This is a genomic window from Paraburkholderia sp. J67 (genome assembly GCF_905220265.1).
Lineage (GTDB): Bacteria > Pseudomonadota > Gammaproteobacteria > Burkholderiales > Burkholderiaceae > Paraburkholderia.
In genome coordinates this window covers 114,746-155,869 of record NZ_CAJMZK010000020.1, presented here as the reverse complement: position 1 = coordinate 155,869, position 41,124 = coordinate 114,746, and the positions used below count along the sequence as shown (strand labels likewise).

The 41,124-nt window shown below is 64.7% G+C and carries 37 protein-coding genes (1 of these 37 running past the window's edge); 27 read left to right on the top strand and 10 right to left on the bottom strand.

All coding sequences use genetic code 11. The annotated features are described in order from the left end of the window. The first annotated feature begins 135 nt into the window (after positions 1 to 135). Genes U5782_RS29075 through U5782_RS29045 form a run of 7 tightly spaced genes read left to right on the top strand, consistent with a single transcriptional unit; the run spans position 136 to position 7,092 of the window. Positions 136 to 1,494, top strand: coding sequence for a Rieske 2Fe-2S domain-containing protein (locus tag U5782_RS29075; RefSeq protein ID WP_322047315.1), 1,359 nt, complete (start codon positions 136 to 138; stop codon positions 1,492 to 1,494). Continuing rightward, on the top strand, positions 1,491 to 1,979 hold the full coding sequence (benB, locus tag U5782_RS29070; RefSeq protein ID WP_322047314.1) for a benzoate 1,2-dioxygenase small subunit: 489 nt from the start codon (positions 1,491 to 1,493) through the stop codon (positions 1,977 to 1,979). Before U5782_RS29075 ends, benB begins: the two co-directional genes overlap by 4 nt. 51 nt (positions 1,980 to 2,030) lie before the next feature. Further along, positions 2,031 to 3,053 carry a benzoate 1,2-dioxygenase electron transfer component BenC gene (gene benC, locus U5782_RS29065; RefSeq protein ID WP_322047313.1) on the top strand — a complete coding sequence of 341 codons (1,023 nt, stop codon included), beginning with the start codon at positions 2,031 to 2,033 and terminating at the stop codon, positions 3,051 to 3,053. Then, positions 3,050 to 3,826 (top strand): benzoate diol dehydrogenase BenD, encoded by a 777-nt coding sequence (gene benD, locus U5782_RS29060; protein ID WP_322047312.1) that lies wholly within the window; start codon positions 3,050 to 3,052, stop codon positions 3,824 to 3,826. The genes benC and benD overlap by 4 nt, the downstream gene beginning before the upstream one ends. A 54-nt stretch (positions 3,827 to 3,880) precedes the next feature. Next, complete coding sequence (locus U5782_RS29055) at positions 3,881 to 4,279, top strand: RidA family protein (RefSeq protein ID WP_322047311.1); 399 nt, start codon at positions 3,881 to 3,883, stop codon at positions 4,277 to 4,279. 18 nt (positions 4,280 to 4,297) lie between these two features. After that, positions 4,298 to 5,539, top strand: a complete 1,242-nt coding sequence (locus tag U5782_RS29050) for a GTPase (RefSeq protein ID WP_322047310.1) — start codon at positions 4,298 to 4,300, stop codon at positions 5,537 to 5,539. Beyond that, positions 5,536 to 7,092, top strand: coding sequence for a dynamin family protein (locus tag U5782_RS29045; protein ID WP_322047309.1), 1,557 nt, complete (start codon positions 5,536 to 5,538; stop codon positions 7,090 to 7,092). Before U5782_RS29050 ends, U5782_RS29045 begins: the two co-directional genes overlap by 4 nt. 14 nt (positions 7,093 to 7,106) lie before the next feature. Here the strand turns inward: U5782_RS29045 and U5782_RS29040 are convergent, their stop codons facing one another. Continuing rightward, a complete protein-coding gene (locus U5782_RS29040; RefSeq protein WP_322047308.1) occupies positions 7,107 to 8,045 on the bottom strand; it encodes a LysR family transcriptional regulator in 939 nt (312 codons plus the stop codon). 189 nt (positions 8,046 to 8,234) lie between these two features. On the opposite strand from U5782_RS29040, the gene U5782_RS29035 reads away from it, so the two are divergent. The 3 genes from U5782_RS29035 (at position 8,235) to U5782_RS29025 (ending at position 10,754) form a co-directional block, all read left to right on the top strand. Continuing rightward, complete coding sequence (locus tag U5782_RS29035) at positions 8,235 to 8,678, top strand: MarR family transcriptional regulator (RefSeq protein ID WP_322047307.1); 444 nt, start codon at positions 8,235 to 8,237, stop codon at positions 8,676 to 8,678. Between the two features lie 64 nt (positions 8,679 to 8,742). Next, a complete protein-coding gene (locus U5782_RS29030) occupies positions 8,743 to 10,032 on the top strand; it encodes a M20 family metallopeptidase (RefSeq protein WP_322047306.1) in 1,290 nt (429 codons plus the stop codon). A gap of 2 nt (positions 10,033 to 10,034) precedes the next feature. Then, on the top strand, positions 10,035 to 10,754 hold the full coding sequence (locus tag U5782_RS29025; RefSeq protein ID WP_322047322.1) for a trimeric intracellular cation channel family protein: 720 nt from the start codon (positions 10,035 to 10,037) through the stop codon (positions 10,752 to 10,754). Between the two features lie 56 nt (positions 10,755 to 10,810). Here the strand turns inward: U5782_RS29025 and U5782_RS29020 are convergent, their stop codons facing one another. The 5 genes from U5782_RS29020 to U5782_RS29000 form a co-directional block, all read right to left on the bottom strand. Then, positions 10,811 to 11,344 carry an isochorismatase family protein gene (locus U5782_RS29020; RefSeq protein WP_322047305.1) on the bottom strand — a complete coding sequence of 178 codons (534 nt, stop codon included), beginning with the start codon at positions 11,342 to 11,344 and terminating at the stop codon, positions 10,811 to 10,813. Between the two features lie 27 nt (positions 11,345 to 11,371). Further along, positions 11,372 to 12,661, bottom strand: a complete 1,290-nt coding sequence (locus tag U5782_RS29015; RefSeq protein WP_322047304.1) for an MFS transporter — start codon at positions 12,659 to 12,661, stop codon at positions 11,372 to 11,374. Between the two features lie 103 nt (positions 12,662 to 12,764). Then, on the bottom strand, positions 12,765 to 13,160 hold the full coding sequence (locus U5782_RS29010) for a BON domain-containing protein (protein ID WP_322047303.1): 396 nt from the start codon (positions 13,158 to 13,160) through the stop codon (positions 12,765 to 12,767). Between the two features lie 47 nt (positions 13,161 to 13,207). Continuing rightward, positions 13,208 to 14,386 carry a porin gene (locus tag U5782_RS29005; RefSeq protein WP_322047302.1) on the bottom strand — a complete coding sequence of 393 codons (1,179 nt, stop codon included), beginning with the start codon at positions 14,384 to 14,386 and terminating at the stop codon, positions 13,208 to 13,210. Between the two features lie 207 nt (positions 14,387 to 14,593). Further along, positions 14,594 to 15,835, bottom strand: a complete 1,242-nt coding sequence (locus tag U5782_RS29000; protein WP_322047301.1) for a M20 aminoacylase family protein — start codon at positions 15,833 to 15,835, stop codon at positions 14,594 to 14,596. A 126-nt stretch (positions 15,836 to 15,961) separates the two neighbouring features. On the opposite strand from U5782_RS29000, the gene U5782_RS28995 reads away from it, so the two are divergent. The 8 genes from U5782_RS28995 (at position 15,962) to U5782_RS28960 (ending at position 27,896) form a co-directional block, all read left to right on the top strand. Continuing rightward, complete coding sequence (locus U5782_RS28995; protein ID WP_322047300.1) at positions 15,962 to 16,894, top strand: LysR family transcriptional regulator; 933 nt, start codon at positions 15,962 to 15,964, stop codon at positions 16,892 to 16,894. Positions 16,895 to 16,983: 89 nt separating this feature from the next. After that, the gene (locus tag U5782_RS28990) at positions 16,984 to 18,237 is read left to right on the top strand and encodes an MFS transporter (RefSeq protein ID WP_322047299.1); all 1,254 of its coding nucleotides are present in this window, start codon (positions 16,984 to 16,986) and stop codon (positions 18,235 to 18,237) included. A 47-nt stretch (positions 18,238 to 18,284) separates the two neighbouring features. Continuing rightward, the gene (locus U5782_RS28985; RefSeq protein WP_322047298.1) at positions 18,285 to 19,772 is read left to right on the top strand and encodes a M81 family metallopeptidase; all 1,488 of its coding nucleotides are present in this window, start codon (positions 18,285 to 18,287) and stop codon (positions 19,770 to 19,772) included. A 104-nt stretch (positions 19,773 to 19,876) separates the two neighbouring features. Further along, on the top strand, positions 19,877 to 20,800 hold the full coding sequence (locus U5782_RS28980; protein ID WP_322047297.1) for a LysR family transcriptional regulator: 924 nt from the start codon (positions 19,877 to 19,879) through the stop codon (positions 20,798 to 20,800). 385 nt (positions 20,801 to 21,185) lie between these two features. Continuing rightward, positions 21,186 to 22,289 carry a porin gene (locus U5782_RS28975; protein WP_322047296.1) on the top strand — a complete coding sequence of 368 codons (1,104 nt, stop codon included), beginning with the start codon at positions 21,186 to 21,188 and terminating at the stop codon, positions 22,287 to 22,289. A gap of 188 nt (positions 22,290 to 22,477) precedes the next feature. Continuing rightward, positions 22,478 to 24,970, top strand: coding sequence for a glucose/quinate/shikimate family membrane-bound PQQ-dependent dehydrogenase (locus U5782_RS28970; RefSeq protein ID WP_322047295.1), 2,493 nt, complete (start codon positions 22,478 to 22,480; stop codon positions 24,968 to 24,970). 139 nt (positions 24,971 to 25,109) lie between these two features. After that, complete coding sequence (locus tag U5782_RS28965; protein WP_322047294.1) at positions 25,110 to 26,210, top strand: porin; 1,101 nt, start codon at positions 25,110 to 25,112, stop codon at positions 26,208 to 26,210. Between the two features lie 180 nt (positions 26,211 to 26,390). Continuing rightward, positions 26,391 to 27,896, top strand: coding sequence for an MFS transporter (locus U5782_RS28960; RefSeq protein ID WP_322047293.1), 1,506 nt, complete (start codon positions 26,391 to 26,393; stop codon positions 27,894 to 27,896). A gap of 12 nt (positions 27,897 to 27,908) precedes the next feature. On the opposite strand, the gene U5782_RS28955 is transcribed toward U5782_RS28960, so the two are convergent. Continuing rightward, the gene (locus U5782_RS28955; protein ID WP_322047292.1) at positions 27,909 to 28,949 is read right to left on the bottom strand and encodes a LacI family DNA-binding transcriptional regulator; all 1,041 of its coding nucleotides are present in this window, start codon (positions 28,947 to 28,949) and stop codon (positions 27,909 to 27,911) included. Between the two features lie 269 nt (positions 28,950 to 29,218). Here U5782_RS28955 and U5782_RS28950 point away from each other — a divergent pair, with 269 nt between their 5' ends. The 6 genes from U5782_RS28950 (at position 29,219) to U5782_RS28925 (ending at position 36,865) form a co-directional block, all read left to right on the top strand. Further along, positions 29,219 to 30,361: a sn-glycerol-3-phosphate ABC transporter ATP-binding protein UgpC gene (locus U5782_RS28950; protein ID WP_322047291.1), complete on the top strand. Its 1,143-nt coding sequence runs from the start codon at positions 29,219 to 29,221 to the stop codon at positions 30,359 to 30,361. Positions 30,362 to 30,440: 79 nt separating this feature from the next. Continuing rightward, positions 30,441 to 31,700, top strand: a complete 1,260-nt coding sequence (locus U5782_RS28945) for an ABC transporter substrate-binding protein (RefSeq protein WP_322047290.1) — start codon at positions 30,441 to 30,443, stop codon at positions 31,698 to 31,700. 111 nt (positions 31,701 to 31,811) lie between these two features. Beyond that, the gene (locus U5782_RS28940) at positions 31,812 to 32,717 is read left to right on the top strand and encodes a sugar ABC transporter permease (RefSeq protein WP_322047289.1); all 906 of its coding nucleotides are present in this window, start codon (positions 31,812 to 31,814) and stop codon (positions 32,715 to 32,717) included. Positions 32,718 to 32,737: 20 nt separating this feature from the next. Continuing rightward, the gene (locus U5782_RS28935; protein WP_322047288.1) at positions 32,738 to 33,589 is read left to right on the top strand and encodes a carbohydrate ABC transporter permease; all 852 of its coding nucleotides are present in this window, start codon (positions 32,738 to 32,740) and stop codon (positions 33,587 to 33,589) included. Positions 33,590 to 33,663: 74 nt separating this feature from the next. After that, positions 33,664 to 35,640, top strand: a complete 1,977-nt coding sequence (locus U5782_RS28930) for a beta-galactosidase (RefSeq protein ID WP_322047287.1) — start codon at positions 33,664 to 33,666, stop codon at positions 35,638 to 35,640. A gap of 49 nt (positions 35,641 to 35,689) precedes the next feature. Next, the gene (locus U5782_RS28925; protein ID WP_322047286.1) at positions 35,690 to 36,865 is read left to right on the top strand and encodes an arabinogalactan endo-1,4-beta-galactosidase; all 1,176 of its coding nucleotides are present in this window, start codon (positions 35,690 to 35,692) and stop codon (positions 36,863 to 36,865) included. Here the strand turns inward: U5782_RS28925 and U5782_RS28920 are convergent. Then, positions 36,862 to 37,524 (bottom strand): hypothetical protein, encoded by a 663-nt coding sequence (locus U5782_RS28920; protein WP_322047285.1) that lies wholly within the window; start codon positions 37,522 to 37,524, stop codon positions 36,862 to 36,864. The two genes, U5782_RS28925 and U5782_RS28920, sit on opposite strands and share 4 nt — an antisense overlap. A gap of 167 nt (positions 37,525 to 37,691) precedes the next feature. After that, positions 37,692 to 38,093, bottom strand: a complete 402-nt coding sequence (locus tag U5782_RS28915) for a hypothetical protein (protein WP_322047284.1) — start codon at positions 38,091 to 38,093, stop codon at positions 37,692 to 37,694. A 473-nt stretch (positions 38,094 to 38,566) separates the two neighbouring features. Here U5782_RS28915 and U5782_RS28910 point away from each other — a divergent pair, with 473 nt between their 5' ends. The 3 genes from U5782_RS28910 to U5782_RS28900 all read left to right on the top strand — a co-directional run bounded on the left by U5782_RS28910 (position 38,567) and on the right by U5782_RS28900 (position 40,653). After that, positions 38,567 to 39,706, top strand: a complete 1,140-nt coding sequence (locus U5782_RS28910; protein ID WP_322047283.1) for a porin — start codon at positions 38,567 to 38,569, stop codon at positions 39,704 to 39,706. Positions 39,707 to 40,017: 311 nt separating this feature from the next. Next, a complete protein-coding gene (locus U5782_RS28905) occupies positions 40,018 to 40,248 on the top strand; it encodes a type II toxin-antitoxin system Phd/YefM family antitoxin (RefSeq protein ID WP_322047282.1) in 231 nt (76 codons plus the stop codon). Between the two features lie 12 nt (positions 40,249 to 40,260). After that, on the top strand, positions 40,261 to 40,653 hold the full coding sequence (locus U5782_RS28900) for a type II toxin-antitoxin system VapC family toxin (RefSeq protein WP_322047281.1): 393 nt from the start codon (positions 40,261 to 40,263) through the stop codon (positions 40,651 to 40,653). 32 nt (positions 40,654 to 40,685) lie between these two features. Here U5782_RS28900 and U5782_RS28895 read toward each other — a convergent pair whose 3' ends face one another. Beyond that, positions 40,686 to 41,124: the end of a LacI family DNA-binding transcriptional regulator gene (locus U5782_RS28895; RefSeq protein ID WP_322047280.1), read on the bottom strand. It continues 629 nt past the right edge of the window; the window shows 439 of its 1,068 coding nt (coding positions 630–1,068); its start codon lies beyond the right edge, outside the window; the stop codon is at positions 40,686 to 40,688.

Genomic DNA, 41,124 nt, shown 5'->3' with positions numbered 1-41,124 from the left:
CACCGCGTAACGTCCAGTACGGCGGTAGCCCGGTGTAGTTGCCGCGCTGCCGTCCATAGAATCCCCCGCGAGAACCCGTTCGCCACCGATGCATGATCCCGTGCAGGAATCGGTGTACGCATAGGGAGAGGAAACATGTCCGCCATCATCGACCACGCCAACGACCTCGATCACCTGCTGGCCACCGCCGTGCAGGACGACAAGCAAGCCGGTATCTTCCGCTGCCGTCGCGATATCTTCACGAACGCCGAGCTGTTCGAACTCGAGATGAAACACATCTTCGAGAGCAACTGGGTCTATCTGGCGCATGAAAGCCAGGTGCCGAACAACAACGACTACTACACGACGTGGATTGGTCGGCAGCCCGTGGTCATCACGCGCGACAAGACCGGCGAACTGAACGCGGTGATCAACGCCTGCGCCCACAAGGGCGCGATGCTGTGCCGTCGCAAGCACGGCAACAAGGGCAGCTTCACGTGCCCGTTCCACGGCTGGACCTTCTCGAACACGGGCAAGCTGCTCAAGGTGAAGGACGAGAAGACCACTGAATATCCGGTGCAGTTCAACACGCACGGCTCGCATGACCTGAAGAAGGTCGCGCGCTTCCAGAACTATCGCGGCTTCCTGTTCGGCAGCCTCAATGCGGACGTGATGCCGCTCGAAGAGTACCTGGGCGAAGCGCGCACCATCATCGACCAGATCGTCGATCAGGCGCCCAACGGCCTTGAAGTGCTGCGCGGCAATTCCTCGTATGTGTACGAGGGCAACTGGAAGATGCAGATGGAAAACGGTTGCGACGGTTATCACGTCAGCACCGTGCACTGGAATTACGCCGCGACGATGGGCCGCCGCAAGGAAGAAGGCACCAAGGCGGTCGACGCGAATAGCTGGAGCAAGTCCGTTGCGGGCGTCTACGGCTTCGAGCACGGCCACATCCTGTTGTGGACCGAGACGATGAACCCCGAAGTGCGCCCGGTCTATCAGCAGCGCGACGAAATCAAGGCGCGCGTGGGCGAAGTGGCGGCCGATTTCATCGTGAATCAAACGCGCAACCTGTGCGTCTACCCGAACGTGTTCCTGATGGACCAGTTCAGCACGCAGATTCGCGTGGTGCGTCCGATCAGCGTGGATCGCACCGAAGTGTCGATCTTCTGCTTCGCACCCAAGGGCGAGAGCGCAACGGATCGCGCGACGCGTATTCGCCAATACGAAGACTTCTTCAACGTCACGGGCATGGGCACGGCCGACGATCTGGAAGAATTCCGCGCCTGCCAGAATGGCTATGCCGGTATCACGGCAATGTGGAACGACCTCTCGCGCGGCGCGCCGCTGTGGGTGGAAGGCGCCGACGAGAACGCGAAGAAGATGGGCCTCAAGCCGCTCATCTCGGGCGAGCGTAGCGAAGACGAAGGTCTGTTCGTCTGCCAGCACGAATACTGGGTACAGGTGATGCGCGACGCGCTGAAGAAGGAACGTCAGGAGACCGTAGCATGAGCTTCGATTATCAAACCCTCTGCGCGGTGCTTTATCGCGAGGCTCGCCTGCTCGACGATCGTCAGTGGGACGAGTGGCTCAGCTGCTATACCGAGGACGTGACCTACTGGATGCCGGCGTGGGACGACGATGACCAGATCACCGACGACCACGAAAGCCAGATCTCGCTGATGTACTACCCGGATCGCGGCGGCCTGGAAGACCGCGTGTTCCGCATCAAGACCGAGCGCAGCGGCGCGTCCACGCCGGAGCCGCGCACGAGCCACAACGTCACCAACGTGGAAGTGCTGGCCACGCGCGATAACGAAGTGGACGTGCGCTACAACTTCCAGACGCTCAACCATCGTTACCGCACGACCGATTTTTTCTACGGCACGATGTTCGTCACGCTGCGCCAGGTCGAAGGTCAGTGGCTGATTTCCTATAAGAAGATCGTGCTGAAGAACGACTATATCCGGCAGGTCCTCGACGTCTACCACGTGTAAATAGCGTTCGACGTCGACAGCAACACTACAAGGCAGTTGGAGGAGGTACCCATGTCCAGTTTCAATATTGCGCTGAACTTCGAAGACGGCGTCACACGCTTCATCGAATGCAAGGCCGGCGAAAAAGTTCTCGACGCAGCGTTTCGCGCTCGCATCAATCTGCCGATGGATTGCTCGGACGGCGTGTGCGGTACGTGCAAATGCAAGGCCGAAAGCGGCCGCTACGATCTCGGCGATGACTATATCGAAGACGCGTTGAGCGAAGACGAAAAGGACGGCGGCCTCGTGCTCACGTGCCAGATGGTGCCGCAAAGCGATTGCGTGATTTCGGTGCCGGCTTCGTCGACGGTCTGCAAGACGGGGCAGAGCAAGTGCGCCGCCACTGTTGCGAAGATCGAACTGCATAACGACGCCGCCGTCGTGCTCGAACTGGACGTGCAGGCGAATGCGCCCGTGTTCCTGCCGGGCCAGTACGTCAATATCGATGTGCCTGGTAGCGGCCAGCATCGCTCGTATTCGTTTTCGTCGGCGCCCGGTGAATCGAAGCTCAGCTTCCTGATCAAGAAGATTCCCGGCGGTGTGATGAGCACGTGGCTCGAAGCCGCGAAGACAGGCGACGCGCTCGAACTGATCGGGCCGCTCGGCAGCTTCTATCTGCGCGATGTGCAGCGCCCGCTGCTGTTCCTCGCGGGCGGCACGGGTCTCGCGCCGTTCCTCTCGATGCTCGAAGTGCTCGCGCGCGCAAACTCGCAGCAATCGATTCATCTGATCTATGGCGTGACGCGCGATCTCGACCTCGTGCAAGTCGATGCAATCGAAGCCTATACCGCGAAGCTGCCGAATTTCAGCTTCAGCACCGTGGTGGCGGACGAAGCCTCGACGCATCCGCGCAAGGGCTGGGTCACGCAGCATATTCCCGCCAATGCGCTCAACGATGGCGATGTGGACGTCTATCTGTGCGGGCCGCCGCCGATGGTCGATGCGGTGCGAAAGCACTTCGACGACAACGGCGTGAAGCCCAACAGCTTCCACTACGAGAAGTTCACACCCAACGTCGTGGCGAAGGCGGCATGACCATGCAACGATTCTCAGGCAAGGTCCTGGTCGTGACCGGCGCGGCCCAGGGTATCGGGCGCGGCGTGGCGCTGCGCGCGGCCGCTGAAGGCGGCAAGGTGCTGTTCGTCGATCGGGCCGACTTCGTGAGCGAAGTGGCGGCCGAGGCGGGTGGCGATCACACCGCCGGCTTCGTCGCCGACCTCGAAACCTATGAAGGCGCGCGCGCCGCGATGGCCTTCGCAGTGGAGAAGTTCGGCGGGATCGACATTCTTATCAACGGCGTGGGTGGCGCGATCCGCATGCGTCCGTTCGCGGAGTTCGAGCCCGAGCAGATCGACGCGGAAATTCGCCGCTCGCTCATGCCCACGCTCTACACCTGCCACGCCGTGCTGCCGCATCTGCTCGCGCGCGGTGGCGGTACGATCGTCAATATCTCGTCGAACGCCACGCGCGGGATTCGCCGCGTCCCATACTCGGCGGCCAAGGGCGGCGTGAATGCGATCACGCAGTCGTTGGCGATGGAATACGCGGAGCACAATATTCGCGTGGTCGCCACTGCACCTGGCGGCACCAATGCGCCGCCGCGCCGCGTGCCGCGCAATGCCGCGGGCGACAGCGCGCAGGAACAGGCGTGGATGAGCGAGGCCGTTCATCAGGTGACCGAGTCGACTTTCTTCAAGCGCTATGGCAGCCTTGACGAGCAGGTTGCGCCGATCCTGTTCTTCGCCTCGGACGAAGCGAGCTATATCACCGGATCGGTGTTGCCAGTCGCGGGCGGCGATACGGGTTAATATCCAGTCCGTTGAGCGAGCAACAATAATAGAAAAATCAGAACGGAGACAGACATGACTGATCGCAAGGCCATCATTCCGGCGGGCATGGAAGCGGTATACGACAAGATCCGTTACGCGCCTGCCGTGAAAGCCGGCAACACCGTTTACGTGTCCGGCCAGATCGGCCGCAACGCGGCGATGCAACTGGTCGAAGGTCGCGAAGCGCAGATGGTCCAAGCGTTCGAGAATCTCGGACTGGTGCTGGAAGCGGCGGGCGCATCGTTCGCCGACGTGGTCGATCTGACGACCTTCCATACCGACATGCGCGATCTGCCCTTGTTCATGCAGGTTCGCGACCGGTATCTCCAGACCGATCCGCTGCCCGCGTGGACGGCGGTGGGCGCCCATATGCTGGGCGGTGCGCCCGGCTACATCGTGGAAATCAAGGCCGTAGCCGTCGTGCGGGACTGAGCGTCGAGGAACCCTTACGTGTCCAACACTCCCATCGCCGCCGTCCTGCCGCATCGCGCGCACGATCTGGCGCGTCTGCAAACGCTCGCGCGCAACGGCGAGCCTGATGTCACCATTACCGTCATCGGCAAATACAACCACGGCAAGAGCCGGCTGCTCAACGAATTGATCGGGCAGGACGTATTCGCCGTGGCGGACCGGCGCGAGACGGTGCAACTCGCGGATACCGTGCAGCGCAACGTGCGCTGGCTCGATGCGCCGGGTCTCGATGCGGATGTGGGCAGCGAGGACGATCGTCACGCCTTCCACGCAGCATGGCTGGAGTCGGATATTCGCCTCTTCGTGCATGCCGCGAAGGAAGGGGAGCTCGACGCGAAGGAGCGCGAACTCCTGCTCGAACTGCACGCGGACGGCGCGCGAACGCAGCGCCAGACGGTGTTCGTGCTGACGCAGATCGACCAGCTCGCCGACGATACCGAACTCGATAAAGTGCGCGAAGCGATCGTCCGGCAGGCACCGGGTGTTGTGCTCAATGCGGTTTCGGCCACGCGTCATCGCAAGGGCGTAGAGGGCGCGAAATTGCTGATGCAGGAAAGAAGCGGTATTCCTGCATTACAGGCGACGCTGGACGCAGCGCTCGGCAACGTGCCGCAAGCCCGCGCCCACGAACGTGCGTTGCTGCTTGACGAAATTCGCGCGGAATTGAATCAGTTTCGAGATCAATGCGAGGCTACGCTCGCAAGTTCGTTGCAGACGCAACTAGACCAGCGTCAGGCTTTCGATAGCGGTTTGCAAGCCGTCATCGAACAATCCGCCGTGAAGATCGAAACGATGCTCGACTCACTGGGCGAAGATCACGCCATCAAGCCCGATACGGCCAAGGACGCCTACGCGCTCACGGCGGGCAAGCTGGAGCGCGCGCATATCCAGATCGCCTATTCGCGCGCCTGCATCGAAATCGACGGCTTTCTCGCGGGCCACGGTGTCGTGGGCCTGCCGGGCGAGCAGCAAACCGCGGCGCGCAGCCTCAATTCGGTGATGATCGCGGTGCTGGGCGTCTCCGTGAAATTCCGCAAGGATCTGCGCCGGATGTTCTGCGAAGCGGCAGGGCGCACGCGTTTACAGGAGCAATTCACGCACTATTACGAATTGTCGGCGGACAGACAGGCGCTGGTCGCACAGATCGAACACACCACGGAAGCCATCGCGGCCATCGAGCGTGCTTTTGCGGCGTTGCCTGCGCTGGAGCCGCGCACATGAAAGCGGACGTGAGCGCCGAGCAGCGTTTTATCGCCGGCATTGATGCGTTTGAGTTCACAGCGCAGGATATCGAAGCGATGTTGCGCTCGCTCGACGCCTGGACCGGGCAACTGGAACGCGATCTCGAAGCGCACCGTTTGGCCTGGCCGGGATTGACGGCACATCACGCGCTGGCGCAAGAGGCCGGGGCGATCAACGCGATACTGCGCGATGGCGTCGAAGTCTGGGCGCAGCAGTGGAGCAACCGAGAAGCGGTGCGTGCGCTGGCCAACCGCTTCGACGACAAACTCCTGTTGCTGGTCTTCGGCAAATTCAACGCGGGCAAGAGTTCGTTCTGCAATCTGCTGGCCGAGCGCTTTGCGGCGCACGGCAAGTCGGTCGAATATTTCCATGTCGATGCGGGCCAACTCGTTGAAACCTCGGCGCGATTCGAGGAAGGCACGACTGAAACCACGGCGCGTTTGCAGGGTGTGCGCCTCGCCCATAACCTGGTGCTGCTAGACACGCCGGGCCTGCATTCAGTGACGCCCGAGAACGCGGCGCTCACGCAGCGCTTCACGGAAAGCGCCGATGGCGTGCTTTGGCTGACCAGCTCCGCGTCGCCGGGCCAGGTGCAGGAACTCGACCAGCTTGGGCGCGAACTGCATCGCCACAAACCGCTACTGCCGGTCGTCACCCGCAGCGACTTCTACGACGAAGACGAAATCGACGGCGAGATCCGCAAGTGCCTGTGCAACAAGACGGCAGAGAATCGCGCTGGTCAGGAAGCCGATGTCGAGCAACGTGCGAAGGACAAACTCATTGCGATGAACGTCGAAACGACGTTGCTGAGAACGCCGGTTTCGGTTTCCGCTTATATGGCGCGCGAGCAAAATCAGGGCGCTGCCGCCATGATCGACGCCGGTTTCGAGCGCCTGTACGCCGCCTTGATCGCCATGACCGAACCGGCATTGGCCTACAAGCGGCGCAAGCTTGCCGAGGTCGTGCTCCATGATCTCGAAGAGAACGTGCTGGGCCGCTTGAGCCGTGAGGCGCTGCCACGTCTTTCGCAGTGGATGGCGTCGTTAGAGAGCGCACGCGCGTCGCTTGCACAGCAGCAGGAGCAGATTGCCCATGTCGCCTGGCGCAGCGTGATTCCCACTTTGCCGACGTTACTGGAACGGCACGCGGCCGCGCGCGATGTGAGCGCGGTTCGTGCGAGCGTTGGTCAGTCCGTTAGGGAAGCGTTCGAGCGGGAGGCCAACAGGCGAATGGGCGATTACGTGTTCGAGACCGACGTCTCACTCGCCGCCATTACGCTGAACGACGATATCCACTACGAGAGCATCACGGTAGAAGCGCAAGGGCAGGTTGTGGGTATCGACTACAGCCGGCTCTACGCCGCGCTGGAAGCCGCGATCCGCACGAGCCTGGCGCGTCTCGCTAGCGACGCCGCCGCGCAGTGCCGTGCGGCGCTCGATCGACTGGCCGAACGCGCCGCATCGCTCGAAGCCGTCATCGAGCAACGCGAACGCGACCTGCACGATCTGAAGCGCGAACTGCGCCATCCCTGAGCGTCGTCAAGCCATCAGCCCTTGCTCGCGTTCGCCTCGCGATCGGTCGGCGTGAGATAGGTCATGCCGGCCTCATCGTACAGATCGTAGATGAGTTGCAGCATGCGCTGGAGGTCTTCGGATTCGTCGAGCATGCGCATACTCATGATGATCGGCGAGACCAGATTGGCGTCGTCCAGATCCTTGTAGAGGATGTCGTCGCGCTTGAGGCCATAGACGCTCTTTGGCACGATCGAAATCCCTTCGCCCGCCGCCACCAACCCGAGCGCCACCTGCAACTCACGCGTTTCCAGCACGCGGCCGGGATTGAGCGCGCGATCGTGGAAGGCCGCCAGCACCTGGTCCGCGTAGCTCGGGCGCGGCGACTTCGGGAAGATGATGAGGGTTTCGTGCAGCAGATCGTGCAGCGACAGCACCGTCTTCGCGTCGCCCAGCGCATGGCCTTGCGGCAGCGCCACGATCATGCGCTCCTCGCGCAAGACGACGCGGCGAATACTCGGATCGTCCAGACGAATGCGCCCGAAGCCCACGTCGATGCGGCCTTCCTTGAGCGCCTTGATCTGGTCCATCGTGGACATTTCATGCAGGCTCAGCTCGACCTCGGGATGCTGCTGGCGATAGCGCCGGATGATCTTCGGCAGCATGCCGTAGAGCGTCGAGCCGACGAAGCCCACCGATAAATCGCGCTCGATCTTGCCGACGCGGCGCGTCATGGATTCGAGTTCGACGGTCTGCGCGAGCAGTTGCGTGGCGTGCTGATAGAAGAAGCGCCCGGTGTCGGTGAGCTTGAGCGGGCGCGAGTTGCGCTCGAATAGCTGCACGCCGAGGATTTCCTCCAGTTGCTGGATCTGGCGGCTCAAGGGCGGCTGCGCGATGTGGAGCCGCTGCGCGGCGCGCGTGAAGCTGCGTTCTTCGGCGACCGCTACGAAATAGCGAAGATGGCGCAACTCCATGTTCCAACCTCTGGGATATTGATCGACTGTAAAAGGGCGCGAAAACCGAGTCTCATTATACCTTCCGGGCATGAAATGACGCGCTCGAAACCGGCCACTCCGTCTCGATAATAGTTGAAATTTTCAACTATTTGTCTATACTCCCGTGCGTCGCCGGTGCAAGCCGGTTTATCCGATGGGAGCGCCCGCTTGGCTTCAGGTCCGAACCCCGGCTTTCTCACCTTCAGGCTCGATCTTGCGAGCGCGCTGCTTAGCGAGCGCGCCAATGCGATCTACCGCGAGCGCTGGGGGCTCGACGTGCGCGCGTTGCGCGTGTTGCGGCTCGTCTGCTCGGAAGCGGGCATCACGCCGAAGGCGGTATCGCAGCGCTCGTTGATCGAAAAGACCTTGCTGTCCAAGACGCTTGCCGAACTCGAGGCGCGCGGCCTGATCGCGCGCGACACGCACGCGCAGGACCGCCGCAGCATCGCGCTGAGCGGCACGCCCGAAGGCGTGGACGTGGCGCAGGCATCGGCGAAAGTCGGCGCCGCGCTTGAGGGTGAACTGGCCGCCGCGTTGACGGCAGCCGAGCGCAAGACGCTTGACCGGCTGCTCGAAAAACTTTCGGACAGCTTGCTTGACGGCGCGGGTTGATCAAAGCGGATCAACCCCGCTTGATTGAACCATCGCGCCCTGTTGAATTCACGAGGAGTCATTCATGACGAGACTGATCGAAACGCTGGCGCCCGCGATCGGCGCGCTGCTGCCCGAACTCGAGGCGATTTACAAGGACTTCCATGAGCATCCCGAACTGTCGATGCAGGAATTCCGCACCGCGAAGATCGTCGCCGATTACGTGGAAAAACTCGGCTACGAAGTCACGCGCGAAGTGGGCGTGACCGGCGTGGTCGCGCTGCTGCGCAATGGCGAAGGCCCGGTCGTGATGCTGCGCGCCGACATGGATGCGCTGCCGATGGCCGAAGCCACTGGCCTGCCGTACGCGAGCAAGGTCGTGACGAAGGACGAGGACGGCGTGCAGGTGGGCGTCGCGCATAGCTGTGGACACGACATGCACGTGACCTGGCTGCTGGGCGTCGCGCGCCTGATGGCGGAACATCGTGGCGCGTGGAGCGGCACACTCATGGCCGTGTTCCAGCCCGGCGAGGAAGTGGGGCGCGGCGCGCGCAGCATGGTCGACGACGGCATGCTCACGCGCTTTCCGAAGCCCGATGTGATCCTCGGCCAGCACGTGATGGTGGGCGCGGCGGGCAGCGTGGGCTATCGCAGCGGCACGATTCTTTCGGCGGGTGACAGCCTCAAGGTGAAGCTGTTCGGACGCGGTTCGCACGGCTCGCAACCGCAGACCTCGATCGACCCCGTCATCATGGCGGCGTCCACGACGCTGCGCCTGCAAACCATCGTCTCGCGCGAGATTTCGCCGCGCGACAGCGCCGTGCTGACGATTGGCAGCCTGCAGGCGGGCACCAAGGAAAACATCATCCCCGACGACGCCACGCTCAAGCTCAACGTGCGCACCTACGACGAGGACGTGCGCGAGTACATGCTCGGCGCAATCCGTCGCATCTGCTGCGCCGAATGCACGGCCTCCAACGCGCCGCGCGAGCCGGAGTTCACGACGCTCTCCAGCTACCCGCTGACCGTCAACGACGACGCCACCACACAACGCCTGCGCACGGCCTTCGAAGCGCATTTCGGCGAGCGCGCCTACGAAGCCGAGCCTGCGGCGGCCAGCGAGGACTTCAGCGTGTTCGGGCGTGAATGGGGCGTGCCGTACGCCTTCTGGTTCATCGGCGGCACCGATGCCGAGGTGTTCGAAAAAGCCCGCGCCGCGAAGAAGATCAACGAAATTCCGAGCAATCATTCGCCGCGCTTTGCGCCGGTGATCGACCCGACGCTGCGCGCCGGTCTCGAAGCGATGCTCTGCGGCGCGGGCGCGTGGCTCGGCCAACCTGCCGCCCTGGACGAACCGATGAGCGAGGCGGCGTGAGCATGGAACTGGGCGCGCACGTCAGCGCGCATGTCAACGCCCATACCGCGTACACGGCGCTCGACCTGATCGGCACGTTCGCCTTCGCGATCTCGGGCGCCGTGGCCGCGCGCCAACGGCGCCTGGATCTGTTCGGCATCCTCGTCGTGACCTTCATGGTGGCGTGCGGCGGCGGTATCGTGCGCGATGTCTGTATCGGTGCGATTCCGCCTGCGGGCTTGTCGAACTGGGCTTATATGGCGGTCACGGTGGCCGCAGCGGTGCTGACCATCTACGCTTATCCGCAGGTGCGGCGGCTGCGCCATCCGGTGCTGTTCTTCGATGCAATCGGCCTTGGCCTGTTTGCGGTCGCGGGCGCGCAGAAGACGTGGATCTGGACCGATAGCGCCGAAACCGCGATCGTGCTCGGCATGGTGAGCGCGGTGGGCGGCGGGGTGCTGCGCGATATCCTGCTTTCGCGTGTGCCTGCGATCCTGGAGCGCGAGATTTACGCATCGGCGGCGCTCTTGGGCGCGGGGCTTCAGGTGGGGCTCACGTATATGGACTGGTCCACGTTCTGGACGCCGTGGGTCGCGACGATCGCCTGTGTGGTGCTGCGTTTGTCGTCGCTGTATTTCGGCTGGCGTCTGCCGGTGTTCCATACGCGCGAAATCAAAAAGAAAGCGCGCGCGCAGGACGAGACGGTGCAGGCCAGCCAGGATGCGCGGCACGACGCGCGCTAAGCGCGCCGGGTGCACCTCGCCGGCCACACCTCGCCGGCCGCATTAACTACCTGATTTCAGGCTTCGAAAACGATATCCGCCGTGCGTACGGCGCTAATGCGCGGGCCAAAGCTGCGCATGCTGGAGAGCGTCTGATTGTGGTGTTCGCGGATCGTGGCCGCCGTGGCGTGGTGTTTGTCGTGCGTGGTGTGCGCGTCGGCGGCGAGCGTCACCGTGAAGCCGTTGGCGGCCGAACGACGCGTGGTCGTATCGACGCAGAACTCGGTCGCGTAGCCGCAGATCACCACATGCGTGACCGCGTGTTTCGCGAGAATCTCGCCCAACTCCGTGTTCAGGTACGAGTCCGGCGTGCGCTTGCCAACGCGATAGTCGCCGGCTTGTGCATTCGCGGCATCGGCGATTGCCCAGGCCGTGCTGCCCGGTACGAGTTCTTCGTCTTCATGCTGGACGAACACCACGGGCACCTGCGCCGCGCGGGCGCGCTGCGTCAAGAGGCGAACGTTTTCGGCGAAGTTCGTCGCGTCGCCGGGCAGCGGATCGGTGGCGACGAGACCGTTCTGGAAATCGATCACGAGCAATGCAGTCGTCATAACACGTTCTCTGGGTAAAAGACGATTCTAGCCGCTCGCCTTTTCCTCGAACAACGCCAAGCCGATCAGACTCACGATCCCGCAACCCAGCACGTACCACGCGGGCGCATAGAAACTCCCCGTCGCGCGCCAGAGCGCGCCCACCGCGAGTTGCGCGAAGCCTCCGAACAGCGTCACGCCCACCGCGTAAATGATGCCGAGCGAAGTTGCGCGCACTTCGGGACGCAGCGCTTCGAGAATCATCAGAAAACCGGCGGGACTCGTGAGCGTCATCAGCCCGATCAACACGACGGCCACGATCAGCACCGTGCCTACCGTCGGCCATGCGGCAATGGCGGCGAACGCGGGAAAGAGCAGGGCGAGCGAGACGAGCGAGCCACCCACGAGCAAGGGCTTGCGACGCGGCAAGCGGTCCGCCAGCTTGCCTGCGAAGGGCGAACCGACGAGCAGCACCACGCCCGCCGCGCAGCCGCTCGCCGATGCGGCGGCCGTCGGCATATGCAGCGTGAGCGCGAGGAACGCGGGCAGAAAGAACACGATGGTGTACATCGTGCCCGTGCCGCCGATTACCAGCATCGTGCCCGCCACGATCACGCGCAGCGGCAGCTTGCGGCGCACGGGCGCGGCTTGTCTCTCGCCGGGCGCGGCAACGGGCAGCGTATCGTCAAGGGTCGAGCGCAGGTAAAAGCCCAGCGGGCCGATGGCCAGACCAATCAGGAACGGCACGCGCCAGCCCCACGTAATCAGCTGCGCGTGCGAAAGCGATTTCGACAGCAGCAGCGCGATCAGCGCGCCCGCGAGCGCAGCGCCGCCCTGGCTCGCCATCTGCCAGCTCACCAGCGCGCCGCGCCGGCCTTCGCGGCCCGCTTCCATCAGCAGCGTGGTGGCCGCGCCCACTTCGCCGCCCGCCGAAAAACCTTGCAGCAGACGCCCGAGCACGATCAGCGCGGGCGCAGCGAGGCCAATCTGCGCATAGGTGGGCGCGAGACCGATCAAGCCGGTGCCCAGCGCCATCAACAGCACCGTGAGGATGAGCGCGGGCTTGCGGCCCGCGCGATCTGCGTACGCGCCGATCATCACGCCGCCGAGCGGCCGCACGACGAAGCCCACGCCAAAGGTCGCGAGCGACATCATCAGTGAAGAGAGGGCATCGTGCGCCGGAAAGAACAACTGGCCGATGAGCGCCGAAAAGAAGCTGTAGACGGTGAAGTCGAAGAACTCCAGACCGTTGCCGAGCGCGGCGGCCAGCACCATCGTGCGGTTGTTGCGCGTGCGCGGGGTTCCGTGCGCGGCTGCGCGTTCGTGTACGACATTCATGCGGATGCCTCGATTTCCATAAAGCCGGGTGGTGCGCTATTGCGCTCGCGCAGCGGCAGGCCAGATCAAAGCCGCGTGCCGCTGCGGATGCTGCCTCAAAAGCTTACTGACTGCCCTTGAGCCCTTCGTCGTCGCGAATGATGATCTTGCTCGTGACCGAGCGCACACCGCTCACGCCTTGCGCGACGGACGTGGCCAGCGCGATCTGGCTTTCGTTGGCGACCACGCCCGAGAGCGTGACCACGCCGTCACGCGCGCGCACGCGAATGAAGCTCGATTTCAGCCCTTGCTTGCGTGCGGCCTTGAGTGCGTGACGCACGTTGACGGCGAGCGCCCGATCCGCGCCCGACGAAGCCGCGACGGGCGGCGTGGCCTGCTGGGCGCCTGGCGTGGCGCTGGCTTCGCTGCCGCCTTGCGCGTACACGTTCAGGCCTGCGTTCATGCAGAGCGCGGCGGCGGCCACGCGCAGCGCGATACGCCGATTCAGGGTGATGCTCATGGTGTCTCTCCTCTGTCGATGTTTTCGATGATGTCGATGCGCGTGGATCAGAACTTGTGGTACATGCCCACGAGCACGAGGTGCGGCGACTGATACATTTCCGTGCCCGTGCTGCCGGTGTAGCTGTTGTTGATGTTGTCGACGGTCGGCTGCTGCGACGGGTAGCGGCCGTAGGTCGGCGTCGTGCCCGTGTTGTGGATCACCGCGCCGCGCACATAGAGGGCCGTGCGCTTCGAGAGGTCGTAGTCGTAGCCGAGCGTGAGGCCATACGAATGGCTGCCCGTGCCGGCCACGTCGCGATACGCCACTTCGACGCGGAAGTCATTGCGCTGCTGATAGCGATAGAGTCCGCCGAGCGTGTAGAGCGAGGCCACGCGGTCGCCTTCCAGACGCGGCGCGAGGAAGCTGTAGCCCGCCGAGAGCACATAATGCCCCGCATCGTAAAGCAGGCCAGCCGCGAAGTTATCGGTGCGTACGTACTGCGAAGTAGTGAGCGCATTCAGCCCATAGTTGCCCAGATAGCTCAGCGTGCCGAACAGATGGCCGTCGAAGTAGTTCAGCGCGACGGAGCGCGTCACGATGGTGGGCGCGCTCGAGCTGTTGTCGTGCAGCGCCAGGGCCACCTGCGCGTTGAGCGGCCCGAACCACGGCGACGAGTAGCTGATGGCGTTCGACAGACGGCTCGCCTCGAAGCTCGCGCCCGGACCGAGATCGTAGACCCACGCCGTCATATAGGCGACGGTGGAAACCGTGCCCACCTGGCCGAACACGTCGATGAAGAGCGGCACGCCCACATCGTCCTGCAAGCCGAGCTTCAGTTCGCCGGTCTTCTGCGAACCGATGCTCACCCACGCCTCGCGGTTAAAGAGCGTGTTCGCGGTGCCCAACTGGCCGTTCGCGGCATTGAAGCCGTTTTCGAGGTCGAAGCGCACGCGATAGCCGCCGCCCAGATCCTCGACGCCATAGAGGCCGATCTTCGAGGTCCATTCCCCGCCGCTTTGCTGCACGAACGCCGTCTGCGCGCCCTTGGTGAAACCGATTGACTGGTCCACCGCGCCATAGAGGCGCACGCCCGGCGAATAGGCGCCGGTGGTCGCGTAGGGCACGCCCTGGAAATAGTCTTCGAGGAACAGGTTCGAAGCCTGCGCGTGTGCGCCGAGCGAGGCGCCGCTCATGACGGTTGCGCAGGCAACGAGTCGCGCCGCGCGTGCAATACGCGTGGGCACGGATGCGGATTCCCCGTCGCTTGGGAGGTGTGGCGTGATGCTGCTTGCTGACATTTATAGGCTCTTTAGGTGGGTCAGAAACTGCGGGGAAAGCGGCGCGCGCGGGGGCGAGAAGTGGGTGCGCGGCGCCGTCGTCAATGCGCCCCTGTGGCGCGGCATCCCTGTCTCGTCAGGACGCCACGCGTCCAGGCGTGGGGCAGGGGGCGTTCAGCCGTGGCGCAGATAGCGCTCGACGAGCGCAACGAACCACGCCGCGCCATAGGGCAGCGCGTCGTCGTTGAAGTCATAGCCGGGGTTGTGGACCGAGCAACCGCCCACGCTGCCCACGCCATTGCCGAGCAGCACGTAGCAGCCAGGCAGCTTCTCGGTCATCCAGGAGAAGTCCTCGCTGCCCATCACGGCGTCGGGCATCATCGTGAGGCCGGTTTTGCCGACCAGCGATTCGATCGCCTCGATCGCCAGCTCCGTGGCGTGGCGATCGTTAATGAGCGGGCGCGAGATGGCCTGATACTCGACCGTCGCAGTCGCGCCATACGATTGCGCCTGGCGTTCCGCGATGCTGCGAATGCGCGACTCCAGCAGATTGCGTGTCTCGCTGTCGAGTGCACGCACGGAGAGTTGCAGCGTGGCGCTTTCGGGAATCACGTTGCCGGCCTTGCCCGCGTGGATCGCGCCCACCGTCACCACGGCGGCGCGGGTAGGTTCCACATTGCGCGCCACAATGCTTTGCAGCGCCATCACGATGCTTGCGGACGCAACTATCGGGTCGCAGCCCAGTTGCGGCATCGCGCCGTGCGCGCCGCGTCCGGTCACCGTGATCGTCACGGTATCGGACGACGCCAGCATGCAGCCGTGGCGCACCGCGAAATGTCCCACGGGCAGACCCGGCGCGTTGTGCAGCGCGAACACCTGGTCGCACGGAAAGCGCTCGAACAGGCCGTCGGCGATCATGCGCGACGCGCCGCCCAGGCCCTCTTCGGCGGGCTGGAAAATCACGTTGAGGGTGCCGTCGAATTCGGCTTCGGTCGCCAGATGATGGGCGGCGGCCAGCAGCGTGGCGGTGTGGCCGTCGTGGCCGCAGGCGTGCATGGTCTGCGCGACCGTGCTCGCGTAGGGCAGGCCGGTGCTTTCCTGGATTGGCAGCGCGTCCATGTCGGCGCGCAGGCCGATCGCGCGCTCCGACGTGCCGCGCCGGATGCGCCCGACCACCCCCGTGCCGCCGATCCCCGTGGTCACTTCATAGCCCCATTGCGCGAGTTGGCCGGCGACGAGCGTGGAGGTGCGCGTCTCGGCGAAACCCAGTTCGGGATGGGCGTGGATGTCGTGGCGAATCTGCACGAAGGGCGCGCGGCGCTCGCGCAGGGTCTCGACGAGGGCGGCGCGCCCGGCGTCGGTCGGGGTGGAACGGTTGGGCGAGGCGGCGTTCGGAATGGCGTTGGCTTGCGTCATGTCTGGGTTCTCTTGGCTGGCCGCGCGTTTTGCGGCGGCCTCTGGATCCACAGACTAAGGACGATCGGTCAAAATAAAAAAGCAAAAATCCGTATGTCGATAACCACTGGTAATATCCACCGCATCATGAAAATTCATCAACTGCGCGCGCTGGTTGAAATCGCCGCCACCGGCAGCATCAACGGCGCGGCGCGCCGGCTGCATGTGACCCAGCCCGCCGTCACCAAAGCGGTGCGCGATCTGGAGGACGAATGCGGGGTGCGCCTGCTGGAGCGCAACCCGTGGGGCGTGGTGCCGACCGCCGAAGGCGCGGCCTTGCTCCAGCGCGCCCGCACCGTGGTGCGCGAACTGGAGCGCGCGGAGGAAGATCTCGCGCAACTCAAGGGGCAGCGCACCGGCAAGCTCGTGATCGGCGTGACGCCGATTGCGGGCACGGCGGGCCTCGCCGAAGCGTTCGGCAATTTCCGCCGCCACTGGCCGCAGGTCACGGTCGAATTTCGCGAACTCGGCTTCAACCAGTTGCGCGAGAACCTGAGCAACCGCACGCTCGACCTCGCGTTCGCAGCCTTTCCGACCAGCCCCGGCGACGATACCGGCACGATCCGCCCGCTCTTCGCCTTCGATTCCGTGTTCGTGACGCGCGCCAACGGCGCCTTTGCGCAGGCGACCTCGCTCGCACAGGTCCAGGACGCCGAGTGGATCCATACCGACGTCACCGACGCCTATCCCACCAATATTCGCGCGATGTTCGAGCGCGAGGGCCTCGCGCCGCCCCAGCGCATCACGCGCTGCACCTCGTACGGCTTGCTCTACGGCCTCGCGCTCAACAACGACGCCGTGTTCGCCTGGACGCGCCACACGCTGGAGACGGCGGAACTCGGCCGTGCGTTCGTCGAACTGGATCTGCCGGTGCGGCCGCCCACCTTGCGGCTCTATCTGTTCTCGCCGCCCGAGGCGCAGATCACCAAACCGGCCGAGTATTTCGTCGATTGCATTCTTTCGGTGGCCGCCGAGCGCGCCCGTAGCGGCGTGGGCGGAACGGTCTTAACCGGCAGTTGATCCCCCACAACTGAAGTCACTGGTTCCGGCCATTTCGCGCGGCTATCGTTGCTGGCACAACGAAAGCAGCCCATGCGAAGGAACCGCCCATGACGACCGCCGTGCCCGCCGCCTCCCGATCCGCCGCCGCGCCGCTGGCCGCCAGCCGCGCGCGCCAGGCGATCGTCCTTGTCGCGCTGTTCGTGGCCTGGGCCGTCGCCTACACCGACCGCATCGTGATCGGCACGGCGATCATTCCGATCTCGCACGAACTGGGGCTTTCGGACGCCGCCAAGGGCTACGTGCTCGGCGCGTTCTACGCCACCTACGCGTTGATGCAACTGGGCGGCGGCGCGCTCGCCGACCGCTTCGGCGCGCGCCGCGTGCTGGTGGGCTGCCTCGCGCTCTGGTCGATTTTCACGGCGCTCACCGGCGCGGCCTGGTCGCTCGGCTCGCTGCTGGCGTTCCGGCTGTTGTTCGGCGTGGGCGAGGGCAGTTTCGCGCCCGCCAGTTCGACGGCCATCGTGCAGACTTTTCCGGCGCGGGTGCGCGCCCGCGTCCAGGCGCTCATGTGCAGCACCGTGTTTCTTGGTAGCGCGGCGGGGGCGGCTACGGTTGGCTGGACGATCGCGCGCTTCGGCTGGCGTCAGACTTTCGTGATGCTCGGCGCGCTCGGGGCAGTGGTGGCGCTCGCTCTGTTGGTGGTGCCGGGGCGTAAGGACATCGTGCACGACGATGCCGCCGCGCTGGAAGGCCGCCCGCGCTGGCGCGACATCGCGCGCGAGCCCTTGATCTGGCGCGTCGCGCTGACCTGGTTCGGCTGCTGTGTGCTCGCGCTCGGCCTCCAGGCCTGGTTGCCCACCTGGCTGATGCGCACGCGCGGTATCGATCTGCTGCATATCGGCTTTATTTCGGCGATCCCGCTGCTGGTGAGCTTCATCGGCACCAATGTCGCCGGTCACGCGATCGACCGTCTGCCCGCCGCGCGGCTCAAATACCTGCTCGCGGGCGGCGCGCTGGCGAGTGCGGCGTTCGCCGCCGCCATGCCCTTCGTCGCTTCGCTGGCTGCGCTGATCGCTTGCTGGACGCTCTGCATGCTCGCGTTCGACGTGGTCTATGCGAGTGTGTTCGCGATTCCGCTCAAGCACTTTCCGGCCAGCGTGGCCGGGCGCACCACAGGGCTCATCAACTTCGCCGGGCAACTGGCGGGCGCGATCTCGCCGGTCGTGGTGGGCGCGCTGGTCGGCCATGCGAGTGGTGGCTGGGCGACGGCGTTCGCGTTCCTCACGGGCGGCGCGCTGATCGCCTTCGTGGCCGCACTCGGATGCCGTTTCCAGTCACGCGCCAGCACGCTGGGCCACTGATTTCATTCGTTTTTTTCTGCAGCTTTCTTTCCGCATCGAGTCCTGCCATGAAATGCTTCGTCGCCGGTCTGCTCACCGAGACCAATGCCTTCGTCAACCTGCCCACGAGCCTCGAGATGTTCATGCGCGGCCACATTCCGCCCGGCGCCTGCCCGGACGGCGAGACGCCCACCGTCGGCGCGGAACTGCTCTGGGCTGCCAGGCGCCGCGCCGCCAAAGGCGAGTTCGAGCTGATCGAAGGCAGTTGTTTTCGCGCCACGCCCGCGGGCATCACGAGCCGCGAAGCCTACGAGACGATGCGCGAGCGGATTCTCGACGAACTGCGCGCCGCGCTGCCCGTCGATGCGGTGATGCTTGGCTTGCACGGCGGCATGATCGCTCACGGTTATCCCGACCCGGAAGGCGACCTGATCGCCCATGTGCGGGCACTGGCGGGCAAGGACTGCGTGATCGGCGTGGAGTTCGACCCGCACTGCATCGTCAACGACACGCGCCTGAACGCCAGCGACGTGATCGTGCTTTACAAGGAGTACCCGCACACCGATATGGTCGAACAGGCCGAGCGCGTGATCGACCTCGTCACGGCGATGGTGAAGGGCATGGCGCGCCCGCGCGCCTCGCTGTTCGACTGCCGCCAGATCGACTCCTATCCGACTACAGCGCCGGCGATGCGGGCACTCGTCGACCGGGCGAAGGCGATCGAGGCGGACCCGGATTCGGGCATCGTGTCGATTTCGATCGTCCACGGTTTCATCTACGGCGACACGCCCGACCTGAGCACGCGCGTGCTGGTCTACGCCCATGACAAGGCGCGCGGCGAGTCCGTCGCGCGCGAGTTGGGCGAGGCGCTCGTGGCGCTGCGCGGGCAGACGGCTTCGCCGTTGCTCTCAATCGACGCGGCCATCGACGCGGGTCTTGCCCCAACGGACGACGCAGCGAAACCCGGCCCCGTCGTGATCGCCGACCCCACCGACAATTCGGGCGGCGGCGCGCCCTCCGACAACACCGATGTGCTCGCCCGACTGATCGCGCGCGGCGTGCAGAACGTCGCGACTGGCCCGCTCTGGGACCCGGGCGCGGTGCAACTGTGCTTCGACGCGGGTCTGGGCGCGGTGCTGCCGCTGCGTATCGGCGGCAAGGTTGCGCCCACTTCGGGCCAGCCGATCGATGGCGTGGTCGAGGTGATCGGCCTCAAGCGCGGCGCCTGGCAGCGCTTCGGCCCGAGCCGCGTGGAGTGCGGCGACGCCGCCGCGATCCGGCTGGGCGGTATCGAGATCGTGCTCACGACGCAGCGCGCTCAGGCCTTCAGCCTCGAAGCGTTCGAGCAGGTGGGCATCGATCCGCGCGCGAAGCGCATGGTGTTCGTGAAGTCGGTCAATCACTTCCACGCGCATTTCGCGCCGATCGCGAGCCGCGTGCTTTACGTGGATGGCCTTGGCCCGCTCCAGCGCGACTATTCGAAAGTGGCTTACCAGAACGTGCGCCGTCCGCTCTGGCCGGTCGATGCCGAGGCCGCGCCCGCGCTGATCCGCTGAATGAGGCAATGAACGCGGCTGCCTCGATGGCGTAGGGCCGAAAGGGCGTTTATGGCAGACTGGCGGCCCGCATTCTTCTGTCCTTCGCCACCCGCACAGCGCCTATGAAACAGCATCAGCTCCATGCCTTCCTGGCGCTCGCGGCGGGCGGCAGTCTCACGCGGGCCGCCGCGAGCCTGAATCGCACCACGGCTGCCATTTCGAAATCGATCCGCGAACTCGAAGGCGAATTCGAAGTGCAGCTTTTCGAGCGCACGCCGCACGGCATGTCGCTCTCCGCGGCGGGGCGCGCATTTCTGCCACGCGCCCAGGCCGTGGTCGCCGAGATGACGCGCGCGCACGAGGAACTCGGCGCGTTGCGCGGCCAGCACGGCGGCCATCTGCGCATCGGTCTCACGCCCGCGGTGTCGGTGCTGATTGCGCCGGATCTGGTGGCGGGCTATATGGCGCGCCATCCCTCGGTGCAGGTCGAACTCTACGAGTATCAGCGCGAGCAGATGCTCCACCGCCTCGACGACGGCACCCTCGACGTGGCCTTGCACGCGGTCCCGTCGTTCTCCGAAACGCTACCCGATAGCCGCTCCCAACTCGTGTTCGAGACGACGTTCGCGCTCGTCACCGCGCGCGACGGACGCTACGCCCAGGCCACTTCGCTCGACGAACTGCACGAGGCGCGCTGGATCTACACCGATCCGAGCGGCGCGCAACAGCGTTACGTGGAAGCCGTATTCGAGCGGGCAGGCCTGGCCGCGCCCGCCAGCACGCTGATGTGCGCGGCCTCCGTGCCCGGCATCGCGCTCGCCGTAAAGATGGAAGCGGTGATGCTGGTCGCGCGGCCCATCGTCGAAACGCGGCGCGAACTGGTGGAACTGGCGTGCTTTCCTGATCCTCCCGCGCTGCGCGTGTGGTGCACCGTGCGCCACGCGGCCACGGCGCCCACGCAGGTGAGCGCTTTTCTTGAGGAAGCGCAGCGCTGGCAGAAGGACACGCAGATGCGAAACACCCAGCGCGCTGAAAGAAAAATGTAAGACCAGGGCGCTCACCCAGAATAACGACGCGCACGCGACGACCCAGCGTCGCGCGCTTACGACACCGTGTTCTTCGGGTTTTGCCCGATTGCGCAAAGTTGGATGCACATTTTGTCGCAGGCTGCTATAGTCCGGCCCCGCTGCGACCAGCCAGAAAGCACCATTCCAGATGACGCGCTATATTTTTCAGGCGTCATGTGTTTTCGGCGGTCCGCATCGAAAAAATGCGTTGCCGCCGGGCACAGCGCGGAGCACCCCAGCGGAGCGGGATTTATCGCCCCGTTCATCGGACCGCGAGCGCCATGCGCGCAACAGGACCACGCACGTGGCGCCTGGTGGCCCGGCCGGCACGGACAACGAAAGAAGAATCCACCTGGGAGCTGACGTGAAAAATCAACTGGGCGCTATCGTCCTGCTCGCAGCCAGCACGGCTGCCTCGGCGCAATCGAGCGTGACACTGTACGGCCGCGTCGACGGCGGTATCGAATATCTGAATCACATTGCCAATGGCAACGGCGGCACCTCCAGCCGCTGGAGCGCGGAAGGCGGCGACTGGGGCACCAGCATGCTCGGCATGAAGGGCACCGAGGATCTGGGCGGCGGCACCACCGCGCTGTTCGACCTCGAAACTGCGCTGCAGATCATGAATGGCACTTCGGGCGGCGGCAAGCTGTTCTCGCGCCGCGCCTATGTCGGCCTGAAGAACGACACGTGGGGCCAACTGCAGGCCGGCCGCAATCTCTTCATCGACAGCGACGGCGTGTGGGAATTCGACCCGTTCGTGCAGCAGGCCGTGTCGTCGGCTTCGCTCGTGCGCGGTCGCAACTGGCAGCAGACGAGCAACAACGTCGAGTACCACAGCCCCGTGTGGCACGGCCTCGACGTGCAAGGCCAGTACGCCTTCGGCAATCAGACCTCGGGCTTCAACAATGGCGCGGACGGCGACTTCGGCCGCTCCGACGGCATCATGCTGACCTACCACTCGTCGCTCTTCGACGTGCGCGGCATCTACGACGAACTGCGCGATTCGAACGGTCGCTTCTCCAATATCTTCTCGTCGTCGCGCGAGTACTTCGTGGGCGGCAACCTGCGCATGGACAAGTGGAAGTTCCAGGCGGCCTACACGCACTATGCGGCACCCGATTCGCCCGTGGGCGTGGCGGACAGCGCCGACCACTACTGGCTCGGCGCGACCTACCAGGCGACACCGCGCTGGGCCGTCACGGCCGCCGGTTTCTACATCCACGTGGGCGAGGGCAGCGGCGACGTTTCGCACGATCCGGGCAGCCACGCCATGCTCTACGCGCTCGGCACCACCTATAACCTGAGCAAGCGCACCTTCCTGTACGGCACGGTCGCTTACGTGGACAACAGCAAGAACGGCAACTTCTCGGTATTCGCGACGTCGCGCGACTCCAGCTCGCCCACCAGCCCGAACGTGGGCCAGGGACAGACCGGCGCGTACGTCGGGATGATGCACGTTTTCTAAAGCGGATAAAGCTTCTAAAGCGCTTCTCGAGCAACAGGTTTTTTCGCGGAGATTTTCCGCATTGCCGGCCACTGCGGGCGTAGCGCAGTGGCTGGACGACTCGCTGGCGTTCGCGCCGGCGCGCCTCGCCGCAGGCATCGTGTGACAGGCGATGCAGGCGGCGTCCTCAAAAGAAGGTTGAGATCATCATGTCCAGATCCAGAGAATCAACATCGTCGCCGGGGTTCATCGGCGTCATCACCCTACTATTTATCGCGCTCACTTCGCTCTATCTGCTGATAGGCGGCGCGTACCTGCTCTCGCTCGGCGGCTCGGCGTACTACGTCGTGACCGGCGTCGTGCTGCTGGCCGTCACCTGGCTGCTGTATCGCCGCAGCCCCACCGCGCTCGTGCTCTACGCGCTCGTGCTCGTGGGTACGGCCATCTGGTCGCTGTGGGAGTCGGGTCCCGACTTCTGGGCGCTCGCTCCGCGCTCGGGCGTGCTCGTCGTGTTCGGCGTGTGGCTCCTGCTGCTCGTGAGCTGGCGTCTCGAAGCGCCGCGCAAGCTGGGCGTGCAATCGCTCGTCGGCGCGCTCGTGATCTGGGCGGGCGTGCTCGTGTACGCCTCGTTCAACGATCCGCAGACGGTCAACGGCACGCTCGCCGCTTCGTCGGGCGCAGCGCCCGCGGCCAATCCGAACGGCATCGACGCCTCGGACTGGCCCGCCTACGGCCGCACCCAGGAAGGCACGCGTTACGCGCCGCTGCAGCAGATCACGCCCGATAACGTGAAGAACCTGCAAGTGGCCTGGACCTTCCGCACGGGCGACATGAAAGGCCCGAACGATCCGGGCGAGATCACCAATGAAGTTACGCCGATCAAGATCGGCAATCTGCTCTACCTGTGCTCGCCGCACCAGAAGCTCTTCGCGCTCGACGCGCAGAGCGGCACGCTCAAGTGGAGCTTCGATCCGAAGCTCCAGCCGGACCCGTCGTTCCAGCACGTGACCTGCCGTGGCGTGTCGTATGTCGATCTGTCGGCGAATGCCGCAGCACCGGCGGCTGCTGCACCGGCTAGCGATGCGATGGCTGCGGCTTCGGACGCGGCTGCTGCATCGGCGCCGCAAGCCGCCGCACCGGCCAGCGACGCTGCTGCCACCGTGGCCGCATCGGCGACGGCTGCTTGCCAGCGCCGTATCTATCTGCCGGTCAACGACGGCAAGCTCTATGCGCTCGACGCACTCACGGGCGAGCGTTGCGCGGGCTTCGGCAATAACGGCGAGCTCGATCTCCAGCACGCCATGCCGGTCACGACGCCTGGCATGTACGAGCCGACGTCGCCGCCGGTCGTCACCAGCAAGGTGATCGTCGTTGCGGGCGCGGTGGAAGACAACTTCTCGAACCGGGAACCGTCGGGCGTGATCCGCGGTTTCGACGTGCGTACGGGCGAACTCCTCTGGGTGTTCGACACGGGCGCGAAGGACCCGAACCACATCCCGGGCCCGGGCGAGCACTACACCTGGAACTCGCCGAACTCGTGGGCGCCGTCGGCTTACGACTCGAAGCTCGACATCGTCTATCTGCCGATGGGCGTGAAAACGCCGGACATCTGGGGCGGCGACCGTACGCCTGACATGGAGCGTTTCGCAAGCGGCCTGCTGGCGCTGCACGCTTCGACCGGCAAGCTGGCCTGGTTCTACCAGACCGCTCACCATGACCTCTGGGACATGGACATGCCGTCGCAGCCGACGCTCGCCGACATCACGACCAAGGACGGCAAGACCGTGCCGGTCGTGTACGCCCCGGCGAAGACCGGCAACCTGTTCGTGCTCGACCGCCGCACCGGCGAACCCGTTGTGCCCGCACCCGAAATGCCGGTTCCGCAAGGCGCCGCGCCGGGCGACCACGTCTCGCCGACGCAGCCGTTCTCGGACCTGACGTTCCGTCCGAAGAACCTGCTCACGGACAAGGACATGTGGGGCGCGACGATGTACGACCAGCTGGTCTGCCGCGTGATGTTCCACAAGCTGCGTTATGAAGGCACCTTCACGCCGCCGTCGCTGCAAGGCACGCTGGTGTTCCCGGGCAATCTGGGTATGTTCGAGTGGGGCGGTATTGCGCTCGACACGGATCGCCAGATCGCCATCGCCAACCCGATCGCGCTGCCGTTCGTTTCGCGTCTGATCCCGCGTGGTCCGGGCAATCCGCAGGAACCGCAACCGGGCGCCAAGGGCAGCGGCACGGAATCGGGCATCCAGCCGCAGTACGGCGTGCCGTACGGCGTCACGCTGAACCCGTTCCTCTCGCCGTTCGGCCTGCCGTGCAAGCAGCCGGCATGGGGCTACATCGCGGGTATCGACCTGAAGACCAACGAGATCGTCTGGAAGAAGCGTATCGGTACGGTGCGTGACAGCTCGCCGATTCCGCTGCCGTTCAAGATGGGCATGCCGATGCTGGGCGGCCCGATGATCACGGCGGGCGGCGTGGCCTTCATCGGCGCGACGGCGGACAACTTCATCCGCGCGTTCGACGTGAACAACGGCAAGCAGCTCTGGGAAGCCCGCCTGCCGGCTGGCGGCCAGGCAACGCCGATGAGCTACTCGATCAACGGCAAGCAGTACGTCGTGATCGCAGCAGGCGGCCACGGTTCGTTCGGCACCAAGCTGGGCGATTACGTGATCGCTTACGCGCTGCCGAACTAAACGGCGCTCAAGCGCGCGTTTTGTTCTGAAACGCACGCCATGCGCCGCGAGGGCGGTCCAGCCTCGCGGCGCATGCGGTACACAATAGAAAGCGGCATGCATGGCATGCCGTTTTTTTTGCCTTTTTTCTGACTACGACATGAGCCAACTTTCCACCGCACGCGGCGTTTCGCGCCGTCTCGGCGAGCGCTGGCGCCAGGCGCGCGACGCGTCGCGCAGCCCCGGCCGTGCGGCCTCGCGCGTGGCGCTCACGGCGCTGGCGGCCCATGCCATCGGCGCGCAGGCGCAAAGCTCGGTCACGCTCTACGGCGCGATCGACACCAGCATCGAAATCACCAATCCCGGCTCGGGCTATGTGGCCCGGATGGACTCGGGCGCGTATCGAGGCTCGCGCTTCGGCCTGCGTGGCGCCGAAGATATCGGCAACGGTCTGAAAATCCTGTTCGACCTGGAGAACGGCTTCAGCTCCGGCAACGGCACGCTGGCCGTGAGCAACACCATCTTCAACCGCCAGGCCTGGATCGGTCTGGGCACGCCGTACGGCACGCTGCGCATGGGCCGCCAGTATTCGCCCATCTATATTCCGTTCAAGGGCGGACTCGACGCGTTCGGCGCGGGCACCATCGCCTCGGGCCTCGACAATCTCTCGAAGATCACACCCTACGAGAGCAATGCGATCACGTATCTCTCGCCCGAATTCCACGGCTTTTCGACCACGCTGATGACCTCGCTGCGCGACGCGAGCGACGGCGACGGCAACGGGCTCGCCGGCACCATCGAAACCTTCGCGTATCACAACGGCCCGTTCCGCATTTCGTACGCGCATCAGCAGACGCACGGCGACGGCGCATTGCGCGCGAATCTTGGCGGCGTCTCCTACGAGTACGGACCGGTCACGGGCTTTCTGTCGTTCTTCAACGGCGATGGCGGCACGCCGCGCTATCACGACGACGGCGTCTCGGTCTCGGCGCGCTACGCCGTGAACGCGCGCTTTCGCGCTTCGCTCGGCTACACGTATCTGCGCGACCGCTCGGGCGGCGACGATAACGCCGACCAGTTCAGCGCCGCCTGCGAATACGACCTGAGCAAGCGCGTGCTGCTCTACGCGAGCGCGGGCTGGCTGCGCAATCGCGGGCAGGGCGAGTTCACGCTCAAGGGCGTGAATGTCACGGGGCTCACGCCGTCGTATCCGGGCGCGTCGGTGCGCGGCGTGCAGTTCGGCATGGTCGACCGCTTCTAGGCAGGCACGCGCCGCGCGTCGCGTCACACGCGCTTTGCTACACTGATTCGCCAGATTCACCACTTCGCGCCAATTCGCACCGCCTCGGGCACGCCGCCACGAACCCACGGGAGCCTGCGTGACGCCCAGCAACGCCACCCTGACGAAGCCTGACATACAGCGCACGCGCGGAGCGCCCCGATGAGGCTGCGCGCGCTGCCTGACTTTTCGCCGCTGCGCGTGTTCTTCTTCACGATCGCGCTGGGCGGCGCGACGGGCGTGGACTTCGTTGCCTCGTCGATGATGGGCATCGCCGGCACGCATATTCGCGGCGGCGTGCACGCCTCGCCCGAAGACTTCCTCTGGAGCATGACCTCGTACGCCGCCATGGCGACGGTCGCCAATCTCATGCTCCGGCGCATCGCGCAGCACACGAGTTATCGCTCGTACACCGTGGTCGGTTTGATCGTCGCGGCCATCGGCTCGCTGTTGTGCGCGTTCTGCGCCACGCCGCTCGAATTGACGTTTGCCCGCGCCGTGCAGGGTTTTGGTGCGGGTGGCCTGTTCGCGGCTTCGCGCATCCTGATCCAGCTCGTATCCGCGCGCGAGGAACGCCCGCCGCTCTTCATCGGCTTCAATATCGGCTCGCTGGGCCTTTCGGCGGCCACGCCCTGGCTGGCGGCCGTGCTGGTGGAAAGCGCCGCGTGGCAAATGGTGTTCGTGATCCAGGTGGTGCTCGCACTCGGGGTCCTGGTGCTGGTCCTGCTCACGTACCCGAGTCGCGTGACGCCAGCAGGCGAGCTGTGGGAAATCGAAATCGACCCGATGGACTGGTGGGTGGTGATCCTGTTCGGTCTCGGCGCGATGGTGCTCATGCATGGGCTGGGCGACCTGCGCTTTTACGAACTGGCCAGTTCGCCTTCGGTCGCGCTCACGCCGATCGTTGGCTTCCTGCTGATCGGCGCGGCGTTTTTGCGGCTGCATCGCGAGCGCAATCTCTGGCTCGATCCGCATGCGCTGCTTGGGCGCAGCTATCTGGTCGGGCTGTTGTTCTACGCGATCTACTACTTCCTCAACGGTCTGTGGAATTACCTGATCCCGACCATGCTGCAAAGCGGCTTTGGGTTCGGTTTCCAGGTGACGGGCGAGGTGCTGACGTGGGCCTCCACGCTGAGCCTGCTGGCGATGCTGTGCTTTTCGGTGGTGGCGCCCAAGGTATTTGGACGCCGCCGCTATATCGCGCTGGGCTATGCGATGTTCGCAGCGGCGTTGCTGATGCTGTCACTACGGACGCTAACCGACGTGTCGATGGATGTGATCCTGCCCGCGCTCTTTTTGCAGGGACTCACGGTGCCGTTCGTGATGGCGCAGGTGGCGGGCATGACCTTCGTGGACTTCACGGAGGACGATTTTCAGCATGCCTATGCATTCAAGAATATCGTGCGCCAGATCGCCACGGCAGGGGGCACGGGCGCCGCGAGCCTCTGGCTGCAATACGGCGAGGCCATTGCGCGCTCGCGGCTGGTGGATCGCGTCAACGTGTTCGATCTTGGCGGCACGCCGCCGATGCCCGACATGATGCGCATGGCGACGATGGTGGAAACGCAGGCGACCCTTGTGGCAAGCGCGAATCTGCTCTCGTGGCTGGCGATTTTCTGCGCTGTCGTGGCGGTGTTAGCGCTGCTGATACGCTGGCGCGCGACCTAGATCGTTGCGCCCTCAACGACGCGCGCGAGTGGGGCTTTTTGCGCGTGTTCTGCACGGTCCGGTCGAATCGCGCACGACCAGCTCGGGCGGCGGCCCGATTGCCATCGACGGCACCTGCACCGGCCTATCGATCAACTCGATCAGGCTGCGAATCGACAACTCCGCCACGGCCGCCGTCTGGATCGCGACCGTGGTGAGGGCGGGGCGCACCTGATGCGCAAGCGCGATATCGGTGATGCCGATCACCGAAACATCGTCGGGCACGGCGCGCCCCATGCCGATCAGGGCCTGGATCGCGCCGATTGCGAGCAGGTCGTTCGAGGCAAAGATCGCCGTGAGTTCGGGGTGATCGGCCATCAGCGTCTGGCAGGCCGCATAGCCCGCGTCGATCGAATCGCGCACCTGCATTTCGGCGCTCGCACCCGCTACGCCGCCCGCCGCGAGCGCCGCGCGAAAGCCGTCCGAACGCGCATCCTGCAAGCCGCCGCAACCGTCGCCGATCAGCATGCCGATTTTGCGATGCCCCAGTTCCAGCAGATGCTGCGCCGCGAGCGTGCCCGCCTGCGCAAAATCGACGGCCACGCAGGGCAGCGCGGGGGGCTTTTCGGGGTGTTCCCACATTGCCAGCAGGATCGGGCCGTTATGCATCGCGGAGATGCACAGCTCGTTCATGGCGATATCGGTGTTCATCACCAGTACGCCGTCCGCGAAAGTGCCGGCGATCTGGTTGAGGTAGGCGCGGCCGATCTGCGCGTCGTCGTCGGTGTTGCAGACCATCAGGAAATGGCCCGACTTGCGCGCGGCGCGCTCGGCCGCCAGCACGAACTCGGGATAAAACGGGTTGGCGATGTTCGAGAGCATCAACGCGAGCGTGGACGAGCGGCCCTGGGCCAGCGCGCGCGCGTTGAGGTTCGGGCGATAGCCCAGTTCGGCGATGGCCTTGAGCACGCGCTCCGCCGTCTCCGGGCGGACCTTCTCGCGATTGCGCAGCACGTTCGACACGGTAGCCGCGGTGACTTGCGCGTGCCGCGCGACTTCTGACAAGGTGACCATATCCTGCCTTTTTATAGTGTTTACCCGGCGTTTTGGCGGGTTTTCACGGTGTTTCCCACATTGAGGGAATGCGATTCAAATGTTGCAAAGGGCAGCGGGGATTTGATAATTTTCACCCACACCAAGCCGGAAGCGATTTGCATGCGGTTGTGCCGCCCAGAAATTTAAGCGGTTAAATGACCATCGCACAAGCCCTCCCGGCTAAATTTATCGCGTAGAATTTAAGCGCTTAAATCCGAACAATCCGCCCAAAACGGAGGAGACATCCCATGGCAACGATCCAGTTGTCGAACGTCGGCAAGCAGTACGGCGATCATCCGCCGGTGATCCGGCGCGTCGATCTCGACATCGGCCATCACGAATTCTGCGTGTTCCTCGGCCCCTCGGGCTGCGGGAAATCCACGCTCCTGCGCATGATCGCGGGCCTCGAAGAACTGAGCGACGGCGAACTGCGCATTGGCGGACGCGTGGTTAACGACGTGCCGGCCGCGCAGCGCGGCGTGGCGATGGTGTTCCAGAGCTACGCGCTGTTCCCGCATATGACCGTGTACGAGAACATGGCGTTTGGGCTGAAGATCGCCAAGGTGCCGAAGGCCGAAGTCGAGCGCCGCGTGCGCGACGCCGCGCGCAGCCTGCAACTCGAAGCGTATCTCGACCGCCATCCCAAGGCGCTCTCGGGCGGGCAGCGCCAGCGCGTGGCGATTGGCCGCGCGATCGTGCGCGAGCCCGGCGTGTTCCTGTTCGACGAACCGCTCTCCAATCTCGACGCCGCGCTGCGCAGTCATACGCGGGTGGAGATTGCGCGCCTGCATCAGCGTTTCGACAACGCGAGCGTCGTGTACGTCACGCACGATCAGGTCGAGGCGATGACGCTCGCCGACCGCATCGTGCTGCTGCATGCGGGCGCGGAGATGGAAAAGCACGGCAGCGTCGCGCAGAGCGGCGCGCCGCTGGAGCTGTATCACCATCCGAAGTCGCGCTTCGTGGCGGGCTTTATCGGCTCGCCGCGCATGAACTTTATCGACGCCAAGGTGGACGCCGTGCAGGAGGGCGGTGTGCGCGTGACGCTTACGGGCGGCGAGACGCTTGTCGCGAACGTGGACGGGCGCGATCTGCAACGCGGCCAGCGCGTGACGCTGGGCGTGCGGCCCGAGCACCTGCGTCTCGATGGCGACGATCAGTCGATCGCCTGTACGACCGTGCTTGCGGAACGTCTGGGCGAGCACAGCTATCTGCACGCGGATCACGCGTCAGGCACGCTGGTCGCGAAGGCGCCCGGCGACACGCCCGTGGCCGTAGGCGAGCGCCTGCGGGTACGCGTGCCCGCCGATGCCTGCCATCTGTTCGACGAGGCGGGCGTGGCGCGGCGGCGGCTCACGGCGCATGCACCGCAGGCGATGGCGCTGGCCTGAAGCAAAAGTTCTACCCATTGGCATGACCCCGCCGATAGAGCGGGTCCTTCACCTGGCAAGGCAAACCAAGGAGACATAGATGTTCGCTCAACGCTTCCGTACTTTCGGCACGCTCGCGCGCGCCACGGCCGCCGTGGCCCTCGTGGCCGCCACGCTCGCTAGCGGCGCGGCCGACGCCGGCACGCTCACGGTCAACGTCTCGGCGCGCGGCAACCAGCGCGCGACGTGGCAGGATGCCTTCGACAAGTTCAAGAAAGCCAACCCGGATATCGATCTCAAGGTCTCCTATGTGACCGAGGAAGCCTACAAGGTGCAGATGAGCGGCTGGCTCGCGACCGATCCGCCTGACGTGGTCTCGTGGCATGACGGCGAGCGCATGGCCTACTATGCGCAGCGCGGCCTGCTGGAAGACTTGTCTTCCGACTGGGCGAAGAACGGCTGGAACGAGCAGTACGCCTCGGTGAAGGAGGCCTCCACCTACAAGGGCAAGCAGTACGCTGCGCCGCTGGGCTACGACGCATACGGCTTCTTCTACCGCAAGGATCTGTTCCAGAAGGCAGGCATCAAGGCCGAGCCGAAAACCTGGGACGAATTCCTCGACGCCTGCAAGAAGCTCAAGGCAAGCGGCGTGCAGCCGATCGCCGTGGCCGCGCGCGATAGCTGGACCCTGGCCGCCTGGTTCGACTATCTCAACCTGCGCATCAACGGCAACGCTTTCCACCAGCAATTGATGGCGGGCGAGATTCCCTACACCGACCCACGTGTGAAGAAGGTCTTCACGGCCTGGAAGACGCTGATCGACGACCATTACTTCATGGAAAACGCCTTGTCCTATGACGTCGATTCGATCGCGCCGGTGCTGGTGAACGGCAAGGCCGCGATGATGCTGATGGGCACCTTCTTCTCGGCCAGCTTCCCGGCGAACATGAAGCAGGACGTGGGCTTCTTCCGCTTCCCGGTGATCGACGCGAAGGTGCCGACCGCCGAAGACGGCCCCGTCAACGTGCTGCTGATTCCCGCCAAGGCGAAGAACAAGGCCGACGCGCGCCGCCTGCTGGCCTTCATGGAAACGCCGCAGATCAACGCCGATCTTGCGCACGGCTGGGGTCAATTGCCGTCGAACAACAAGGCCGCCGAGCCCGAGGATGCGATCTCGAAGGTCGGCTTCCAGACGCTCGCGAACACTCGTGGCGGCATCGCGCAGTTCTACGACCGCGACATGCAGAAGGAAATGGCCGACGAAGGCATGAAGGCCATGCAGCAGTTCTATAGCGATCCGTCGCAGATCGACGCGCTGCTCGCACGCCTCGAAACCACGCGTCAGCGCATCTACAAGTAAGTCTGCCTGTTGCGCTTTTCAGGCGACACCGGCGGCCCAGTCCGCCGGTGCTTCACGCCCAGCCAGCATTCCATGTAATTCGTCATCCTATCGATTCGGCGAGGCCCCATCATGTCCGATACCGTCGCGCGCCCACTCGGCACGGCGCGTACGCAGCGCACTTCCAACGTGCGCCGGCAGCAGAACCGCGCTGCGCTCTGGTTTCTGCTGCCGGGCTGCGCGCTGTTCACGCTCTGCGTGCTTTACCCGATCGTCAACAGTATTGCGCTCAGCTTCTATAACTGGGACGGCATGACCACGAAGACCTTTGTCGGTCTCGCGAACTATGTCGAACTGTTCCAGACCGACACCTTCTACACGGCGCTCAAGAACAACCTGCTGTGGCTCGTGCTGTTCCTGCTCGCACCGCCAGTCGGGCTGCTGTTCGCGCTCTATCTGAACCAGCAGGTGCGCGGCATTCGCATCGTCAAGTCGCTGTTTTTTGCGCCTTTCGTGCTCTCGGGCGTGGTGGTGGGGCTGGTGTTTTCGTGGTTCTACGATCCCACCTTCGGCCTGTTGCGCCTGATCCTCGGCCACGGCGTGCCGGTGCTGGGCGACCCGAAACTCGTCACGCTCGGCATCATCTTCGCCGCGCTGTGGCCGCAGACGCCGTTCTGCATGGTGCTCTATCTCACGGGCCTCACGTCGATCAACCCGGAAATCGTCGAGGCCGCGCGCATGGAAGGCGCCAAGGGCGTGCGGCTCTTCTGGCACGTGATCCTGCCGCAACTGCGTCCCGTTACCTTCATGGCGATCGTGCTGACCGTGATCGGCGCGCTGCGCAGCTTCGACCTGATTGCCGTGATGAGCGGCGGCGGCCCCTTCGACAGTTCCACCGTGCTTGCGTACTACATGTACGACCAGGCGATCAAGTACTACCGCGAAGGCTATTCGGCGTCGATCGCCGTCGTGCTGTTCGCCATCATGCTCGTCTATATCGTGTTCCATCTGCGCCGCATGTTGCGCGAAGAGCACTGAAAACAAGGGAGTTTCCATCCATGTATCCGCTTCCCGTCGAACGCTGGAGACCCGCGAATCGCGTGCTCTACAAGGTCTCGCTGCCGCTCGCGCTACTCGTCTGGCTGCTGCCGATGCTCGCGGTGCTCGTCACCTCGATCCGCTCCACCGACGAATTGCAGCAGGGCGATTACTGGGGCTGGCCGAAGCACTTCGCGCTGCTCGACAATTATGGCGCGGCGCTCACGCAGACGCCCATGCTGCATTACTTCGCCAATAGCGTGCTGATTACGGTGCCTTCGGTGATCGGCGCGATCGTGCTGGCCTCGATGGCCGGTTTTGCGCTCTCGACTTATCGCTTTCGCGGCAATACGGCCGTGCTGTTCGCTTTCGTCGCGGGCAACTTCGTGCCGATCCAGATCCTCATGATTCCGGTGCGCGACATGGCCTTGCGCGTCGGTCTCTACAACTCGGTGTGGGCGCTGATCATTTTTCACGTCTCGTTCCAGACCGGCTTCTGCACGCTGTTCCTGCGCAATTTCATCAAGCAACTGCCGTTCGAGCTGATCGAGGCGGCGCGCGTGGAAGGGGCGAGCGAGTGGACGATCTACTGGCGCATCGTCATGCCGCTCGTGCGGCCCGCGCTTGCGGCGCTCGGCATTCTGGTCTTCACCTTCGTGTGGAACGACTACTTCTGGGCGTTGTGCCTGACCCAAGGCGACGACGCCGCGCCCATCACCGTGGGCGTGGCCGCGCTCAAGGGGCAGTGGACCACGGCATGGAATCTGGTGGCGGCGGGCTCGGTGCTCGCGGCGCTGCCGTCCGTGCTGATGTTCTTCGCCATGCAAAAACACTTTGTCGCGGGGCTGACCTTCGGCGCCAGCAAGGGCTGAGCCTGCGAGCCGCCCTTGCGGGCGTCGAAGGTCCTTTTTCCTCTCTACTGACTCTCTGAACCGGGTTTTCACTCATGCAAATCGGTGTCTGCTACTACCCCGAACAATGGCCGCGCGCGATGTGGGCCGACGACGCACGCCGCATGGCCGAACTGGGCATCTCGCACGTGCGTATCGCCGAATTCGCGTGGAGCCGCATGGAGCCGCGCGCGGGCGAATACGACTGGGCATGGCTCGACGAAGCGATCGAAACGCTTGCTGCACAGGGGCTGAAGCTCGTGCTCGGCACGCCCACGGCGTCGCCGCCGAAGTGGCTGGTCGAACGCGACCCTGAGATGCTGCCGGTGCGCGCGGACGGCACGCGCTGGAACTATGGCTCGCGCCGCCACTACGATATCGCGAGCGAAAGTTATCGTCAGGAATGCGTACGGATTACGGAGGCGATGGCGCAGCGCTACGGCCAGCATCCGGCCATCGTCGCCTGGCAGACCGACAACGAACTGGGCTGCCACGACACCGTGCCGAGCTATTCGCCGGCGGCGCAGCGACGATTCCAGGCGTGGTTGAAGCAACGCTACGGCAGCGTCGACGCGCTCAATACCGCCTGGGGCAATGTGTTCTGGAGCATGGAGTACCCGTCGTTCGACTCGATCGGCCTGCCGGTACTCACGCCCACCGACGCGAATCCCTCGCATCTGCTCGATTTTCGCCGCTATATGTCCGATGAAGTGGCGAGCTTCCATCGCGAACAGGCCGACGTGCTGCGCCGTCATGCACCCAATGCGGACGTGCTGCACAATTTCATGGGCTTTTTCACGACCTTCGATCATTACCGCTTCGCCGCGGACAAGGCGATCGACGTCGCGACATGGGACAGCTATCCGATCGCGCGCACCGAGGTAATCGGCCTGCCCGAAGCGGACAAGGCGCGCTACGCACGCACGGCGCACCCCGATGTTTCGGCCTTCGATCACGACCGCTATCGCGCCATCGGCGCGGGCCGCTTCTGGGTGATGGAACAGCAGGCGGGGCCGGTGAACTGGGCGCCGTGGAATCCCGTCCCCGCGCCCGGCATGGTGCGCCTGTGGGCCTATGAGGCCTTCGCGCACGGTGCGGAACTGGTGTCGTATTTCCGCTGGCGTCAGTGCCCGTATGCGCAGGAGCAGATGCATTCGGGCCTCAACCTGCCGAACAACGAACCTTCGCCGGGCGGCCAGGAAGTGGCGCGCGCCGCGCAGGAGATCGCGCAGAGCGAGGTGCTCCGCACGCTGGGCGCACCCGCACGCGCGCAGGTGGCGCTGGTGTTCGACTACGAGACGCAATGGATGTTCGAGATCCAGCGTCACGGCGCGGGTTTCGATTATCAGGCGCTGGCGTTCGACTACTACCGTGCGCTACGCGAGCAGGGACTCGATGTCGATATCGTTTCGCAGCACGCGGATCTCTCGGCATATCGCCTCGTGGTGGTGCCGTCGCTCGCCGTGATCGACGATGCCTTCGTTGCGCAGATCGAGCGCAGCGACGCGCAATGGGTGTTCGGACCGCGTAGCGGCTCCAAGACCGAAAACTTTGCGATTCCCGGCACGCTGCCGCCGGGGCTGTTGCAGCGCGTGCTGCCGCTCCAGGTGCTTGAAGTCGAGTCGCTGCGGCCCACGCTCGCGCCCGCGTTGGCTGTGGGCGATACGCACGGCACGGCGATTCACTGGCGCGAGCACGTGCGCGCCAACGAGGCCACGCGCGTCGCGGCCTCATTCGCGGACGGCTGGCCAGCCTTGCTCACGCATGGCCGCGTGCGCTACGTGGCTGCGTGGCTCACGCATGAACTGCACCGCACCGTGCTGGCCGATGCCGCGCGCGCGGCGGGCCTTGCGCTCCAGACGCTGCCCGAAGGTCTGCGCCTCGCACGCCGTGGCGGCCTGACCTTCGCCTTCAATTTCGGCGATGCGCGCGCCGTGGCGCCAGCGCCCGCCAACGCACAGTTCGTGCTGGGCGAAGCCGCGCTCGACACCGGCGATGTATGCGCCTGGCGCGATCCGCGCGATTCCCAATAAGCGTTGCGGGCCGCTCACACGGCCCGCCGATTACCACGGAGGAGCACAGATGAATAGAAGAGAGATGCTGTCCTGGCTGGCCTGCAGCGCGCTTGCCTCGGGCGCGGCCCCGACGTTCGCCGCATCGGCGCTCGCGAGCGACGCACAAGGCACGGGCTCACGCCTGACGATGGGTGCCGACCTGTCGACGCTGCTCGAACTCGAAGCAAACGGGGCGCGCTTCTACGACCACGGCAAGGCCGAAGACTGCCTGCGGATCTTCAAGCGGCATGGGCTGGACGCCATCCGCATCAAGGTCTGGAACGATCCTGGCAATCCTGATTATTTTCCCGCCAACCAAAGCCCCGCGACGGGCTATAACAACGCGAAGCATGTGCGCGTGCTCGCGCGCCGCGCCGCCGAACTCGGCTTGCGCGTGCTGGTCGACTTTCACTACAGCGACTGGTGGGCCGATCCCGGCAAGCAGTATCCGCCGCACGCCTGGGCGGGCAAGGATCTCGCGCAGACCTGCGAGTTACTCTCCGACTACACCTCAGGCGTGTTGCGCGTGCTGCGCGAGGAGGGCGTGCGGCCCGAATGGGTGCAGACCGGCAACGAGATCACGGGCGGCATGCTCTGGCCGCTCGGCAAGTACGATCAATGGGACAACCTCGCGACGCTGCTCAAGACAGCGCACGACGCGGTGAAATCCGTCGATCCGCAGATCAAGCACATGCTGCATATCGACAGCGGCGGCGACAATGCCAAGAGCCGCTGGTGGTTCGATAGCGCCGTGCAACGTGGCGTGAACTTCGACCTGATCGGGCTTTCGTACTACCCGCAATGGCAGGGCTCGCTCGACGATCTGAAGAACAATGCCAACGATCTGGCGACGCGCTACGGCAAGGACATCTTCGTGGTGGAGACCGCCTACCCGTGGACCACGAGCGACGGCGATTCCGAGCCCAACGCGATGACCAACACCGGCTCGCTCAACTTTCCGCCCACGCCGGAGGGGCAGGCGCAGTTCTTCGCCGCGCTCACCAACGTGGTGAAGGGCATCCCGGACGGGCGCGGCAAGGGCATCTTCTGGTGGGAACCCGAATGGATTCCCACGCCCAATGTCGGCTGGAAGGTAGGCGCGGGCGATCAGTGGGACAACAACACGCTGTTCGACTTCCAGGGCCGCGCGCTGTCCTCCATCGACGTGTTCAGCCAGCGCCAGGCGCCAACCCCCAGCCCTTAAAAGCGATACGTCATGGCGACCTGCGCCACCGGATACCAGTGGTAGCGGGTCACCTTGTCGCTGAACTTCTGCTCCTCGTCGAGGATGTTCTGGTCGGTGACGAACGGGTCGTACACCGAGGGCACGTCGTACGCCACGCGCGGACGGCCATAAGCCACGCCCAGATCGAACGACACGCCCAGACCGAGCGCCGGCTTCTTGTGCCCGTAGCCGATGCCGATATACGGCATCACGTGCGGCAGCGTCACTTTCGCGGATGGCGCGGGGCCGAGCGACGGCACGCTCTGGCCACCGATGTTGTAGTTGCCCTGTGCGTCGGGCGCAAGCTTCGCATTCAGCGAATCGCCGTTAAAGAGGGCGCCGCCCGTGATGCGGAAGGCACTGGAGGCGAACGGATAGACGTCCAGATACGTTCCGCCTTGCGCGAGCGTGAGATGCCCGTCGTAGCGGTTGTCGTCCACCGTGACGGTATGGCTCAGGCCGAAGCCTTCAGCATCGGCGTGCACGCCAAAATGCGGGCTCAGATTGAGCGCGCCGCCCAGACCCGCGCCCAGCGTGCCGCCCGTGACATAGACTTCCTGCGCCTGGGCGTGAGCCATCGCCACGCTCGCAATAACGGCGCAGAGCGCCAGATAGATTGGATACCTAAATGAATTCACGACTCTCTCCCTGAAACCAGGACGCGCTCGCTATGGGCTTCCTGACGCCTACGACTTTACGTTTGGCGCGCGCGAATCAATTGGGCGAGTTGCAGTCATTTGACCGGTCAGATCGAAATCTTCCCGTAAGGGGGTTTTGACCCCGCGAGCGACGCAAGCGGGGCAACCTAGTGGAATGTGGCGCAGAGCCGGTCGATCGGCACGACGATCAGCAGACAGGACGAGAACGCAAGACCCACGGTGAAGGCGACGGCTGCGGTCGCGCCGCACCAGGCGATGAAACGCGCCGGGTTGCGCTTGCCCTGGACCTGCGAGGCGATCAGACGCCACGCCCGGCCCGCCGCGACCGCGATGACGGCCGACGCCACCAGCGCAACGAGCGAGGCGCCATCGACGATTCGCTCGACCTGGGGCCACTGCAACGCGCCGCTGCGCTGGAAGTCCTCGCAGGCATTGGAGATCAGCGTCACGCACAGCGCGAGGTGCAGCAGCCAGATGAGCGGCACCCCGGCCAGCCCGAGCCAGATCGCGGTGCGGCCGGGTTTGGGCAACTGGAGATCCTGTTCCATCCCGGGTTTCCTTGGTTTTCGCCTGACGTTTCCGATCGGCGCGTGGAGAGTCATAGCCTGCTGCGCGCAGATTGCATGCCCGGGACACGGCCTGCGGGCGTCGCGCGCACGCTACACCTCGACGAAACCACCTTGACCGACCGCACGGACGGTCAAGGCTCCGGTGATGGCCAAAACGGCTCCGGCGCCGCCTGGCGCTTGCATTTGAAGCCTCTTGCCGAACGCAACGGCGCGGCCGAGCCGTCGATCTGACCACCTACCGTAGTCATAACGTTAGCGCTAGCGCAAGTTCCGAGTGGAAACAACGTTAGAAGCGGGGCGCATTTTCCCTGGCGAATCAGGTCTGCGCAGCGCCGAAAGGCGTTTCTATAATCGGCTCCCGAAGTGCCGGTGGCATTTCAGGTCGCTGCGCCGGCAAGCCCCACCAAGCCGGGACGTGGTTTGGAGACACACGAAAAAATATAGGAAACCTGATGAAAAGGACGCTTATTGGCCTCGCCGTGCTGGCTACGGCCTCATCCGCAGCCCAGGCGCAAAGCCAGGTCACGCTGTATGGCCGGATCGACAACGGCATCCAGTATGAAACGGGCCTGCCGGGCAACAAGAACGCGGTCAGTGCGGAAAGCGGCGACTGGGGCTGCTCGTGGTTCGGGCTCGAAGGATCGGAAGACCTCGGCGCGGGCACCAAGGCCATCTTCAAGCTGGAAGGGCAGTTGAACACGCAAACGGGCCAGTCGGCGGGCGCGCTGTTTGGCCGTCACGCGATCGTGGGTTTCGACAACGACCGCTACGGTACCTTCAAGATGGGCAATCTGGGTGCGGGCGAAATCTCGCAGGACAGCTGGGGCGCCGATCCGCAATTGATGCAGCGTTACGCCATTTCGACGCTGGTGCGCGGGCGCAACTGGGCGAGCGCCGCGAACGGCGCCGAATACCAGACGCCGGTATGGGGCGGCTTCCAGATGCGCGGCCAGTACGCGCTGACCAACAACACCAAGTGGAACGCAGCTTCCACGCCCACGGGCCAGGGTCGCACGGACGGCATCGAGGCCGTGTACTCGTACAGCCTGGGCGATTTCCGCGTGATCTACGACGAAGTGCGCGGTGCGGACGGCACCTTTAACGACGTCTACCAGCACTCGCGTTCGATCCTCGCCGGCGGCACGCTCGTGTTCGGCCCGGTCAAGTTCTATGCGGGCTACCAGCACCTGAGCGCGCCGAACGCCACCAACGCGAGCGTGGGCGTGACCGATGCATCGCAGCCGGACGGCGTTTCCGCGCCGACGGCCGTGGATCACGAATGGGTGGGCGCGGCCTGGCAGATCAACGCCGCGGCGGCGATCACGGCGGCCGTATTCCACGCCAACGCCAACCACGGCAACGGCAACGCCACGCTCTACACGCTGGGCGGCACCTACAACCTGTCCAAGCGCACCTTCCTCTACACGGAAGCGGGCTACGTGCATAACAGCTCGACGTCGAATATCAACCTCGGCAACGGCTCGTACGGCAACAACGACTACGACCCGACCACGGGTTCGTCGGCCAACGGCAACCCCAACTACGGACAGGGCCAGTTCGGCGTGTTCGCAGGCGTCATGCATCTGTTCTGATTCGGGCAGCACGGATCGCATGACGTAGCAGTACCACGCAGCAAGATGAAAATCTCCTTGGAGCAGGCGCGGCCAGCAACGTGAAACGCTTGGCCGGCGCCGCGCCGGCGTGCTCAACTCCTCCAACCCTGACACGCCGGCTTTCTTTTTTGGACCCACTTCGCGCATCGGGAATACCCCTGTCCACGCGCACTTGAAGCACGCCTCCCTCACATGCTATCTTGCCAACGTTAGCGATAACGCATCAGGCGTGCGGCGTATCGTTCCGAGGCAACCATAATTAAGCGCGCCGGCAAGCTGGAGATCCTTCAATGGAAAAGCGCGTATCCAAAGCGATGTTCAAGGCCAAGGCCTGCGAACTGTTCCGCCAGGTCGAACTGCTCGGCGAGAGCGTGGTGGTCACCGACCGTGGCGAGCCGACTATCGAAATCCGGCCTTACCGCGCGAAGCGTAAAAGCCCGCTCGAAGCGTTGCGCGCTTCGATCATCCACTGCGATATCGACGGGCCGGACGAGCGCTCCACTGTTGCGCGCAACGATTGACATCGCGCCATCATGATTGCTCTCGACACCTGCGCGCTGGTCTACTGGCTGCGCGGCGATGAGGCACTGAGCGAACCCGCGCGTGGCGCGATCGAAGGAGCGCTGGACGGCGGCTCCGAAGTGCTGATCTCAACCATTAGCGTGCTGGAAATTGCGCAGTTCGTGGAGAACGGACGGCTTGCACTCTCGATGGACACGCGGCGCTGGCTCGCCACGCTCGCTTCGCTCGAAGGCGTGCGGATGGTGCCCGTGGACACGGCTATTGCGGTGCGTGCCACCACGATGTCGCCGCAATTGCCGCAGCCGCAGCGTCTTATCGCCGCCACCGCGCGCACACTGGGTGTGCCGCTCGTGACGCCCGACGCCCGCATGCGCGAACTCACGCATCTCGACACCATCTGGTAAGCCATGGACGCACGATTGATTCGGCGTCCTGCCTAACTCTTCGCGTGTGCGCGGCTTTTGCGTGAAGTGGCGTCGTCTGCACGCTGGGCGTGTTGCGGCGCTTGCGCCGTGCTCTGACGAACCACCAGTTCGGCGGGAAAGGTCGTGCGCTGGGCCACGGCATCGTTGCCTGCGATCTGCGCGAGCAGGGCGTTGACGGCGGAACTCGACATCTGCTGGAACGGCTGGCGCACCGTGGTCAGCGCGGGGTGAAACTGCTCGGACATCGGGATATCGTCGAAGCCCACCACCGAGACATCATCGGGCACGCGCAAACCCGCTTCGCGCACCGCGGCAATCGCGCCAAAGGCACTCTGGTCGTTGGCCGTGAAAATCGCCGTGGGCGGATCGGCCAGCTTCAACAGACCCGACGCCACTTCAAACGCCGTCATCTGCGAGAGATCGCCGCTCACGACCAGCGCCGGGTCGCGT

Bases quoted from the DNA above. Each gene is read 5' to 3' on its own strand.
- U5782_RS29075 (WP_322047315.1), top strand. From the start codon at position 136: ATGTCCGCCATCATCGACCACGCCAACGACCTCGATCACCTGCTGGCC.
- benB (WP_322047314.1), top strand. From the start codon at position 1,491: ATGAGCTTCGATTATCAAACCCTCTGCGCGGTGCTTTATCGCGAGGCT.
- U5782_RS28915 (WP_322047284.1), bottom strand. From the start codon at position 38,093: ATGGAACAGGATCTCCAGTTGCCCAAACCCGGCCGCACCGCGATCTGG.
- U5782_RS28955 (WP_322047292.1), bottom strand. From the start codon at position 28,949: ATGGTCACCTTGTCAGAAGTCGCGCGGCACGCGCAAGTCACCGCGGCT.
- U5782_RS28970 (WP_322047295.1), top strand. From the start codon at position 22,478: ATGTCCAGATCCAGAGAATCAACATCGTCGCCGGGGTTCATCGGCGTC.
- U5782_RS28925 (WP_322047286.1), top strand. From the start codon at position 35,690: ATGAATAGAAGAGAGATGCTGTCCTGGCTGGCCTGCAGCGCGCTTGCC.
- U5782_RS28900 (WP_322047281.1), top strand. From the start codon at position 40,261: ATGATTGCTCTCGACACCTGCGCGCTGGTCTACTGGCTGCGCGGCGAT.
- U5782_RS29055 (WP_322047311.1), top strand. From the start codon at position 3,881: ATGACTGATCGCAAGGCCATCATTCCGGCGGGCATGGAAGCGGTATAC.
- U5782_RS28985 (WP_322047298.1), top strand. From the start codon at position 18,285: ATGAAATGCTTCGTCGCCGGTCTGCTCACCGAGACCAATGCCTTCGTC.
- U5782_RS28910 (WP_322047283.1), top strand. From the start codon at position 38,567: ATGAAAAGGACGCTTATTGGCCTCGCCGTGCTGGCTACGGCCTCATCC.
- U5782_RS28995 (WP_322047300.1), top strand. From the start codon at position 15,962: ATGAAAATTCATCAACTGCGCGCGCTGGTTGAAATCGCCGCCACCGGC.
- U5782_RS28930 (WP_322047287.1), top strand. From the start codon at position 33,664: ATGCAAATCGGTGTCTGCTACTACCCCGAACAATGGCCGCGCGCGATG.
- U5782_RS28990 (WP_322047299.1), top strand. From the start codon at position 16,984: ATGACGACCGCCGTGCCCGCCGCCTCCCGATCCGCCGCCGCGCCGCTG.
- U5782_RS28945 (WP_322047290.1), top strand. From the start codon at position 30,441: ATGTTCGCTCAACGCTTCCGTACTTTCGGCACGCTCGCGCGCGCCACG.
- U5782_RS29015 (WP_322047304.1), bottom strand. From the start codon at position 12,661: ATGAATGTCGTACACGAACGCGCAGCCGCGCACGGAACCCCGCGCACG.
- U5782_RS28935 (WP_322047288.1), top strand. From the start codon at position 32,738: ATGTATCCGCTTCCCGTCGAACGCTGGAGACCCGCGAATCGCGTGCTC.
- U5782_RS28940 (WP_322047289.1), top strand. From the start codon at position 31,812: ATGTCCGATACCGTCGCGCGCCCACTCGGCACGGCGCGTACGCAGCGC.
- U5782_RS29040 (WP_322047308.1), bottom strand. From the start codon at position 8,045: ATGGAGTTGCGCCATCTTCGCTATTTCGTAGCGGTCGCCGAAGAACGC.
- benC (WP_322047313.1), top strand. From the start codon at position 2,031: ATGTCCAGTTTCAATATTGCGCTGAACTTCGAAGACGGCGTCACACGC.
- U5782_RS29025 (WP_322047322.1), top strand. From the start codon at position 10,035: ATGGAACTGGGCGCGCACGTCAGCGCGCATGTCAACGCCCATACCGCG.
- U5782_RS29010 (WP_322047303.1), bottom strand. From the start codon at position 13,160: ATGAGCATCACCCTGAATCGGCGTATCGCGCTGCGCGTGGCCGCCGCC.
- benD (WP_322047312.1), top strand. From the start codon at position 3,050: ATGACCATGCAACGATTCTCAGGCAAGGTCCTGGTCGTGACCGGCGCG.
- U5782_RS29030 (WP_322047306.1), top strand. From the start codon at position 8,743: ATGACGAGACTGATCGAAACGCTGGCGCCCGCGATCGGCGCGCTGCTG.
- U5782_RS28905 (WP_322047282.1), top strand. From the start codon at position 40,018: ATGGAAAAGCGCGTATCCAAAGCGATGTTCAAGGCCAAGGCCTGCGAA.
- U5782_RS29020 (WP_322047305.1), bottom strand. From the start codon at position 11,344: ATGACGACTGCATTGCTCGTGATCGATTTCCAGAACGGTCTCGTCGCC.
- U5782_RS28980 (WP_322047297.1), top strand. From the start codon at position 19,877: ATGAAACAGCATCAGCTCCATGCCTTCCTGGCGCTCGCGGCGGGCGGC.
- U5782_RS29000 (WP_322047301.1), bottom strand. From the start codon at position 15,835: ATGACGCAAGCCAACGCCATTCCGAACGCCGCCTCGCCCAACCGTTCC.
- U5782_RS28965 (WP_322047294.1), top strand. From the start codon at position 25,110: ATGAGCCAACTTTCCACCGCACGCGGCGTTTCGCGCCGTCTCGGCGAG.
- U5782_RS28960 (WP_322047293.1), top strand. From the start codon at position 26,391: ATGAGGCTGCGCGCGCTGCCTGACTTTTCGCCGCTGCGCGTGTTCTTC.
- U5782_RS28950 (WP_322047291.1), top strand. From the start codon at position 29,219: ATGGCAACGATCCAGTTGTCGAACGTCGGCAAGCAGTACGGCGATCAT.
- U5782_RS29045 (WP_322047309.1), top strand. From the start codon at position 5,536: ATGAAAGCGGACGTGAGCGCCGAGCAGCGTTTTATCGCCGGCATTGAT.